The 57,671-nt window shown below is 33.4% G+C and carries 50 protein-coding genes, 1 tRNA gene, 1 pseudogene and 1 riboswitch (2 of these 53 cut by a window edge); of the genes and pseudogenes, 4 read left to right on the forward strand and 48 right to left on the reverse strand.

Annotation, left to right across the window (positions count from 1 at the left end; translation table 11 throughout):
- From uvrC to BUB32_RS05020, 15 genes are all read right to left on the reverse strand, one after another.
- Window positions 1-579, reverse strand: the 5' portion of a protein-coding gene (uvrC, locus tag BUB32_RS04950; RefSeq protein ID WP_072967960.1) for an excinuclease ABC subunit UvrC. The gene continues 1,269 nt to the left of window position 1, outside the view; 579 of the gene's 1,848 nt are visible here — the first part of the coding sequence; the start codon lies at window positions 577-579; the stop codon falls past the left edge of the window.
- 17 nt (window positions 580-596) lie between these two features.
- Complete coding sequence (locus BUB32_RS04955) at window positions 597-2,018, reverse strand: peptidoglycan D,D-transpeptidase FtsI family protein (protein ID WP_072967962.1); 1,422 nt, start codon at window positions 2,016-2,018, stop codon at window positions 597-599.
- Window positions 1,993-3,237, reverse strand: coding sequence for an FtsW/RodA/SpoVE family cell cycle protein (locus BUB32_RS04960; RefSeq protein ID WP_072967964.1), 1,245 nt, complete (start codon window positions 3,235-3,237; stop codon window positions 1,993-1,995). Before BUB32_RS04960 ends, BUB32_RS04955 begins: the two co-directional genes overlap by 26 nt.
- 10 nt (window positions 3,238-3,247) lie before the next feature.
- Window positions 3,248-3,652 (reverse strand): FHA domain-containing protein, encoded by a 405-nt coding sequence (locus tag BUB32_RS04965; RefSeq protein WP_072967966.1) that lies wholly within the window; start codon window positions 3,650-3,652, stop codon window positions 3,248-3,250.
- A 9-nt stretch (window positions 3,653-3,661) separates the two neighbouring features.
- Window positions 3,662-6,445 (reverse strand): excinuclease ABC subunit UvrA, encoded by a 2,784-nt coding sequence (gene uvrA / locus BUB32_RS04970; protein WP_072967968.1) that lies wholly within the window; start codon window positions 6,443-6,445, stop codon window positions 3,662-3,664.
- A gap of 9 nt (window positions 6,446-6,454) precedes the next feature.
- Window positions 6,455-8,440 carry an excinuclease ABC subunit UvrB gene (gene uvrB, locus BUB32_RS04975; protein WP_072967970.1) on the reverse strand — a complete coding sequence of 662 codons (1,986 nt, stop codon included), beginning with the start codon at window positions 8,438-8,440 and terminating at the stop codon, window positions 6,455-6,457.
- 386 nt (window positions 8,441-8,826) lie between these two features.
- The gene (locus BUB32_RS04980) at window positions 8,827-9,552 is read right to left on the reverse strand and encodes a 2-phosphosulfolactate phosphatase family protein (protein ID WP_072967972.1); all 726 of its coding nucleotides are present in this window, start codon (window positions 9,550-9,552) and stop codon (window positions 8,827-8,829) included.
- 13 nt (window positions 9,553-9,565) lie between these two features.
- A complete protein-coding gene (locus BUB32_RS04985) occupies window positions 9,566-10,810 on the reverse strand; it encodes a PDZ domain-containing protein (RefSeq protein WP_072967974.1) in 1,245 nt (414 codons plus the stop codon).
- Window positions 10,811-10,819: 9 nt separating this feature from the next.
- Entirely contained in the window at window positions 10,820-12,016 is a 1,197-nt protein-coding gene (locus BUB32_RS04990) for a S41 family peptidase (RefSeq protein ID WP_072967976.1), read from the reverse strand.
- An 89-nt stretch (window positions 12,017-12,105) separates the two neighbouring features.
- Window positions 12,106-13,245, reverse strand: a complete 1,140-nt coding sequence (locus BUB32_RS04995) for a murein hydrolase activator EnvC family protein (protein ID WP_072967978.1) — start codon at window positions 13,243-13,245, stop codon at window positions 12,106-12,108.
- Between the two features lie 22 nt (window positions 13,246-13,267).
- Entirely contained in the window at window positions 13,268-14,161 is an 894-nt protein-coding gene (gene ftsX / locus BUB32_RS05000; protein WP_084726982.1) for a permease-like cell division protein FtsX, read from the reverse strand.
- Entirely contained in the window at window positions 14,145-14,831 is a 687-nt protein-coding gene (gene ftsE, locus BUB32_RS05005; RefSeq protein ID WP_072967980.1) for a cell division ATP-binding protein FtsE, read from the reverse strand. Before ftsE ends, ftsX begins: the two co-directional genes overlap by 17 nt.
- Window positions 14,832-14,837: 6 nt before the next feature.
- Window positions 14,838-15,890, reverse strand: a complete 1,053-nt coding sequence (locus BUB32_RS05010; protein WP_072967982.1) for a PucR family transcriptional regulator — start codon at window positions 15,888-15,890, stop codon at window positions 14,838-14,840.
- Window positions 15,891-16,013: 123 nt separating this feature from the next.
- On the reverse strand, window positions 16,014-17,138 hold the full coding sequence (locus tag BUB32_RS05015) for an ABC transporter ATP-binding protein (RefSeq protein ID WP_072967984.1): 1,125 nt from the start codon (window positions 17,136-17,138) through the stop codon (window positions 16,014-16,016).
- 234 nt (window positions 17,139-17,372) lie between these two features.
- Complete coding sequence (locus tag BUB32_RS05020) at window positions 17,373-17,828, reverse strand: hypothetical protein (protein WP_072967986.1); 456 nt, start codon at window positions 17,826-17,828, stop codon at window positions 17,373-17,375.
- A 131-nt stretch (window positions 17,829-17,959) separates the two neighbouring features.
- Window positions 17,960-18,149, forward strand: a riboswitch (Lysine riboswitch).
- A 123-nt stretch (window positions 18,150-18,272) separates the two neighbouring features.
- On the opposite strand from BUB32_RS05020, the gene lysA reads away from it, so the two are divergent.
- Window positions 18,273-19,610: a diaminopimelate decarboxylase gene (gene lysA, locus BUB32_RS05025; protein ID WP_072967987.1), complete on the forward strand. Its 1,338-nt coding sequence runs from the start codon at window positions 18,273-18,275 to the stop codon at window positions 19,608-19,610.
- 29 nt (window positions 19,611-19,639) lie between these two features.
- Here the strand turns inward: lysA and BUB32_RS05030 are convergent, their stop codons facing one another.
- Entirely contained in the window at window positions 19,640-20,242 is a 603-nt protein-coding gene (locus BUB32_RS05030; RefSeq protein WP_042833597.1) for a 50S ribosomal protein L25/general stress protein Ctc, read from the reverse strand.
- 117 nt (window positions 20,243-20,359) lie between these two features.
- Here BUB32_RS05030 and BUB32_RS05035 point away from each other — a divergent pair.
- A tRNA-Arg gene (locus tag BUB32_RS05035) sits at window positions 20,360-20,435 on the forward strand.
- Between the two features lies 1 nt (window position 20,436).
- Here the strand turns inward: BUB32_RS05035 and BUB32_RS05040 are convergent.
- The 6 genes from BUB32_RS05040 to BUB32_RS05065 all read right to left on the reverse strand — a co-directional run bounded on the left by BUB32_RS05040 (window position 20,437) and on the right by BUB32_RS05065 (window position 25,591).
- Window positions 20,437-21,126 (reverse strand): HAD family hydrolase, encoded by a 690-nt coding sequence (locus BUB32_RS05040; RefSeq protein WP_072967989.1) that lies wholly within the window; start codon window positions 21,124-21,126, stop codon window positions 20,437-20,439.
- 87 nt (window positions 21,127-21,213) lie between these two features.
- Window positions 21,214-21,621 carry a nucleotidyltransferase substrate binding protein gene (locus BUB32_RS05045; RefSeq protein WP_072967991.1) on the reverse strand — a complete coding sequence of 136 codons (408 nt, stop codon included), beginning with the start codon at window positions 21,619-21,621 and terminating at the stop codon, window positions 21,214-21,216.
- On the reverse strand, window positions 21,590-21,946 hold the full coding sequence (locus BUB32_RS05050) for a nucleotidyltransferase domain-containing protein (protein WP_072967993.1): 357 nt from the start codon (window positions 21,944-21,946) through the stop codon (window positions 21,590-21,592). The genes BUB32_RS05045 and BUB32_RS05050 overlap by 32 nt, the downstream gene beginning before the upstream one ends.
- A 17-nt stretch (window positions 21,947-21,963) precedes the next feature.
- Entirely contained in the window at window positions 21,964-22,470 is a 507-nt protein-coding gene (locus tag BUB32_RS05055) for a hypothetical protein (protein ID WP_072967994.1), read from the reverse strand.
- Between the two features lie 157 nt (window positions 22,471-22,627).
- On the reverse strand, window positions 22,628-24,388 hold the full coding sequence (locus BUB32_RS05060; RefSeq protein ID WP_072967996.1) for a cell division protein FtsA: 1,761 nt from the start codon (window positions 24,386-24,388) through the stop codon (window positions 22,628-22,630).
- A 219-nt stretch (window positions 24,389-24,607) separates the two neighbouring features.
- On the reverse strand, window positions 24,608-25,591 hold the full coding sequence (locus tag BUB32_RS05065; RefSeq protein ID WP_072967998.1) for an acyl-CoA dehydratase activase: 984 nt from the start codon (window positions 25,589-25,591) through the stop codon (window positions 24,608-24,610).
- Between the two features lie 132 nt (window positions 25,592-25,723).
- Here BUB32_RS05065 and BUB32_RS05070 point away from each other — a divergent pair, with 132 nt between their 5' ends.
- Window positions 25,724-27,256: an ATP-dependent metallopeptidase FtsH/Yme1/Tma family protein gene (locus BUB32_RS05070; RefSeq protein ID WP_072968000.1), complete on the forward strand. Its 1,533-nt coding sequence runs from the start codon at window positions 25,724-25,726 to the stop codon at window positions 27,254-27,256.
- A gap of 13 nt (window positions 27,257-27,269) precedes the next feature.
- On the opposite strand, the gene BUB32_RS05075 is transcribed toward BUB32_RS05070, so the two are convergent.
- From BUB32_RS05075 to BUB32_RS05195, 26 genes and pseudogenes are all read right to left on the reverse strand, one after another.
- On the reverse strand, window positions 27,270-27,959 hold the full coding sequence (locus BUB32_RS05075; protein WP_072968002.1) for a TIGR01906 family membrane protein: 690 nt from the start codon (window positions 27,957-27,959) through the stop codon (window positions 27,270-27,272).
- 2 nt (window positions 27,960-27,961) lie between these two features.
- Window positions 27,962-29,458, reverse strand: a complete 1,497-nt coding sequence (locus BUB32_RS05080; protein WP_072968003.1) for a hypothetical protein — start codon at window positions 29,456-29,458, stop codon at window positions 27,962-27,964.
- Between the two features lie 11 nt (window positions 29,459-29,469).
- Window positions 29,470-30,420, reverse strand: a complete 951-nt coding sequence (locus tag BUB32_RS05085; protein ID WP_072968004.1) for a hypothetical protein — start codon at window positions 30,418-30,420, stop codon at window positions 29,470-29,472.
- Window positions 30,421-30,432: 12 nt separating this feature from the next.
- Window positions 30,433-32,010, reverse strand: coding sequence for a HEAT repeat domain-containing protein (locus BUB32_RS05090; RefSeq protein WP_072968005.1), 1,578 nt, complete (start codon window positions 32,008-32,010; stop codon window positions 30,433-30,435).
- Window positions 32,000-33,580 carry an Hsp70 family protein gene (locus BUB32_RS05095; protein WP_072968006.1) on the reverse strand — a complete coding sequence of 527 codons (1,581 nt, stop codon included), beginning with the start codon at window positions 33,578-33,580 and terminating at the stop codon, window positions 32,000-32,002. Before BUB32_RS05095 ends, BUB32_RS05090 begins: the two co-directional genes overlap by 11 nt.
- Window positions 33,581-33,590: 10 nt before the next feature.
- Window positions 33,591-35,405: an MBL fold metallo-hydrolase gene (locus tag BUB32_RS05100; protein ID WP_327192058.1), complete on the reverse strand. Its 1,815-nt coding sequence runs from the start codon at window positions 35,403-35,405 to the stop codon at window positions 33,591-33,593.
- 235 nt (window positions 35,406-35,640) lie between these two features.
- Complete coding sequence (gene dhaM / locus BUB32_RS05105) at window positions 35,641-36,033, reverse strand: dihydroxyacetone kinase phosphoryl donor subunit DhaM (RefSeq protein ID WP_072968008.1); 393 nt, start codon at window positions 36,031-36,033, stop codon at window positions 35,641-35,643.
- 14 nt (window positions 36,034-36,047) lie between these two features.
- Window positions 36,048-36,686 carry a dihydroxyacetone kinase subunit DhaL gene (gene dhaL, locus BUB32_RS05110; RefSeq protein WP_072968009.1) on the reverse strand — a complete coding sequence of 213 codons (639 nt, stop codon included), beginning with the start codon at window positions 36,684-36,686 and terminating at the stop codon, window positions 36,048-36,050.
- 18 nt (window positions 36,687-36,704) lie between these two features.
- Window positions 36,705-37,703: a dihydroxyacetone kinase subunit DhaK gene (dhaK, locus tag BUB32_RS05115; protein ID WP_072968010.1), complete on the reverse strand. Its 999-nt coding sequence runs from the start codon at window positions 37,701-37,703 to the stop codon at window positions 36,705-36,707.
- A gap of 401 nt (window positions 37,704-38,104) precedes the next feature.
- On the reverse strand, window positions 38,105-39,739 hold the full coding sequence (locus BUB32_RS05120) for a sigma 54-interacting transcriptional regulator (protein ID WP_072968020.1): 1,635 nt from the start codon (window positions 39,737-39,739) through the stop codon (window positions 38,105-38,107).
- A gap of 19 nt (window positions 39,740-39,758) precedes the next feature.
- Window positions 39,759-40,124 (reverse strand): DUF1667 domain-containing protein, encoded by a 366-nt coding sequence (locus tag BUB32_RS05125; RefSeq protein WP_003866565.1) that lies wholly within the window; start codon window positions 40,122-40,124, stop codon window positions 39,759-39,761.
- 1 nt (window position 40,125) lies between these two features.
- On the reverse strand, window positions 40,126-41,385 hold the full coding sequence (locus tag BUB32_RS05130; protein ID WP_072968022.1) for an NAD(P)/FAD-dependent oxidoreductase: 1,260 nt from the start codon (window positions 41,383-41,385) through the stop codon (window positions 40,126-40,128).
- On the reverse strand, window positions 41,378-42,880 hold the full coding sequence (locus tag BUB32_RS05135) for an NAD(P)/FAD-dependent oxidoreductase (RefSeq protein ID WP_072968024.1): 1,503 nt from the start codon (window positions 42,878-42,880) through the stop codon (window positions 41,378-41,380). Before BUB32_RS05135 ends, BUB32_RS05130 begins: the two co-directional genes overlap by 8 nt.
- Before the next feature lie 166 nt (window positions 42,881-43,046).
- Window positions 43,047-44,540: a glycerol kinase GlpK gene (gene glpK, locus BUB32_RS05140; RefSeq protein WP_072968026.1), complete on the reverse strand. Its 1,494-nt coding sequence runs from the start codon at window positions 44,538-44,540 to the stop codon at window positions 43,047-43,049.
- A gap of 82 nt (window positions 44,541-44,622) precedes the next feature.
- Window positions 44,623-45,354, reverse strand: a complete 732-nt coding sequence (locus BUB32_RS05145) for an MIP/aquaporin family protein (protein ID WP_072968028.1) — start codon at window positions 45,352-45,354, stop codon at window positions 44,623-44,625.
- Window positions 45,355-45,434: 80 nt separating this feature from the next.
- On the reverse strand, window positions 45,435-46,004 hold the full coding sequence (locus BUB32_RS05150) for a glycerol-3-phosphate responsive antiterminator (protein WP_072968031.1): 570 nt from the start codon (window positions 46,002-46,004) through the stop codon (window positions 45,435-45,437).
- A gap of 131 nt (window positions 46,005-46,135) precedes the next feature.
- Window positions 46,136-47,170, reverse strand: a complete 1,035-nt coding sequence (locus BUB32_RS05155) for a lysylphosphatidylglycerol synthase transmembrane domain-containing protein (protein ID WP_084726983.1) — start codon at window positions 47,168-47,170, stop codon at window positions 46,136-46,138.
- Between the two features lie 69 nt (window positions 47,171-47,239).
- The gene (gene pdaA / locus BUB32_RS05160) at window positions 47,240-48,124 is read right to left on the reverse strand and encodes a delta-lactam-biosynthetic de-N-acetylase (RefSeq protein WP_072968033.1); all 885 of its coding nucleotides are present in this window, start codon (window positions 48,122-48,124) and stop codon (window positions 47,240-47,242) included.
- A gap of 71 nt (window positions 48,125-48,195) precedes the next feature.
- Window positions 48,196-48,756, reverse strand: a complete 561-nt coding sequence (gene cas4, locus BUB32_RS05165) for a CRISPR-associated protein Cas4 (protein WP_072968035.1) — start codon at window positions 48,754-48,756, stop codon at window positions 48,196-48,198.
- Window positions 48,753-49,030 (reverse strand): annotated as a pseudogene (locus BUB32_RS13265) (hypothetical protein). The gene cas4 and the pseudogene BUB32_RS13265 overlap by 4 nt, the downstream one beginning before the upstream one ends.
- A gap of 72 nt (window positions 49,031-49,102) precedes the next feature.
- Window positions 49,103-50,230 carry a KdpD-like non-kinase potassium sensor gene (kdpDN, locus tag BUB32_RS05175; protein ID WP_200773853.1) on the reverse strand — a complete coding sequence of 376 codons (1,128 nt, stop codon included), beginning with the start codon at window positions 50,228-50,230 and terminating at the stop codon, window positions 49,103-49,105.
- Between the two features lie 6 nt (window positions 50,231-50,236).
- Window positions 50,237-50,815 carry a potassium-transporting ATPase subunit KdpC gene (kdpC, locus tag BUB32_RS05180; RefSeq protein WP_072968038.1) on the reverse strand — a complete coding sequence of 193 codons (579 nt, stop codon included), beginning with the start codon at window positions 50,813-50,815 and terminating at the stop codon, window positions 50,237-50,239.
- Window positions 50,816-50,830: 15 nt separating this feature from the next.
- Window positions 50,831-52,870 carry a potassium-transporting ATPase subunit KdpB gene (kdpB, locus tag BUB32_RS05185; protein WP_072968040.1) on the reverse strand — a complete coding sequence of 680 codons (2,040 nt, stop codon included), beginning with the start codon at window positions 52,868-52,870 and terminating at the stop codon, window positions 50,831-50,833.
- A 15-nt stretch (window positions 52,871-52,885) separates the two neighbouring features.
- Window positions 52,886-54,571, reverse strand: a complete 1,686-nt coding sequence (gene kdpA, locus BUB32_RS05190) for a potassium-transporting ATPase subunit KdpA (RefSeq protein ID WP_072968042.1) — start codon at window positions 54,569-54,571, stop codon at window positions 52,886-52,888.
- A 13-nt stretch (window positions 54,572-54,584) separates the two neighbouring features.
- A complete protein-coding gene (locus tag BUB32_RS13335; RefSeq protein ID WP_082413696.1) occupies window positions 54,585-54,662 on the reverse strand; it encodes a potassium-transporting ATPase subunit F in 78 nt (25 codons plus the stop codon).
- A gap of 447 nt (window positions 54,663-55,109) precedes the next feature.
- Entirely contained in the window at window positions 55,110-57,440 is a 2,331-nt protein-coding gene (locus BUB32_RS05195; protein ID WP_072968044.1) for a sugar phosphate nucleotidyltransferase, read from the reverse strand.
- Between the two features lie 126 nt (window positions 57,441-57,566).
- On the opposite strand from BUB32_RS05195, the gene BUB32_RS05200 reads away from it, so the two are divergent.
- Window positions 57,567-57,671, forward strand: the beginning of a protein-coding gene (locus BUB32_RS05200) for a Na/Pi cotransporter family protein (RefSeq protein ID WP_072968046.1). The gene runs 822 nt beyond the window's last position; 105 of the gene's 927 nt are visible here — the first part of the coding sequence; it begins with the start codon at window positions 57,567-57,569; its stop codon lies off the right edge, out of view.

A 57,671-nucleotide genomic window follows, 5' to 3' on the forward strand; every position in this document is an offset into this window, starting at 1 on the left:
CTGATCAACTAATTTTCTATAATCTTCTTTATTTATTTTGTTAGTGCAAGGAGCAGAACACAATCCTATGTGGTAATAGAGACATTCTCTAACTTTACCAATGTCCTTTTCAATATTTCTGTTACATGTCCTTACTGGAAACATTTTTCTGACAAGTTTTATAGTCTCCCTCACTGCAAAGGCACTGCTATAAGGCCCAAAATATTTAGCACCATCTGGCTCGATTCTTCTTGTAAACATTATGCGAGGATACTCTTCATTTACTGTAACTTTAATATAGGGGTAATTTTTGTCATCTTTTAATAATATATTATACTTAGGCTTATACTTTTTAATTAAGTTACATTCCAACATTAAAGCTTCAAGTTCAGTATCAGTAACAATGTACTCAAAGTCTTCCACATGAGAAAGCATTACTTTTACTTTTGGCAATTGATTTTCTTTGTTTTGAAAGTACTGCCTCACTCTATTTTTGAGAACTACCGCTTTACCTACATAAATTATTTTGCCACTTTTATCTCTCATTATATAAACACCAGGTTTTTCAGGCAAAAGCTTTAATTTTTCTTCTATGGCCATTGTCCATCACCTTCAGGTCATTTAGTTAAATAAGCTCTTATTATATCTCTTGCTATAGGTGCTGCTACTTTCCCACCTTCACCACCATTTTCAACTATTACACTTACGACAATTTGCGGATTTTCGGCAGGTGCAAAACCTACAAACCAGGCATGGGGATCCCCGTGAGGATTTTCTGCAGTACCAGTTTTGCCTGCAACTGTAATACTAGAAATTTGTGCAGCTTTACCTGTCCCCTCTTTATTGTTAACTACGCCTATCATCAATTGTTTAATAGTATCTGCCACCTTTTTTGATATAGGATTTAAATACTGTGAAGGAGTGCTTTTTTCAATGATTGCCCCTGAAATAGGATCTGCCACGTATCTCATCAAATAAGGCTTCATCATAACCCCATCATTTGCAACGGCAGAAGCAACTAAAGCCATTGTAAGAGGTGTTACAAGGATTTTACCCTGTCCTATAGAAGATTCTGCTAAAGCAACTTTTCCTTCAATAGGAGGAAAATAATTTTGTGCTGTATCTATTTCTAAAGGAACTCGTTTATTTAGACCAAAAGCATAAGCCATTGTTTGCAAGTTTTCGCTTCCTAAATCTAAACCAACCTGTATAAAAAAGGAATTGCAAGACCTATAAAAAGCTTGTCTAAAATCCTCTGTTCCATGAGCAATGCCTCCAAAATCATTTATCTTGTTGCCATCCACAATTATATATCCTTTGCAATCAAAAATCTTGTTATATAATTCAGGTTTATATGTCAAAACTGCTGCAGTGGTTATAATTTTAAAGACAGACCCTGGAGGATACAACCCTTGCGCAGCTCTATTTAAAACTACGTGTTCAGAACTTGTCATTATTTCTTCCCAATTTTCTCCTAAAGTATTGGGGTCATAAGAAGGAGAAGAAACCATTGCTAAAATTTCTCCAGTCTTTGGATTTAAAGCTACAACCGCTCCTTTTTTACCCTCCATCTCTTTGTAAGCAAGGTCTTGAAGAGTTTTATCTATTGTCAAATATACATTATCTCCTACCTGTCCTTTTGCTAAAACCAATTTTCTAAGAATAGTCATTGGGTCATTTCCTACCATCCCAAGTAATTCTTTGTCATAAGCTTTCTCTATTCCTGCATTTCCTTGTTGATATATTCTGCGACTATAGCCTATTACTTGCGCAAAAGCAGGCCCATCTAGGTATTCTCTCTTTTGTGAGCCATCTACAAACACGCTTTTTGCAAGTACAGTCCCATTTCTGTCTAAAATACTGCCTCGCAATATCTTTTTTTCTTGTTCTATAAGTCTTCGATTGTAAACACTATACGAACTAGTAATTAATTTATCTCTTTCATATATTTGGAAATAAGTTAAATAGGCAACTAGGCCGAAAAAAAGTATAGAAAAAAACCAAAACAGAATTTTAATATTGCGATTTAAGTTGGACATCCTGTTGCTCCTCCTTAAGAGCTATGCCATTGAGCATACCCAATGTCACAAAGCTCGTCACCATAGAACTACCACCATAACTTACAAAGGGAAGGGTTACCCCTGTCAGAGGTATGAATTTTATGACACCACCAATTATAGTAAAAACTTGTAAACTAAACATTGAAATAAGGCCTGTAGCTACTAATACACCAAACTCATCTTTAGCATTTAGTGCTACTTTAATCCCTCTATACATTATAACAAAATACACAAGAATTATGGCTATAGCACCTAAAAGTCCAAATTCTTCACTAATAGCAGAAAATATGAAATCACTTGCCACAACCGGTATATACTCTGGATGCCCCATGCCGAGCCCTGTGCCAAAAAAGCCTCCTGCCGCAATGGCAAAAAGTGATTGTACAATTTGATATGTCTTTCCAGGTACATCCATCCAAGGGTTCAACCATGCCTCAATTCTTACTCTTACGTGCCAAAACAAAAAGTAGGATATTATGCCTCCTAAAACAAAGAGCCCAATCCCTACTGCTGTGTATAATAGATTAGAAGTAGATACAAAAATTAATAATACTGTAGTAATATAAAATAAAAACGCCATCCCTAAGTCTTTTTCTAATACAAATATTCCTACAATTACAAGAGTTATTAATCCTAAAACAATTATGTCTTTTGTTTCTCTCCTAGTGCACAAATATTTTGCCAAAAAAATTATATATATTATCTTAGCAAGTTCAGCTGGTTGAACATATATGCCGTCAAAAGTAAGCCAGTTTTTAGCACCACCTATTTCTCTTCCAAAAATTAATGTTGAGCCCAGTAGTGCTATTGTAAGTGCAATGTAAACAGCTTCCCCGTATTTGAATTTATAAAGTAAATCGTAATATTTTGAAATATATGAGGAAATGAAGTAAAGTGTAAAACCTATTCCAATCCAAACAATCTGCTTTATGAGCAAATCTGGTGCAACTCTATATATCATTATAAGTCCCATTTCTGTTAAAAAAGAAGTTAAAATGATAAATTGTATTTCACCCAATGGGAACAATCTTACATGTAAGTAATAAACAATATAAATTAATATTGGAAATGCTAATGTAAAATATATAGTGTCAAATCCTTTCGGTTTATTGTGTATAAAAAGCAGCAAAAAGGCTATTACAAATATCCAAAAAACATTTTTCATAGCTTTGGATCCAGTTTTTATATATTCTTCCATAAGATTTCACCTACAAAATAAATTTGAGTTCAACATCACCTAAAGTAATTACATCGTTATTCCTTATTTTAACAATTCCTTTTATTCTTTTGCCATTAACAAAAGTTCCATTTGTACTGTTTAAATCTTGTATATAAAACCTCTTGCCCCTCTTTCGTATGATAGCATGCCGTGCAGACACATAAGGGCTTTCAATTACTATATCACATTCTTCCGACCTTCCTATAGTAGTAACTTCAAAAAGATTAAAAGTCCTTTCTCCATTTAAAAAAGTAAGTTTAGCCGCTGTTATTTGCCTCTCATATCTTGTCCCTTTTATGTCCATATACACTATTTTAAAAACTCTGTATAAAAACAGGTAGATGAGAAAAATAAGGACATATTTTAATATCTGAGAAGCTATAGCATAATACATAAATTCACCTCATTTTTGAGAAAGGACTTTTTTCAAAAACCATCCAGTATAAGAATTCTCATTGGCAGCAACTTCCTCAGGTGTCCCTGTAGCTATTACCATTCCACCTTTGTCTCCACCTTCTGGTCCTAAGTCAATAATATAGTCTGCACTTTTTATGACATCTAAGTTGTGTTCAATTACAATAACAGTGTTACCTGCATCAGTTAATCTATTCAAAACATCAAGAAGCCTATGCACATCTGCAAAATGTAATCCAGTTGTAGGCTCATCCAAAATATATAATGTTTTACCTGTAGGTCTTTTAGAAAGTTCAGTAGCTAATTTTACTCTTTGGGCTTCTCCTCCTGAAAGCTGAGTAGAAGGTTGCCCTAGTTTAATATATCCTAGTCCTACATCATACAAAGTCAGCAATTTATTTTTTATCCTGGGTATATTTTCAAAAAACACTAACGCTTCTTCTACCGTCATATTAAGTACATCCGAAATATTTTTTCCTTTATATTTTACTTCCAATGTTTCCCTATTATACCTTTGACCCTTGCACACTTCACAAGGAACATATACATCCGGCAAAAAGTTCATCTCAATTTTAATTATACCATCTCCTCCACAGGCTTCACACCTTCCACCTTTAACATTAAAACTAAATCTCCCTGGTTTATAGCCTCTCATTTTAGCTTCTGGGGTATTTGCAAAAACTTCTCTTATATAATCGAAAACTCCTGTATAGGTAGCAGGATTTGAGCGAGGAGTCCTGCCTATAGGAGACTGGTCGATATTTATTACTTTATCTATATTATCAATACCCTCTATTGCATCGTGCATACCTGGTTTATCTTTGGACTTATAAATCTTCTGTGCCAATGCTTTGTACAGTATCTCATTTATAAGGGTGCTTTTGCCTGAGCCAGAAACCCCTGTAACGCATATAAAAACTCCGAGAGGGAAAACTACATCTATATTTTTTAAATTGTTTTCCTTCGCCCCTTTCACTATTAAAGCTTTTCCATTAGGTTTTCTCCTCTGTTTTGGCACTTCTATCTTTATTTTACCACTTAAATATTGGCCTGTAATTGATTTTTCACATTTTAACACATCTTCTATCGTACCCGCAACTACAATTTCTCCTCCATGCTCACCTGCACCTGGTCCTACATCCACAATGTAGTCTGCCGCATATATTGTATCCTCGTCGTGCTCTACTACTATAAGAGTATTGCCTTGGTCTCTTAATTTTTTCAAGGAATTTATAAGTCTTTCATTATCTCTTTGATGAAGTCCAATGCTGGGTTCGTCCAAGATATATGTGACTCCTACAAGTCCAGACCCTATCTGACTTGCCAATCTTATCCTTTGTGCTTCTCCACCTGATAAAGTAGCTGCGGGCCTTGACAGAGTTAAATAATCAAGGCCTACATCTACAAGAAAACTAAGCCTTGCTTTTATTTCTTTTAAAATTGGTTTTGCAATAATCTCATGTCTTTCTGTTAATTTGAGTTGGTCAATAAATTTTATAAGCTCGCCAACAGAAAGGTCTGTCATTTCTTTTATGGAAAGTCCACCAACAGTCACAGCTAACGCTTCTGGCTTTAATCTTGCTCCATGGCATGCAGGACAAGTAACCGGTCTCATATACTTTTCTATCTCTTCTTTTATAAAATCTGAAGAAGTATTGTTGTACCTTCTTTCAAGATTGTTTACTATCCCTTCAAATCCATAGGACTTTCCCTTTGTATCTTTGCCATAAAGCAGTACATTTTTTAAATCTTCACTAAACTTTTCATAAGGAGTATTCTCCGTATATCCAAAATGTTCAATCAATCTTAAAATGTTGTAATAAGCATAACTATCCTGTGAAGCAACAATACCCGGCAACAACCCATTTGCTAATGATTTTTTAGGGTCTTGTATTAAAAGCTCTGGATCTACCTTCATAAATTCCCCCAATCCAGTGCAAACAGGGCAAGCCCCATAAGGGCTATTGAAGGAAAACATTCTCGGAGAGAGCTCCTCAATACTTATGTTGCACTCTGTACAAGCGTATTTTTCAGAGAGTGTAAAGCTTTCTCCGTCTATTACATCAATAGTAACTATCCCATCTGCTAATTTTAAAGCTGTTTCTATAGAATCCGTCAGCCTCATGTCAATTCCCGGTTTTATAATAATCCTATCCACTACGACTTCAATAGTATGCTTTTTATTTTTATCAAGCTTAATCTCCTCATTTATATCGTACATTACTCCATCAATTTTCACTCTGACATATCCACTCTTTTTTATATCATTTAAAAGCTTAGCATATTCCCCTTTTCTTCCTCTAATAACAGGAGCCAGTACCTGTATCCTTGTACCTTCTGGCAATTCTTTGACCCTGTCCACCATCTGATCTATAGTTTGCATGCTAATCTCTCTCCCGCAAACAGGACAATGAGGGCTCCCAGCCCTTGCATATAAAAGTCTTAGATAGTCGTAAATCTCAGTTATCGTACCTACAGTAGAACGAGGGTTTTTATTTGTGGTCTTTTGGTCTATAGATATTGCCGGTGAAAGGCCTTCTATATAATCAACGTCTGGTTTGTCCATTTGTCCTAAAAATTGCCTTGCATAAGCTGACAAGGACTCCACATATCTTCTCTGACCTTCGGCATAAAGGGTATCAAAGGCAAGAGAAGATTTGCCAGAGCCTGATAAACCCGTTATTACAGTTAACTTATCTCGTGGAATCTCCAAATCTATATTTTTTAAATTGTGAACTCTTGCCCCTTTAATTACAATTTTGTCCTTCCCCATGATTTCACCTCAAACTACTTCCTCCAACTGTTTCTTCAATTCAAAAATCACATCTCTCAATTTTGCAGCCTTTTCAAACTGCAGTTCAATTGCAGCTTCTTTCATTTCTTTTTCAAGTTGCTCTATAGTTGACTTAATAATTTCAGGGTCATAAGTTTTAACTTTCTTTCTTGTATACTTCTGTTCTTCTTCAGCAACGTGAGTAGCTTCAATTACATCTCTTACTCCCTTAATTACTGTCTTTGGAGTTATACCATGTTCTTTGTTATATTCCATTTGTATCTTTCTTCTTCTGTTCGTCTCATCAATTGCTCTCTTCATAGAATTTGTTACAGCGTCTGCATACATTATTACTCGTCCTTCCGCATTTCTTGCAGCACGTCCTATAGTCTGTATTAAAGAAGTCTCTGAACGCAAAAATCCCTCTTTGTCTGCGTCTAATATTGCCACCAAAGCAACTTCAGGTATGTCTAATCCCTCTCTCAAAAGGTTTATGCCTATTAAAACATCGAATTTACCCAGCCTTAAATCTCTTATTATTTCAACCCTTTCAATCGTCTCAATATCAGAATGTAAATATTTTACTTTTATTCCTATATCCTTGAGATAATCCGTTAAATCTTCTGCCATCTTTTTTGTAAGGGTCGTAACAAGCACTCTAAAGCCTTTATCAACTGTTTTTCTAATTTCCCCTATCAAATCATCTACTTGTCCCTTAACAGGCTTTACTATCACTTCCGGATCCACAAGACCTGTCGGTCGTATTAACTGCTCAACAACCTGCTCTGAATGTTCAATTTCATAAGGCCCTGGTGTTGCAGAAACAAAGATAACTTGATTTATCCTCTCTTCAAACTCTTCAAAAGTAAGGGGACGATTGTCAAAAGCAGAAGGAAGCCTAAATCCGTATTCTACTAATGCTTCTTTCCTTGACCTGTCTCCATTGTACATGCCTCTGATCTGAGGAATTGTCACATGGGACTCATCTATAAAAATGAGAAAATCTTCAGGAAAATAATCTAAAAGGGTATAAGGAGGGCTTCCTGGAGGTCTTCCCGAAATATGCCTTGAATAATTTTCTATTCCTTGACAGTATCCCATCTCTTGTAGCATCTCTAAGTCATAATTTGTTCGCTGTCTTAACCTTTCAGCTTCTACTATTTTACCAGCATCTTTAAGTTCTTTATACCTTTGCTCCAGTTCTTCTCGAATGCTTTTTATCGCTCTTTCCAATTTGTCTTTTGAAGTAGCATAGTGAGAAGCCGGAAATATAGCCACGTGTTTTCTTAATCCCAATACTTCACCTGTTAACACATCAATTTCTGCTATTCTGTCAATTTCATCTCCAAAAAGCTCAACCCTTATCGCCTTATTGGAAAAAGAAGCAGGAAAAATTTCTATTACATCTCCTCTTACCCTGAATTTGCCTCTTGTAAAATTCACATCATTTCTTTCATATTGTATACCTACAAGCTTTTTAATTATTTCGTCCCTATCTTTTATCATTCCCGGCCTTAGAGAAAGCATAAGATTTTCGTAATCTACAGGGTCACCTAAGCCATATATACAAGAAACACTGGCGACAATTATAACGTCTCTTCGCTCAAAAAGAGCTGCCGTAGCAGAGTGCCTCAATTTATCTATTTCTTCATTTATAGAAGCGTCTTTTTCAATATAAGTATCAGTTTGGGGTATATAAGCCTCCGGTTGGTAGTAGTCATAATAACTTACAAAATACTCCACTGCATTGTCTGGAAAAAACTCTTTAAATTCACTGTATAATTGCGCAGCCAAAGTCTTATTATGAGCAATGACAAGAGTAGGGCGATTTAACTTTTGTATTATATTAGCCATAGTAAAGGTTTTTCCAGAACCCGTCACACCCAATAAGGTTTGAAATCTATATCCTTTTTTTACCCCTTCAACTAATTTATCTATAGCTTGAGGTTGGTCTCCTGTTGGTTTAAAATTAGATACCAACTTAAACCCACTCATTTTTTCTACCCTCTTTGCAATTTATCATCTTATTATTATAGCATACCCTATTTGTCAATACAAACATAACCAAACAGCCGGTCGTGTCAAGATCTTGTAGGTAAAGATGTAGCTACACTTTATAAATGGCTGACATTTTGCACAAAGCGCGCGACTTGTCTGAGCAGTTGCTAAACTTAGCAAGACCGAAGGATGGAGGCGGGGCCGAAGGCAAGGATGCCGGAGGCTGACCCCTGAGGCAAGGAAGCCGAATGGGTCAGGAACCTCGCCGGAATCCAAGGTCGAGCGTTAGTTTAGCCTGCGAAGACACTGGAGCAAGCTGTGCAAAATGTCAGCCATATTATTTTTTACCTACTGAAATTTTACACATACCAAACAGCCGGCCTTTACAGGTCGGCTGAATTTTTTATAATTCCATCTTTAAGTTTTGGCACAATATCAAATTTATCAACTGTCAAGCAAAACTCAATATCTTCATCATACCCTAAGTCTTTTAATCTTTTAAAGTGATAGCCTTCCTTCATTATTTCATACAAGTTGTCCTCATAAGGTTTGTACAAAAAATAACTGGCTTTTGATAAATCATCACTTTCAAATTCCATTAAATCTTGCAGCTTGTTATATATCACTCCAGCAGTTATTATGTCGTCAAAAGAAAATTTTCCTTCTGTACCAGCACATACAATTATTGTATCTTTATTGCTGGTATATATATACTTAGCAACCGCAGAAGCATTTAAAAGACATCCTAAAATTACATTATCTGCTAAAGAGACTTTTTTTAAAGCTTTTGTTCCGTTGGTAGTAGTAAAAATTATCGTTTTATTCTCTACTTTTTCACGAGTATACTCTAATGGAGAATTAGATAGGTCAAAACCTTTAATCTTTGTAGAGTTCCTTTCCCCAGCTAAAAGATAAGTTTTTTTATCTAAACTTTTTACAAGTTCGATCGCTTCTTCTACTTCTGAAACTGGAATAATCTCTTTAGCTCCGTTGTACAAAGCAGTAGTAATAACACTTGTCGCCCGTAGAGTATCTATTACAACGACATTTTTGTCTTTTAATTCTCTTTCATTAAAAGAATTATATGTTTCAAAAGTTTGTAAAAACACACAATTTGCCTCCTTATTTGTTTTTCTTAAAGATGTTTTTAAACATTTCTTTTAGTTTTTTTATAAATATTCCCCCTTCATTGATTTCATAAATCATAGAAGTTGCCTTTGGCACTATTAAAATCCCTAATCCCAAAATTCCCTGGGGATCCTTATATTCATAGTTAGTATAATTGCCATTTAAATCTTTTACAGTGATCCACATCACAGAAGGCCGTTCATTGAGTATTCGTATTATATCATCTGGATCATTGATAGGAATATCATTAATTTTTAATATTACATCCCCCGGTTTAATTCCCATTTCTCTAGAGGGAGAACCTTTTGCTGTCGCTAAAATCATCACTCCTGTATCTGGCGCTACAAAAAGAGGTGGATTTTCCCTTTCTTCTCTTTGCCCTATTAAAATTAAAAGCTCATGAGCCACTGGCGCAAAAATAGCTGCTAAATATTGAAATAATTTAGTATAGATTCCCAATATCGCCAATATAATCAAAACTATACTAAAGAAAAATAAACGTATAGAAGAAATTCGCGTTTTCTTTTCTGGAAGTTGTGTTAAAGCTAAGTCTCCGTATCCTAAAGCTGCAATACCTGGCATAATTAAAAAAATTGCATTATTTAAATCAATTCCAGCTGGTTTGATAATGGGCCACCAATCTGGCATATTTACACCCTGTCCTGTTATTGTTATTCCAGTAGCAATAGTTAATGCAGCAAAAGGAATGGGCCAAAACTTTTGCATAGTAAAGCCTCCTGCCACCCGCCCATCCTTAAGCCTTACAAAGATAGGAGTGGTATTCCTTGGACCGTCTATATATATTAAAAGGCTTTCCATCAAATGAAGAATACCTACAATAGACATAAGTGCAGGAACACTTATACTAGGAAATCCAAAAATCAAGCTGGATAGGGAAACTATTCCTCCTGCATAAGAAAAGCAAATATATCTAGGATTGACAAACATTAGCACTATAGCCAAAGGCCATACATACTGAAGCCCTACATTTTCTATTGTTATTCCTAAAAATATCATAAAAAAGCTCCCAATTATTGCAGCAATTACACCATAAAAGATAGAGTCAAGAACCAATTCTTTCATTGGTTCTTGCTCATGTCCCATAATCTCTCTTTCTATAGCTATTTTATTTCTATACTGCATTACTATTAGAATTATCACTATCCAGAAAAAAGGATTAAAAATTGACAAAGCTATTGTCTTTATTGCCATCCAAAAAACTTGAATAAAAGTTATCATTTTAACACCTTACTTTATCTCACTTTTTACAATCTCAAAAGCTTTTATAAGCTGAGTATCTCCTTTTAAGTCAGGAGTATCTTGAAGAGTGTAATTTCCAGGAAGCTCCACTACATAGTTGGGCTCAATTCCTTTGCCTTGAATATTTGTGCCATTTGGCGTGTAATACCTTGCAATAGTATATTTTAATCCTGTACCATCACCAAAGTCAACAATAGTTTGTACAAGTCCCTTTCCAAAGGTAGTGGTCCCAACTAAAACTCCTGCTTTTCTATCTTTTATCGCCCCTGCTAAAATTTCTGAGGCACTAGCACTGCCTTTATTTACAAGAACAGCAAGGGGTAATCCAAGGCCAGGTCCTTTAGAATAATATTCTTTATTGTCCACTCTTCCTTTGGTCGTCACAACAACTCCCTTAGGCAAAATTAAATTAGAAATATCTATAGTTTCATCTAAAAGTCCACCAGGATTATCCCTTAAATCTAGTATAAGTCCTTTCATGCCCTGAGACTTTAACTTATCAAGAGCTGCTTTAAAGTCATTAGCTGTGCTTTGGTCAAACATTGTAATCTTAATATATCCAATTTTATCAGGAAGCATCTCCTCATATACTGTTTCTAATTTTATTATCTCTCTTGTTATTGTCTTACTAAAAGTTTTTCCTTCTCTCATTATAGTGAGGGTTACATCTGTTCCTTGAGGTCCTCTCATCATAGCTACTGCTTCATCTAAATTTTTGCCGCTTACTTTTTTATTGTTCACTTCTATTATTATATCGCCGGATTTTATCCCTGCTCTTTCCCCTGGTGTATTTTTTATTGGAGAAACCACCACAATATGGTCTTCTTTATCAACTGCTACAACTATCCCAATTCCCCCATAAGTACCTGTAGTTTGAGTCATAAAATCAGAAAATTCTTTCTTATTCATATATACAGTATAAGGATCCTCCAAAGAGTTAGCCATTCCTTTCATAGCACCTTCTAAAAGGACTGAAGAATTAACTTTATCAACATACCTATTTTCAAGGATTTTCTCAATTTCAAAAAGCTTATTATATTCTTTTATCAACTGGTACTCCTCACGAGAAACAAGGACTTTACCATTAGGAAGAGCCACTGATACTGCGTTTGCTAACATAAAAGTTATAACATTTGTAACTATTAAAAGTACTGCTAATAAAATATAAAATCTTTTTTTCGCCATAATTTCCCCACCTTTTTTAGTCTCTTAAAATTATATGTATATGTTCTTTTTTATTATACAACATTCATGAAATAAAAAAAACAGACTGGTTATTTTAACCAGTCTATCGGATTAACTGGAACACCATTTTTACGCACTTCAAAGTGAAGATGTGGGCCTGTTGCCCATCCCGTACTTCCTGCTTTAGCAATAACTTGACCTCTTTTAACAATGTCACCTTCTTTTACTAATAAAACAGAATTATGACCGTACAAAGTGGATATTCCGTCTCCATGGTCTATAATTACTGCATATCCATATCCACCGTAATAACCTGCAAAAATAACTTGTCCATCTCCCGCAGCTACTATATCAGCTCCTGTTTCAGCAGCAATATCAATACCTGTATGCATCCTGTATTGGTGTAATATTGGATGATATCTCATTCCAAAAGGTGACGTTATAATGTCACTAGAAGGAACAGGCCATAAAAGTTTTCCACCAGTATATTTAATTTTTGACTTCGCTTGTAATTGTTGAATAACTGTTTCTAGTTGTTTTGATTGTTGCAGCAACTCGTCTTCCTGTTGTTCATATAGTTTTTGCTGCCTCTCTAAATCTCTCATTAAACCTTCCCGCGAGGCCATAGCTACCTGTAATTCCCTTTGTCGAGAAACTATTTGGTTTTTATAATTTTGCACTTCTGTTTGCATTTGTGCTAATTCTTTTTCTTTTTGTTCAATAACTTCTCTTTGTTGCTTGTAAGATTCAAATAAATTCGCATCAAAATCTACTATACGTTTTACAATATCCAATCGCGTTATAAAATCTCCAAAATTTTGGGCACCAAGAAGCACATCTAAATATCCCCATTCTCCACTTATGTATATAGCCCTTATGCGCTCCTTCATTGTTTGGAACTGGGTATTTTCCTTTTGTTTGGCTGCTTCTAATTCTTTGCGAGTCTTGTTCAGTTTTGCAGTAATATCATACAACTGTTTTTGTGCATTTGCTAATTCTTGCTGTGCAGCACTAAGTTTTTTATCTAAATCTGCTATTTGAATGGCAATATCATTTTTCTGATTAATTATTTCTTCTTTTTTCTTTTTAGTCTCAGTTATAGATTTTTGGATTTGATTTAATTTGTTTTTAGCATCTTGAAGCTGGTCTGCTTTTGGATAGGACGTAAAGAGCACTGTAAAGAGAAATACAACAGCAAATAGTAGCCATTCCCGCCTATATCTTCTCAATGCCACTTCCCCCTTGTAAATTTTACACATTCAAGAACCTTTTAATTGAAAGTCCACTTCCTAAAGCTCCAATTATTGCACCAATTATAGAAAAATACACCAAAATGTCCCCTACTATTTTTTCTGGTGGCAATAGTTGAAACACTATTAATTTATTATTAATAATATTAAGCACATATCCATAAATCAAAACTAATAGTACAACTGATAACAAGGCACCTACCAGTCCCAATACTACACCTTCAATCAAAAAGGGCCATCGTATAAACCAATCAGTCGCTCCAATATACTTCATTATGTTGATTTCTCTTCTCCTTGCAAAAACCCCTAATTTTATTGTGTTAGAAATTATGACAATTGAAATTATAAAGAGAATAAATATAATGGAAAGCCCCACTATCCTTATTATCTTTATAATTCCAAGAAGCTTATCTACAACATCTTGCCCATAGCTTACTTTGTCAACTCCATTTATTTGCTTTATCTCGTTTGAAATATCTTTCATCAAACCAGCATCTTTCACTTTTACTATATAAGATTGAGGAAGAGGATTATCTTTTTCCAAGCCTTCTGCTAAATAGCTTTTATCTCCTAATTGTTGTTTAAATTTTCGTAAAGCCTCTTCTTTAGATTCAAAAACTACCGAAGTAACGCCGGGCATTTTTTTTATATCATTGCCTATCTGGGTAACTTGTTGCTCAGAAATATTATCTTTTAAAAACGCTTTAAGTTCTAATTGAGATTCTACCTGATTAGTCAAACTATTAACATTTAAAATAATAACAAGAAACAAACCTAAAATGAGCATTGCTGCCATTACAGAAGTTATAGAAGCTACTGTCATAATCCTATTTCTTGCTAAATTACTAAAACCTTCTTTTAAAAAATATTTTAAATTTCTAAAGAGCATATCCATAAACACCCCTTGCTTCATCTCGTACTATGTTTCCTTTTTCCAGCGCTATTACTCTTTTTTTCATTGCATCTACTATGTCTTTTGCATGGGTGGCCATAACGACTGTAGTACCTCTTTTATTTATTTCAGATATAAGTTTTACAATTTCCCAGGAAGTATCAGGATCCAGATTCCCCGTAGGTTCATCTGCTATAAGAATAGAAGGTTCATTTACAATAGCTCTTGCTAAAGAAACCCTTTGCTGCTCCCCACCAGACAGCTGCCTAGGATACTTGTCCGCTTTATCACTTAATCCTACTAATGACAATACCATCGGGACTTTTCTTCTTATCTCCTTAGGATGTGCTCCAACTATTTCCATAGCAAAAGCAACATTTTCAAACACTGTTTTATTAGGAAGCAATCTAAAATCTTGAAAAACTACCCCCATACTCCTTCTCAAATAAGGTATCTCCCGCTTTTTAATTTTTGTTATATCTTTTTTATTAATTACAATACTGCCAGAAGTAGGTTCCTCCTCTTTTAGCAATAATTTAATTAAAGTTGATTTACCTGCACCACTAGGCCCAACAATAAATACAAATTCTCCACTTTCAATTTCAAAACTAATATTTGAAAGAGCTATTATATCTTTATTGTATCTTTTAGATACATTTATAAACTTTATCAAATTTTCTCACCTCGGAATATCGTATAATTTTGTCAAAACCAAGATCGTCTTTAATAAGACAGCATCATCAAAATTTTTAGCGTCTAAACCTGTCATTTTGAAAATTTTATCAAGTCTATAAACTAATGTATTCCTATGGATGTACAACTCTCTGGCAGTCTCACTCAAATTTAGACTATTTCTAAAAAAAACATTTAGGGTTTGTATCAATTCCTCATCTTTGAAAATACCAAAATCAATATTTCTTTTTTTAATAAAATTATTTATCTTCTCTATGTCAATTCCCCATAAAATTTCTGCAAAGCTGTAGTCTTCGTAAATATATATTCCTTTTTCATTTTCCAATTTTTTACCAATAAGTAAGGCTGTCTCTGCTTCCCTATAGGCAATATGTATATCCTCAATTGGCACAAAGGAAGAAGAACTGGCTATTCTTACTTTCATATAGCCTTCAGCTTCTATCATATCTTTCATAGTTTTATAAAGTTCTATTAAAGAGTTATTTCCCTTGTAAGAAAATATCGCTGCAAATCTTTTATCATCAAATTTTACAGTATATAAATTACCTTTATCAAAAATGTTGGTAATTATCTTTATCGCATCGTCAATTTCATTATTCGATTCGACAATTGCTACTGTATATTTCACATTCTTATTTATTTTATATTTTTCAGTGTAATAGGACACTAAATCTGCACTTAATTTACAAGTTAAAGCCTCTATCAAAAACTCTTCTCTATCATATTTGTGCAGTAATTGTTCAAAAATTAGAGAAATTAGATAAAGCACTTTTTTTGATTGTTCATCTTTTACTTCTAAAGCGACAGTAAAAAAGAGGACATCATTGTAAAATATGTTATAGCATATAAATTCCCCTACTTCATATATCTCTTTTTCATCAATATATTCTACATTTATCCTTAAAAATCCTGCTTTTTTTTCAAAAAAATCTTTGTCGCCATAAATTAAATTTCCTGACTTATCTATTATATATAATGGCATTTGAATATTTTTTTGAATATCGTAGGCCACCTTTTTTATAAAGTCATAGCCGATCATTTTCATACCACCTTACTTAATAGTATACAATAATTATACACTATTTCCTAGAAGAAATAATAGGCAAATGTAAATTTATGTGGTATTTTGACACAAAAAAATAAAAGGCGGAATAACCGCCTTTTAGCTTATTACTCTATTCAAAATTGACATTTCTGTTTCTTTATCAAACATGTGCAATTTATTTATATCAAAACCTATTTTAATTACGTCTCCGGCTTTTGCCCTTGTTCTTGGATCTACTCTTGCTGTCAATGGAACACCATTCACATCCAAATATAGATATGTCTCTGGACCCATCAACTCTGTAACATCTACTTTTGCCTCAATTACAGCTTCTGGATATGCTTCCAAGAACACTTCTTCGTCATGCAAATCTTCTGGCCTTATTCCTAACACAATTTCTTTTCCAACGTAGCTTGGATCTTTTAATCTTTTCAAAATCCCTTCTGGCACCAAAATGCTGAATCCCTTAAAAGTAGCATATACTTTTCCATTCTTATTTTCTAATCTTGCGTCAATAAAGTTCATTTGAGGACTTCCAATAAATCCAGCAACAAACAAATTATTTGGGTAATCATAAATAGTCTGGGGTTTATCTACTTGCTGAATAACGCCATCCTTCATAACTACTATTCTTGTACCCATTGTCATAGCTTCTGTTTGGTCGTGGGTAACATATATGAAAGTCGTCTGTAATCTATCGTGTAGTTTAGCCAGCTCAGTTCTCATTTGTACTCTCAATTTTGCATCTAAGTTGGACAAAGGTTCATCCATCAAGAATACTTTTGGATTGCGGACAATAGCACGCCCCAATGCAACCCTCTGTCTTTGTCCACCTGACAAAGCTTTTGGTTTCCTGTTTAAGTATTCTTCCAATCCTAAAATTCGAGCTGCTTCTTTTACTTTTCTATCAATTTCCGCCCTTGGAACCTTTCTAAGTTTAAGTCCAAAAGCCATATTGTCATACACTGTCATATGAGGATAAAGAGCATAGTTTTGGAATACCATTGCGATATCCCTATCTTTTGGTGGCACGTCATTCACAAGTTTGCCATCAATATAAAGTTCGCCCTGAGATATTTCCTCAAGTCCTGCTATCATTCTCAATGTTGTAGTTTTACCACAACCAGAAGGTCCAACCAATACTATAAACTCTTTGTCCTGAATTTCTAGATTAAAATCTTTAACTGCGGTAACACCGCCTGGATAAACTTTGTAAACATGTTTGAGTACAACATCAGCCATTTTTAGATTCCCCCTATTAGAAAACGTTTGATGTTTTTATTATAATACTATTTCTTCTTCTTTACTATCGTCAATAAATATGATATTTAGCACAAATTTTTGTACAATATATATACAGTAATAGGTATTTTTTTCTTTAATCCTCTTTTTTTTGAATTTTATTTAAAAAATTAAACCACAAGAACACCAATACCCCATCAATAGCAATCAAACTCCAAAAAACATATAGTTTCACTATTTTCCCCTCCTCATCCAGGGGGATAATTTAAAAATAGTGATGAGATTCCCTAATGCCAAAAGTGCTGCCACATCTATAATTAGACTATATAAATAGCACCAGTGAAGATATTTTAGTACCCCTATATGCACTAATGAATATTCCATTACAAAAAATAGTACAGTTAAAACAATCACATTTATAAAGCGCAAAATATTATTTCTAGGATATGTTTGTGCATACAATACTCCTATGCAAAAAGGTGCGCCAAAAGTAAAAAATAAACTTGAATTAAAAATTTTAATAATAATATTAGAAAAATCGTAAAGATTAAGACCAATTGCAATTTCATCTACAACAAGTTGAAAACTTAAAGCTAATAGTCCTCCCCATATAGTATATTTTATATATCTCCAATCAACTAACAAAAAGAAAATAATCCATGAAACTATAAAAGTTATTATCCATGGCATTTATACCACCTCTTATTTAGTTTACCCATTTTTAATCTCTAATAAAAAATTTTTTGAAAATCTATTGACAGCTGTTTTCATAAATGATATTATAATAAAAAAATTGAATAACAATACCTCATCTTCTTGGAAGGTGAGGTAGAGGCGCGGGTCATCAAGAGTAGTATACCAGAGGTATTTAAGGGCCAGTGAAGGTATATGAAAGGGATGCTCGCCGAAGCGCGTAAATTCCTTAAAGTTTACGCAGCTGGGCCTATGCCGAATAGGTATAGGACTGTCACTGGAGGTTTCCCGAGCCTTCAGTGAAGAGCTATCTCGCTATAGGGGGAAGGAGGTATTACCATGTCTATGTGCAAAATAGGCAGCTGAGGTAATACTTAGCTGTATTTTATTTTGTTTTTAAGTTTCGTAATTTAAACTATTAAAGTAAATGAGGTTGATAAAATGTTGCATGGTACAATGAAAATAAATTCAAAGGGGCATTTGGAAATAGGTGGTTGCGATACTGTAATTCTCGCAAAAAAGTTTGGTACACCGCTTTATGTAATAGACGAAGAGTTATTGCGGCAAAATTGTAGAGCATTTTACAATGGCTTTAAAAAAGATTATCCAGGAAATGAAGTGATTTATGCCAGCAAAGCTTTCATGACAATGGCAATATGCAAAATAATTGAAGAAGAAAACTTGGGTCTTGACGTCGTTTCTGGTGGAGAATTATATACTGCGTTAAAAGCAGGATTCCCTGCTGAAAAAATATACTTTCACGGCAACAATAAATCAAAAGAAGAACTTATAATGGCATTAGAAAATAATATTGGGAGAATCATTGTAGATAATTGGTATGAACTAAATATGTTAAATGACTTGGCAAAAAAGATGAATAAAGTTCCTAATATTTATATAAGAGTATCTCCTGGTGTAGAAGCTCATACTCACCAATATGTAAAAACAGGACAAATAGATTCAAAATTTGGCTTCCCTCTTTTTAATGGAGACGCAATGAGAGCCATAGAATATGCTTTAACTTTGGAAAATGTAAATCTAGCAGGCCTACATTCTCATATCGGTTCTCAGATTTTTGATGCAGAATCTTATAAAGCTGAAATAGAAATTATGATGAATTTCCTAAAATTAGTAAAAGAATTTTTAGGTTGGGAAGTAGGAGAACTAGATCTAGGTGGAGGTTTTGGAATAGCATATGTAGATGAGGACGATCCCCAGCCAATCGAACAAATAGCACACGAAATAATGCAAGCAGTAAAGGAATATTCCGTTGCTTTAAATATAAAAATGCCAAACATAATTGTAGAGCCAGGTCGTTCTATAATAGGAAATGCCGGAACTACTCTTTACACAGTAGGAGCTATTAAAGACATACCAGGTGTCAGAAAATACGTGGCAGTAGACGGAGGAATGTCTGATAATATACGTACCGCTTTATATGGAGCAAAATATGATGCTATTGTAGCTAATAAAGCTAAGAATATAACATCAGAAAAAGTATCAATAGCAGGAAAGCTTTGCGAATCAGGTGATATGCTAATTTGGGATATTACACTACCTATAATTGAAGAAGGAGATATTTTAGCAGTGCTGTGTACAGGTGCTTACAATTATTCGATGGCTAGCAATTATAACAGGTTACCTCGTCCTGCTGCAGTACTCGTGTCTAATGGTCAGGCTGACATAATCGTTGCGCGAGAAACTTATGAAGACTTAATCCGAAATGATATAATCCCAGAAAGGCTAACCAATGAAAAAAGAAAAATCGCTAATTACTAAAAAAAGAGAGGTATAACCTCTCTTTTTTGTTATTCATTTTCTTTTGCTGTTTCAGCCTCTTCTTCTGCCTCTTCTTCACTTTCTCTAGGTGCCAATACAGAAACTACAACCTCATCAGGATCATCTACAACTTTTACTCCATCTGGAACTTGTATGTCTTTTACAAAAAGTGTATCTCCAATCTCTAAATTGCTTAAATCCACAACAATTTCTTGAGGAATTTTGTCAGGTAAGCTTTCCACTGTCAACTCCCAAAGTTGATGCTGTACAATTCCACCCCTGCTTTCAATAAGACCTATTCCTTCAAACTTTAACGGAACCGTAGCTTCTATTTCTTCATACATTGATACTCTTTGGAAATCCACATGAATTATTTTCCCTTTCAAGGTATCTTCTTGAATCTCTTTAATAACCGCATTATGAGTAGAACCATCCACAATCACATTGAGGAGGACATTCCTTCCATGTTTTTGTAGCAACCTTTGAAGCGCATTATATTCAACTGCTAAAGGAATGCTCTCCGTCATATCCTTACCATATAAAATGGCAGGAATATAACCTTGATTTTTTAAACGGCGAGCTACATTTTTACCTGTATCTCTTTTTATAGCTTCGATACTGATTGCTTGCATCTGTCACTCCTCCTTTTGTTTATTGTTTCCAAATATTATTTTACCACTACGTTTAATAAATATCAAATCCATTTGACAGGTTAATTTTTTCATAGTAAACTTTTATGTATAAAGTGTGCGCCTGTAGCTCAGTGGATAGAGCGTTCGGCTCCGGACCGAGAGGTCGCAGGTTCGATTCCTGTCAGGCGCACCATTTATTTCATTAAGTTTTTAACAATATCTTCCGCATTGTTTAATTCATCTATAATTTTTAACAATTCTTCTCCTAAAGAATCTACAATAAAATCAGCTTCTGATATGTCCTGATTTCCGGAATTAGGATTTTTAAAACCTACCACTTTCATTCCTGCTTTTTTAGCACCATGAACTCCATTATATGAATCCTCAATTACAACACACTCATGGGGTTTTACTTTTAATTTGTCTGCTGTATATAAAAATATATCTGGTGCTGGTTTGCTATTTTTTACATAATCTCCAGATACAAGCACATCAAAGCATTTATCAATTCCCAGCTTTTTTAAAACTAATTTTATTACATCTATAGGAGAGGAAGAAGCAACGGCTAATTTATACTCTTTCTCAAAAAGCTTTTTTACTGTCTCTGTTATACCTTCTATAGGAATTATTTCGCCTGTTTTCAAGACATGCTCTAAATACCTTTTTCTATCTACTTCTACAAGTTTTTCTACGCTTTGAGGAAGATTAAATCTTTCTTTAATTTTCCTCCACATGTAATAAGAAGAACTTCCTACAAATGTCATGTGTTCTTCTTCTGTTATCTCTACTCCTAAACTTTTGAATAATTCCTCTTCTAATTTAATGTGTATTGGCTCACTGTCAATCATTACTCCATCCATGTCAAAAATAACTGCTTTAATCATTTCATCAACTCCTTATGAATTTATTAGTTATTTCTTTCTACTTTCAAATAATCTCCTTATAACAGCATAAATTAAGATAAAGGAATCTTACTTATTTTCTCTCTCAATGATCATTTCCAATTTTCTTTTTAAATCTTCAAGATGTTTCAAATGCTTATCCTTTATATTGTTATAAATCTCTAAAGATAATTTTTTATCGTAAATATGTGAAGTTTTATTTCTATCCATTAACATATCTATCCAAGATTCTCCATCATCTATTAAATGATTTCCATAAGCTGCCCTGATAACACTTCTCGGACTGTTTACTTCAATCCCTTCATAAGCAAGATAATCTTTCATAAGTTTCCACGCTAATTCAAAAGTAAATTCAAATCTTTGTATTATCCCATCAATAATTATCTCATTCTCTATCTCGATGTCAAAGGCTTCTTTTAAACGCATAAAAGCATTTTTAAAATCTTCAAATCTCTGAAGTAATCTTTTTTCTATCATATACCTCTACTCCATCCTTCAATATGTTTTCTTTTAATTCCTCTTTCGTAATACTTTTAAAACTTACTACATCAAAGTCAAGAGGAGTATTTAATTCTCTTAAATCAAATTCTAAAAGATTTATCTCTGTATGTGTTACTTCATCTCCAAAAATACAAATATCAATATCTGACGTTTTTTTAAAGTCTCCCCGACCTCTGGAACCAAAAATAACTGCTTTTTCAACACTTGTATATTTTGATATCACCTTTATTATTTCTTTCAATAGTGTGACAGACAATCCTGTTTTCTTACAAATATCTAGAAATTCTAATTCTTCTTTCATATCCCAAACCTCTAATATTATCTAAAAAGCTTCCTTGGTATATACCTTGCTATCGCTTCCAACATTTTTTCATTTGGCTCAAAAAATAGCAAAGTTTTTACTCCCCCATTTTCAAACACTGCAAAATACACATCAGGGGAAGACATAGAACTTACCGCTTCAATTCGATTTTTAATAGCTTTTATGTCTTCTGTCAGCTTGTCACTATTAACCTTTGCCATAACTTCAAAATCTCTGCAGTCAACGCTTATAACATGTTTCCTTCTTTTTTGGTCAATTATTTTATCTACATCCAATTCATTGTTTGTAAGTGAATATTCAAACTCAATATTTCTCGACCTTATTAAGTAATATGCTAAATAGCTAAACAATAACAAAAAGAAAATTAAGAAATTTTTAACTATTGGTATTAAAGGTATCACGCCAAACACAATAATTAATGCAGCTACTACAACACCAATACTAAATAAAATATCCTTCGAAGTTTTTTGTTTTTTGACTAATTTTTCGATAAATACATCCATCCTCTTTTCACCTCTCTCTTAATTATATCAGTAACATTAAAATTCCACAACTTTATAAAGTCTCCACCCTTTCAAAAGTGGAGACTACCTTGTTGACAAAGTCAAAAATTTTTAAATAGGATATTTTCGAAAGTTTGTATACAGTCTGCACCTACTCTTATATTTCAATTCCAATTTCAATATTATCTCCTGGCTTTAATATATCTGTATAGGAAGCACGTCTCCCATTAAGTTTCATTTCTGGCACCTTGTTATTATCCAGTTTCAAATCTATAAAATTGAATACGTCTACAAACAGATACTCTTCTTTCCCTTTTAACACTACTTCTTTTCCATTTACTGTAACAGCAAAACTTGTTAAGTCTTCTTTTATAACTATCTCATCCCCATTTTTTATAACATAATTTTGGTCCACTTTTGAATTATTTATAAAAATTATTTTCCCTTTTTGCTGCTTTAGTAGTTCACCAGCGGTTATTGTAGCATCTTGCCCTTTTTGACCTTTTATAATTGTTATTTTGTCTCCATCCTTTATAGGAGTCTTTAAATTTGCTAATGAATCATTTACATATATTTGTGGAGGAGTTCCTTCTTCACCTTTAACAACGATTTTTTGGCCATTAAGATTGAAAAGTAAATCTTTGCCATTTTGTACAATTAAATTTTTAGAGTCATAGTTTATAGCAACTAAAGCATCCATTACCGTAGGATTCTTTATGTTAAAAATCTTTATTGTTTCATTGTCAATAGAAACTTTTATAAAGTCCTTCCTCTTATTTATCATTGCAGAGTAAGCTATTCCTATTGGAGTTATGCTTTCAGGGCCTTTTAACGTCTTCCCTTTGTAATCTAAAATTTCTACTGATTTTATATCTCGTACAGATACTCTACTTATAGGTAAATTCAATATAGATGCTATTTCTTCAGGCAAATTAGGAAGATTACTACTGCCACCGACTAAAAAAACCGCAGAAGGGCTTTTACCATTATATTTTATAATTTCCTCGCATATCTTTTGCGCTAAAACTTTAACTTGTGGTGTTATAATTTGCACTATTTCATCTTTTTTTATTTTGTGCTGTATATTTAACACGTCTTTAAATTTGATTTCTTTTTTTGTGCTTTTTTTTATTTTCTCAGCAGTATTAAAATCGGTGAGAAAATGGGTAGCAATTGATTCAGTAATTTCATCACCGGCATAAGGCACCATAGAATATGCTATTATGTTTCCTTCTTTTGATATAGCAATATCAGAAGTACCTGCTCCTATATCTACAAGGGCTATATTTAACATCCGAATTTCAGGTGGAATTGCCACATTTATTGCTGCTATAGGCTCTAAAGTGATATATGAAACTTCCAACCCGGCTTTTTTCACTGCAGCATAGAGTCCCTCTATTACATCGTAAGGAAGAAAAGTAGCTAAAATTTCTACTGCTATTTCACGGCCTTTATGCCCTTTTAAATTGGTAATAGGAAAACCATTTAAGTAATAATTAGATACTGTATAACCGACGGTATGATATTTTGTAACCCCTGATTGAGTAACAATGGAATTTTGCGCAATCTCAAGAGCTTCCAACTCAAGATTGTCTATATCTTCTACCGTTATTTCGTGCTCTTCATCAATATTTTTTTCTGCTCTCGCAGATTGAGTTTTTAAAGACCTTCCCGCCGCCGCAATACACACTTCCGTCAATTTCATATTTAAAGAATCTTCAAGCCTTCTCTTTATTTTTTCAACAACATTAGCAACTTTATCTATATCATGAACTTGCCCATCAAACATTGCCCTACTTTCATGTTCCATCTGTTCAACAGCAAGCACTTGGAATTTCCCATTATTTTCAATGCCTACTATCCCTACAACTACCCTTGTCCCAATGTCAAGAGCAAAAATAATATCACGGTTATCCATCATTTAACCTCCGAAATTATTACTTTATAATTTTATTATACAATTTTACATATTATTTCGGAAGAGTTTTTAGTAAGTTTAATATAGATTAACATTTTTAACAGCAGGATTACGTAAAAGGAATTGTAAGGCATGCAGTTGGCGTGGATAATGATTGGAAATGGACATATATAAAAAAATAAGGTTTAAAATTGGGAGGCTTATATTGCCTCCCATTAATCAACTAGCCGTATTTGCATGGACTTTCTTGCTAGTGCTGTTAGACCATCTGCCGCACTTATCTCCCCATCTTGAAATTACCTCATCTCCTTGTATGAACTCTACGACTTCGCATCGATTTGGACAAGCGGTACACTCAAAACCTACTGCTCTATATTTAAAGTCACTTACCTCAAAGCCTTTAAAGAAAGTATATCCTTTTTCTTTTACTGCTTCTTTTGCCAATATTGCTGATCCGATGGCTCCCATTACACCGTAATGTTCAGGCACATATACTTTCATTCCTAATGCCTTTTCAAAGGCTGCCTTTATTCCTTTATTAGCAGCAACACCACCTTGAAACACTATTGGCTCTTTTATTTCTTTTCCCTTCCCTACATTATTTAGATAATTTCTAACAAGGGCATCACACAAGCCACTTATTATGTCAGGAAGAGCATATCCCATCTGCTGCTTATGAATCATGTCAGATTCCGCAAAAACACTACATCTACCCGCAATTCTGACAGGACTTTTAGATTGCAAAGCTATGTCTCCAAACTGTTCAATGGGAATATTTAACCGGTATGCTTGCTGGTCAAGAAAAGAACCGGTACCTGCTGCACAGACTGTATTCATTGCAAAATCTACTACTACCCCATCTCTTAAAATTATGATCTTTGAGTCTTGTCCCCCTATTTCAATTACAGTTCTGACATCCTTTATTACATTGGAAGCTGCCACGGCATGAGCAGTAATTTCATTTTTGACAATGTCTGCCCCTACCATTAAGCCAGTCAATTGCCTTGCACTCCCTGTGGTGCCTACTCCTTTAATAACCATATCTCCTATTTTATTTTTTATCTCACGAAGAGCATTTTGAACTGCTTTAATAGGTTGGCCCTGTGTCCTTATGTAAACAGAATCTACTACTCTATTATTCTCATCAATTACTGCAATATTTGTACTAACAGAACCTACGTCTATCCCCATGTAACCTTTCATATCTAACCTCCTAATTATTCATTTATTTTACATTTTTGCCTTTAAAATCATTTTTTATACTCTTGCAATTAACGAATAAATTGCATTAATAAGCAAAAACTACATTCAGAATAAAAGTGGGGGCGAGAAATTATGAAAAAGAATTTGCACATTATTATTTTGGCGCTTTCTATCTTTATAAATTTGCTTTTTATTTACATTTTTATCTCAGAAGTAAAACCAAATCTAAATCTCAACCTTTCTTTTATCTTGACAGCAGCAGTAATTGTTGTAACCTACCTACTATTTAAAAATAAATTTTCGGAGCTCATGCCTGTAAACTATAACAATATCACTGAGACAAATGAAGATGCCAGTCATCGAAAAACCAATATTACTTTTAAGGATGTGGCGGGCTTAGATGAAGTGATCGATGAATTAAAAGTTATAATCGACTTTATGACAAATACAGAAAAGTACAACAAAATGGGAGCAAAAATTCCCAAAGGTATATTATTTTACGGACCACCAGGTACAGGAAAAACTCTTTTGGCTACGGCATTAGCTGGTGAAACTAATTCTACTTTTATCAGTGCTTCCGGTTCAGAATTTGTAGAGAAATATGTAGGAGTAGGGGCAAGTCGCATAAGATCTCTTTTCGCAAAAGCAAAAAAAAGCGCTCCCAGTATTATCTTTATAGATGAGATAGATGCTGTAGGAACAAAGAGAAACACCGATAACAATTCAGAAAAAGATCAAACTTTAAATCAACTATTGGTAGAAATGGATGGTTTTAATAGCAACGAAGGGATTATAGTCATAGGAGCAACTAATAGAATTGATATGTTAGATGAGGCCTTACTAAGGCCTGGAAGATTCGATAGAACCATACACATTGGAACACCTAATATGAAAGCAAGATTGGAAATATTAAAGGTACATACCCGCAATAAACCTCTTGACGAAACTGTATCTTTATCCGAATTAGCACGAAAAACTCACGGTATGACAGGCGCACATCTGGCTACTATGTGCAACGAAGCAGCAATACTGGCTGTGATGAAAAATAAAAGTAAAATTGGCAAGGAAGAGTTTGAAGAAGCATTAGAACGCGTAATCGCAGGCCTTAAAAAGAAAAATCCTTCTGTATTAGAAAAAGAGCGAACAATTGCTGCGTACCATGAAGCGGGTCATGCTCTAATTGGAAAAATTTTAAACGTAAATACTATAGAAAAAATTTCAATCGTCCCTCGAGGTGAAGCATTAGGATATGTATTAAACTTTCCAAAAGAAGATGCCTTTTTACTAACAAAAACAGAATTGAAAAATAAAATAACCATGCTTTTAGGAGGTAGAGCTTCTGAGGAAATAATATTCAATGAAATTTCAACAGGAGCCGAAAATGACTTAAAAGAAGCTACAAAAATTGCCTATCAGATGGTTTGCAATTATGGAATGAGTGAATTGGGAAACAGGGTTTTTGACTTACACATGTTAAAATCCACAGAAATTGTCGATAAAGAAATTGACAAAATTATAAATAACTGTTATACACTTGCAAAAAAAATATTGCTGGAAAATAAACATAAAGTTATTGTAATAGCCGAAAAGCTTTTAGAAAAAGAATCAATTACAAAAGAAGAATTAGAAGCATTATGGGAAGAAGAAAATACTTTATGTGTATGACAAAAAAGCCTATTTAAAAAACAGGCTTTTTTGCCATTTTCACGCCCCCATATAATATTCCAAGTATGACTACAAAAGCAAAAAAAGTATTTCTGAAAATTACAAACACAGCATCTTGAAAAAATTCTAAAGGAAACATTTGTATAAGTCTATCTGTTTCGGCGTTTAATTGCCATAAATCATTGTCAAAAAATACAAGGTGAAAACCGGTAAACCAATTATCAAAATTCAAAGTCACCGCCAGCACAAAAACCAACAGGAAAATTATTATAAATATTGTCCCTTTTAAAAGATAATTAAATGCTTTATAAAAGGATTTTGTAAAAAGAAAATATGTAAAAATGAGTATAAAAACTATTATCGATATATTTCTTGTTAAAAAACTCATTTGAAACAGATTTTTTACATCTTTCATATGAGCCAATTCTCTATCATTAAACATTCTCTGCATACTGCCATTAATTTTTGCCATTACATCTAAAGTTTCTTCTTTGTCCATTAAATACTTCTGCATTATCTTTGTTACTTTCATAAGTTCATCAATATTCATGCCAGTTACTGACATTACATTATTTTTTTTATATTCCTCCTTGTAAAAATCGCCGTTAAAAGCCACATATTGCAAACTAGTAAGAAAAACAGCCAAAAATAGTGAAACCACCATGCCACTACTAAGAAAGGTATGAATAATTTTCCTCACCATTTTTAAATAACATCCTTTGCACCTTTTATAATAGCTTCATAAAGATTTTTTTGATTTTTTAAATCTTTGTAAAGCTCTATTTTTTTCTTTACTGTATGCATAAAAGATAACTTCCTACTCCGTGAATTATTAAGTTCAATGGAGTTTTTTATATAATACAAGACTTCTTTTTCAAAATTCTGAGGCACAGGAATAATTCCCATAAGTCTTCTTAACCTCGCTTTTCTATACTCATTTTTCATGTTCCTTGAAATATCTTCAATTAAAGAAATAACATTTTTTATTTCGCCTTTTATCAGAGTCATATCTATGAATTCTTCCTCTATTTGACTATCCTCAAGTACTATTTCACTGGTATCATTTAGCAAGTTTTCATACTCTGAAAGCGTTTCAATGTCTCCTAATATACCCTCATCTATAATCTCCATAATGTCCAAATCAGAATAATCAATTTCTCCTAATAGTAAATTATACCTATACAATTCAAAATACCAATTAGAAATTACATTATCACAAGTTTTGATATTTTTTTCTATTTCTTTGTAATCTAAAGAACTTTTATTTAATTTAACATAAAAATCTATATACTCCCCAATAAAAGGCTCTTTTTTAAATAAAGTTTCAAATTTATTTTCTGACAAAAATACTATCAATAGTCTATTTATAATTTTTAAAACAGAAAAAGAAACCTCTCTTAGACTTTGAACACTTTTTATTAACTCTACACTTTTTCTAAAATACACGTCTATTTCTTCCCGAGTCATCTCTTTAAAATCCAGTGACTGTAAGTATTCAATTTTCTTAGCAATACGAGGGAAAAATTCGCCGTAGCCTTCTATTAATTTTCCATAAAAATTTTCCTCGATATCTATTACATTTTCCAAAAAAGCTTCATAATTTGGATAATCCTTCTCCAATCCCTTTGTTAAATATTCATAAAAGCGTTTTTTAGACATAGCAAAAGGGATGCTGGATATTATTTCTTTTATTCTTTCTTCTTTTTCCTTTTCAACCTCATTTATAAAATTAATAACACTTTCGTAAAATTCTTCTTCATCTATCAATTCTTCAGAAAAGAAATCTCTTATTCTATCACTTACCACTTCGTTAACATATCTCGATTCTACATAATACCCATACAAAACATCTATAGCATTTTCAAAATACTCTTTATATTTTCTAATCGTCTTTTCTATATTTTCCTTCATTTTTTCTTCCATAAGGCTAAAATATTTTGTATTATTTGCTATATTCTTAACAACCTCCAAAATGTTTTGTGTTTCTTTATCCAAATATACCAAAGCATTTGCCACATTCTTTTTCCTAAATAGTACATGATATAAATACACTGTCTCATTAAAAAGCTCTAAAATGCTGATTATTTGTACTATTTCTTTTTGTTTTTTTATTATTTTTTTTAACAACAGAGAAATTTCATTTGGCGTCTTGGAAATTTTATTAAGTTGTTCCCGCAATTCTCTTACTTCATCTTGTTGCATTGTTACACCTCTCAGTCAATTATCTTTAACATTCGCGATAGGTCTTCTACTAAAGAATACTCTTGTTCTTCCTTAGTTACAGCCAGTTGAGCTACAGTGTTGGCAAGCAAAAAATTTGTTTTCTCTTCTATATTAGTCAAAATTTCTTTTATTTCAAGCAAAGCACTGTTAAAATCTATCTTTTGCTGTTGGATTTCTACTAGCAATCTATTCACGGAAATTTTTAAATTTTCGGCTTGTCTTTCTTTTGATGAGGCATTTTCAATAATCTTGTTCATTCTTTTTTCAAACTCTAATCCAATTTTTTCTATTCTCTCCTCTAATGTTTCTTTTTCCTTTTCTAACTGTGAAATTTTATTTTTATAGCTTAAAATTTCCCCTTCTTGCTCTTTTATTTTTTCAGTAAGCCTTTCTATCTCCATTATATTCTTTTTTTCCTGCAGAATCAATTTTTCCTGTAATTTTTCAATCTCTCTCAATAGTTTTTTGTTGATTTTTACTGACTTATCACTACCTTCTTGCCCATCAATATTTTTTTCTATTTTTTCTTTTTCTACTTCAATTAGATTTGATAAGTCCTGTAATATTTTTTTATAACTCTCACCTTTGGAAAACAGAAGAGCGGAAAAAACAATTTCTGGCTTATATAAACTCAAAAACTCTGGTACCTTCTCCTCTATTTTTTCAGGAGTCAAAAGCTGTATCTGCTTCGCCAAATCTTCGTAAATTTTTTCCCACTCTTTTATAAACATTTCCTCATCTATATTCCCTTTCAAAATCTCTTCTCTGAGAATTGGAATTATCTTTTTAGGTGGAGAAGCACTTTCTATCAATCGAAAACCGGCTAACTTTTTCTGTAAATTAGTATTTTTTTTGAAAGGTTTTATAAGCACATCATAAGGGAGAGTAGATAAAAAAATATCTATATATTTCTTCTCTGTCATATTTTTTAATTCCAACATATTTTCACCTTCTCACATTTTAATGAGTTTGTCTGTTTTTTTATAGTTCTCTTCAACGATTTTTTGTGCTAAATACCTAATCCTAGGACTTTCGCTTTCCATTGCATCACTAAATATTTTTTCATCAATTATATTTTTTAATCCTTTAGCATTTTTACCTAAAATTTTATAAATCAAATACTGTATTTCTTCCTTTCTAGTATTTTTCAATTTTTCTATTAATTCTTTTGCTATTTCCTCATCAAGATTGGTTTCTATTATTTTTAAAGCATTTATACAAGCATAACCATCATCATTTTTAATAATATACTTTACACCTTCTGCAATTTGCCTATTTACGTCACTGTTTTTAAGCCCCCTCAATCTTTTAATTTCTTTTATTGCATTTAACAATTCATCTGCCAGAAAGCCTGGTTTTACAATGTAATAGAATAAATTACTTAGATATTTTAACTCTCCCAACTGAACCAAAGCCGAATAAACATTAATAGCCAAATAATTATTTTCTAAAAACTGTTTTATCAGAGGTTTTGCTTCTAATATTTGCAAATTTGCTAAAGAAGTAATAGCACAAGCCTTTAACTCTAACGATTGATTTTCTTTTTTTAAAATTTCCAACATTATATTTGCACATCTTTCGTCTTTCGTATATCCTAACCCAATCACTATATTCATTTTGTTTTCTATGTTAGGGTCATAATAAGCCTTAAGTAAATACTCTGTAGCAATACTTGTCCTCATTTTCCCTAATGTTATCGCAGCTTTTTGACTATATTTCTCCTCATATAGCAGATCTGCAATATGTTCAACGGCCTTTTCCTTTAAATTCGCTATAACATTAGAATATACAATATTCAAGCTGCTATTTTCATTCTCTAAATATCTTTCTATTATCTGCTTTAGTGCTTCATCTCCCAAGCCAGCAAGCTTTGTTAAAATTTTAAAAGCAAAATGTCTTTCTCTGCTATTAAATCCATTAAGGGAATTAACCATATTCAATATATGAGAAATGCATTTTTTCTCTCCCAATTCTATAAGAGTTTCTGCTACTATTTCCTTTAAATTATCATTTTCTAAAAGTGTAATTAACTGTTCATAAGCCCTTATTTCTTTTATTTCTCCAAGCGTTTGAAGGACAAGTTTAATTTGTTCTTCCCATTCCCATTCCTGCAAAATAGTGATAAGAGCATCGCGGGCCTCACCGCTGTTATTTGATATATTTTTGAGAATTCTTACCATTCTTTTAAAAACTTCTTCTTGTCTTAAATCCAAAGCCTTTGTACTATATACTATCATCTCAATTGGATTTTGCCCTTCTGATAAAATATTTCTCCCTAATTCAACAATGTCTTTTTCTAAAGAAGCTAGTGCAGATTGGTTAAGAGTAGACAGCAATTGAATTTTTTCTCCAATAAGTTTTGCATTAGTTTCGCTAATATAATATTTAAATAGTTCTCTTTTAAAGTTTTTATCTTTATCTTTCAGCCTTTTTGCTCCCAAATATTCCATTCCATCATCCATCACCTCTTTTGAAACATCTATAAAAATATTTTTATTCTCCAAAAGCAACTCTTTCCAGTCAATGCTCATAGTTTTCACTCTCCTCGTCAATAGCCACTTGGACTCTTTGTTCCGTAGAAGCTATTACCCATGCGCTCAAAGTCAAAATCCTATTTCTATCAAAACTTACTTTTAGAGAAATAGGCGTTCCGGGTTTTATTAACTCTGAAAAATTTAATTGAAGACTTTTTAAGCGCTTCATCTTTGGGTCCCATATATTTTTCCCTGAAAATATATCCAATCGCATCCCCGTAGCATTAGTTACTCTTAAAATCTTGTCATACTCTCTTTCATAAGGTGCCTTTGTACCTTGTGAAACAATCAAAAAGGGCAAGCCATTCTTTATATCAATGTATATATTGGAAGCCAAAACAGGCTCAATTTTGATATTGTTATTTCCTTTATTCAGTTTTTCGCTTAAATAGTGGTAGATTGCTGCCCCCCTCGCCACTGAAAACATAGGGTGTAAACTTATTAGAGCTTTTTTCATAAATAATTTTTCTATTGTATTTCGCACAGGCTTATAATTGCTCATACCTCCTGTCAAAAGTACATCATCTATATCTTGAATCATAAGCCCCGCTTTTTCCAAAGTATCTAAAATAGGATCTACGACATTATATCCCATGTTTCCTTCCTTAACCAATAAAGGTCTTATACACTCCTCATATTCTTTACTAGATATTTTAAACTTATAAGGTTTCCCTTTTATAAAATTTTCTATAATATTTTCATATATTACTCCTTCCCCACCTGAAATACTAAAAAACTTTCTTGCCTTTTCCATCTCCCAAACCATTCTGTTATATACATGCCTTTTTTCATTTTCATTATCAAATAAATCCCCCATTTCTTTTGAATATTTTTCCAAAAGATAAATGCCCCCCATTAAATCAAAATTTATTCCTCCTACCAGAGTATGGGAAGAGATAGCTATTTCTTCTACAATGAAGTCCTTATCCGTCATTTGGACTTCTAATATCGAGACATCACAAGTGCCTCCTCCCAAATCGAATACCAACATTTTTCTCGGTTGTGAAAAGTCTAAATGTCTTTTGTTTTGTGGCAATTTCTTTTCAGTATTTATAAAATCAAGAAGTGCTGCCGTAGGCTCGGAAATAAAATAAGTATTTTGCTCATCAAATCCTGCCATTTTTGCAGCTTTTTTTGTCGCCCGAATTTGGTCGTGATTAAAAGATGCTGGCACAGTTATAACCGCATTTACTATTTCTTCGCCAATTTCCCTCTCCAAACTCTGTTTAGCTTCCTTTAATATTAAAGCTGCCACTTCTTCCGGTGAAAAAAGTTTTTTATCAATTTCCCAAAAATAACCTGGCATTCCTATATAATTTTTACTGTTATAAATAACTCTTTCTGGTTTCTTAGCTTTCATATACTGTGCTATTTTGCCCACATACTGATTTCCACTTTCATCTACATATAAACAAGAAGGCAATATTTTATCATAAATATATTCATAGTCTTCATTAAACTGTCCAATATCTATGACCCGAGGCAGTAATTCCCCTTCTTGAGATATTTCCAAAATTGATGCAACCGTATTCGTAGTACCCAAATCTATTCCTACATATCTTTTCATAAACTCCCCCCTATTGAAGTTCTATTATTTCTCCTTCTTTTGGTGCAAAAACTTTTATTCCTTCAATCCTTTTCAAAATTGTTTCTATAGTTATTTCACTCTTACTTTCGTATCCCCTGTGAATTACAAAAACAGCAGATGGAGCCATCTTTATAACTGTTTCTAATAGGTCTACCATATTTGCATGATTTAACATTCCAATTTGATAATTTTTTAAACCTTCAATTTCTCTATTATTAGCATCGAGATTCATAATACAGCCCTTTGAGAAATTTTTTATTTCAGAAGCATATATAAAAGATGCACTTCCCTCTTTTACGTCATTTGAACTGGCGATAATCACGCAATTGCCCAGTGTTATTTCCTTTTTTATAAAATCTTTTCTATCAGTGTATAAAGTATTTTCAGCCGCATTTAGTATTCCATTCCCATATATGGGCCCAACAAAATTTTCATATAATTTGCTAAAATATGCTACATCTCCATCTACATAGACATTAAAAGGAATATATGAAAAAGTTTTTCTAAAAAATAATAATAGGTCTTGCCCTTTACCAATAGCATATACAGGCAAAAGTATTCTCTCTTCATCTTTCAATAGTTTTTCTATCGACTTAAGTATCAATTTATCCTGTAAATACTTATTTTGGACACCAAAGTTATTGCCGTAACCATAAGTAGCTTCAGTTATTAAAATATCTACTTTTAAATTGGGAAGAAATCTAAGTCCTTTATTGCTTTCCACATCTTTTAATGTAAAATCACCTGTATAAAAAATTTTTATCCCCTCAATCTCAACATACACAGCTACAGCCCCTAAGACATGCCCCGCAGGAAATAACTTAAGTTTTACTTCTTTATTTTTTATTCTAAAACTACTTTCTTCTTCTGTATCAAAACTTATAATCTGACTGTCAAAATTTATAATCTCCTCTTCTATTTTTATCTCTAATCTTGTATGTCCCCGCAAAAATATTTGCTTCAAAATTTCGTGAGTTGCCCTTGACATTATAATCGGAGAGTTTAAACCTTTTCTTAATAATTCCACAATTCCTGCAGAATGGTCTAAATGAGCATGAGTAATAATTACCAAATCAATATCTTTAATATCTATAGGTAAATTTTTTATAGAATTGTAATATAAGGTTTTATCCTTAATCAAAGCTCCCGCATCTAGTAAAATATTTATTCCCTCATAGGATACCAAATAAGAGCTAGCACCAATATTATCCCCTCCCCAACAAAAAAATTTAAAGTTATGGATGGAGTTAAAATTTTTTCTGGTTTTATGGTAATATTCATTTATTAACTTTGAATTTTCTGGAAACAAGCGATAAAGCTTAAGATTTTGTTTTTCTTCTTCACTAATAAGGCCATATTTTAATTTTAGCCGCAATATATATAAATCTTGAGGATTTAATTTATAAGCTTTATCTAAGAATTGGTGTCCTTTTATTTCACCAATTTCTTCGTATATTTCAGCTATAAGTCCATATATTTTAGGCAGTAACAATTTATCTTCTACTTTTTTCTCCATATAAAGTAATTCTTCCAAAACTTCTAAAATCCTTCTTTTATTTTTAAAAGAAAGTAACAATAAATAAAATTTTATCCATTGGTCTTCCTCAGTATAATTCATTAATGTTTCAAAAAGATTTTTTGTTTTTAAAGATTGTTCTACCAAATCTAAAAGAATCACACTTTTTACAAACAAAGTTAAATTATGTTCGTCAATTTCTAATTCGCTTTTTAGCTCAAAAAAATGCTCTTTTGCTTCTTCAGGAATACCAATATAAATTTCAAGTATTATCTGCCACAACAGCAAATACTCATATAATTTTTTGTCCAAATTTTTTACTAAACTTTTTTGCTGAAAAACATACCAATAAGCATTTACATAATCCTCCTTTTCTATAAATTCTTTTAGGTTGTTATCGTATACATCATAAATATTTAAGAATGACGTATCTCACCACCTCCCTATGTTTCTATTTTAATACCTTTTGAGTAAAAATTCTACACAAAAAATAAGTCTGGATTTTGTCCAGACTAAAAAACTATTACAATTTATTAAGTTTTTTTGCTTCTTCTGCCACTAAAAGAACTTTATCAAAATTACTACCTATAGAAGCCTCTACACTAGCTGCAATTGCTCCCTCCACTAAAGGTGCATCAGCAATTTTTACTTTCCCTTCATATTCCTCTCCCAACAGTTCTATCGCCATTTGTGCACTCATTACAGCACTTCCAATATCAACTAAAACTACTACTCCTTCTCCTTCATCTACTTTTTTAATTTCCTCCATTATCTCTGTAGCATCTGTTCCCAATCTGCCATCTTGTGTCCCGCCAGCTATCCCTATGGGAACTTTTCCACCTGTCATTTGGCTTGCAAGTTCATAAATCCCCTCTACTATTTTTCTTGAGTGAGAGACTAATACTATTCCAACCATTTTTTCCTCCACCATCATGATAAATTGACAACATCAGAAAAAGACTTTATCATCAAATATGCTGATGTTGCCCCTGGATCCAAGTGTCCAATGCTTCTTTCTCCTAAGTAACTTGCTCTTCCTTTTCTTGCAGAAATATTCTTAGTGTATTCCATTCCCTCTTTTGCAGCATTAGCTGCTCTATTTAATGCTTCAGGTAATGCAATGTTGTTATCTAAACTATCTTTTAAAGCTTTATATGCAGGTTCAATAGAATCTATCATAGTCTTGTCTCCTGCTTCGGCTTTTCCTCTTTGTTTGATGCCATCTAAAGCAGCTTCAAAGATTTTAACTATATCCTCTTCAGAAAGTTCATTTTTACCCTGAACTACTTGGCCAGCCCTCATAAAAGCTGTACCATATAAAGGGCCAGAAGCTCCTCCCACCGTAGATACAAGTGTCATGCCTATAGTTTTTAATATTGTCCCTATATCAGTAGTTTCAGACAATGTGGTCAATTTTTGCTTTACGGCATCAAATCCTCTATCTAAATTTATTCCGTGGTCCGCATCACCAATAGCGGCATCCAACTCTGTAAGGTACTCTTTATTTTCTTTTATAACCTCTACAATTTTGTCCACAATTTTTAGGACATCATTTTTTGTGATAACCATCTTCTACCTCCTAAAAATTTATAATTGTTTGAAAGCAGGTGTATCAGCCTTCGCATCTAACAATGTTTTAAGTTCTTCATCTAATTTTAATAATGTTATAGAAAATCCACTCATTTCAAGAGAGGTCATAAATTCTCCCACGTATGTTTTGTAAACTTTGATCTTCTTACTCTCTAAGATTTCTGTTACTTTCCTGTTCGCAACATAAAGCTCCATTAAAGGAGTTGCACCAAGCCCGTTTATCATAACAGCAACCTCGTCATTTTCTTTATAAGGCAGGTCATTTATTATTTTCTCCATTAAATGTTCTACTATTTCATCTGCAGGTTTTATTTTTTCTCTGTGAGTTCCAGGCTCTCCATGTATTCCTATACCAATCTCCATCTCATCTTCTGCAAGAGTAAAGCTGGGTTTCCCTGCTGCTGGAACAGTACAAGGTGTTAGTGCCATTCCCATTGACCTTACATTTGCAATTACTTTCTCAGCCACTCTTTTTACTTCTTGTAAGCTAGCCCCTTCTTGTGCCTTTGCTCCAGCAATTTTATGAACAAACACAGTTCCAGCAATGCCACGTCTTCCCTGCGTCCAAGTACTATTTTCTACTGCAACATCATCGTTCACTATCACTTCATCTACTTCTATTCCCTCCATCTGTGCCATTTCTCTAGCCATTTCAAAATTCATTACGTCACCTGTGTAATTTTTAATAATCAATAATACTCCTTTTCCTCCATCCACTGCCTTAATCGCTTCATAAATTTGGTCAGGTGTAGGTGAAGTAAAGACAGCACCAGGGCAAGCCGCATCTAACATTCCATAACCCACATATCCTGCATGAGCAGGCTCGTGGCCACTGCCACCACCACTTACAAGTCCAACTTTTCCTTCTACAGGTGCGTCTTTTCTGACAATTACATTTATGTTGTCAAGTTTTCTCAGGTAAGATGGGTGAGCAGCCAGCAAACCTTCTATCATTTCTTTCACGACATCATTAGGATTATTAATCAACTTTTTCATAATTTACCTCCTCCTAAATTTACTTTTGTTAGTTTTTAAATGCAATTTACGTGCCACCAAATAAATTGTACCGAACAGATATAGCTTGTTGACAAAGTAAAAAATTTTTAAAATAGGATATTTTGCATCGTCACTCCGATGTTCCAAAGCGACAAAACTAAACTCGACCTTCGGGTTCCGGCAGGGTACCGGGCACATTCGACATCCTTGTCTTAGTGCCCGCCTCCGCCATCCGTGGCTACGGCCCTGCCTCCACCCTCGGTTTTGTTAAGTTTTGTTGCCGCTTTGTCACAAGTCGCACCGATTGCAAAATATCCTATTTACGAAAGTTTGTCTACAGTCTGAAATAGCCTCGAAAGGCTATATTGGTAAAAAGTATCAACTATTTATTTTTTTTGGTATTATCTATCAACAAGTCCAAATTTCCTTGCTTTTGCAGCAATAGTTTTATGGGTAAGTCCTAAAATTTTTCCTGCTTTATTAAAGCTTTTATATCTTTGTAGCGCAGCCTTTATTATTTTGTACTCATATTCCTCCATTGTAAGTAGCTCACTATTTTCTCCAAGATAAATAATATCATCATCTGATACATTAGTAGTTTCATTTCGAATATATTGGGGCAAATCTTCATAATCGATGTAATCAGTATCGCTTAATGTTATACACCTTTCAATTATATTTTCTAATTCTCGTATATTCCCAGGCCAATCATAATATATCAATGCTTGCATAGCTTTTTTCGTAACCTTTTTTACATTTTTGTTTAGTTTTTTGTTCAACTTTTCTATAAAATGTTCAACAAGTAGAGGAATATCTCCTCTTCTTTCCCTTAATGGGGGCAAAATTACAGGTATGACATTCAGCCTGTAATACAAGTCTTCCCTAAAAGCTCCATCTCTTATAGCTTTTTCTAAATCTTTATTTGTAGCTGCAATTATCCTCACATCTACTTTTATAGTTTTTATTCCCCCTACTCTTTCAAATTCCTTTTCTTGAATCACTCTCAAAAGCTTTACTTGAATCTCAGGTGGAATATCTCCTATTTCATCAAGAAATATCGTTCCTCCATCTGCTAATTCGAATTTTCCTATCTTTTGAGTTACAGCTCCAGTAAAAGCTCCTCTTTCATGCCCAAAAAGTTCACTCTCCAATAGAGTCACAGGAATAGCCGCACAATTTACCCTTATAAATGGTTTATCCTTTCTCTTACTGGCGTAATGTATTGCATTAGCCACCAGTTCTTTCCCCGTTCCACTTTCCCCTCTTATGAGGACCGTTGAATCAGTTTCTGCAGCTTTAGAAGCAATAGTAAGAGCGTCTTTTAATTTTCCGCTATTGCCTATTATTATATCAAATGCTTTGTCCAGTTTTCTGTCTCTTTTTAGCTCATTTTCCAAATATTCTATTTGAGGGAAGTCATAAAATACTATAACCGCCCCTTCTATTTTTGTACCTGTATAAATAGGTGTTATATTTGTTAACACCACATTTGTGCCTATTTTTAGTTTTTTATTCATCTCTTCTTTTCCAGCTTTTAACACATCGGCAATTTTTATATCCGGCATCACTTCTTGTATTTTTTTCCCTATAGCCTGGTCCATATTAATCCCTGTAATACTTTCAGCTGCTTTGTTAAAAATCATTATTGCCCCATTTTCATCAGTAACTATAAGTCCTGAGCCAATAGAATTAAATATTTTCTCATAGGCTATTGAGGTATTTTTTAAAAGTTCATAAGTAGTTTTTTCTTCCTTTTCTTTCCCTAACTCGTTGTAAAAAAAGCCTTTAAACTCTTTTATGGCATTGTCCACATTTGATCCTTCTACCACTACTTCTATTTCTTCTCCCCGAGAAGCAAAAAAAGTCACCATTGATAACATACTATTTGCAGGAATCAACCTACTGTCATTTATCTTCCTTAAAAATATGCTTACATTGTTTTGTCTGCTTATGTGACTAACCTTTTGAACAATATGGGCAGCAATCTGGGAATGTATGCTCACAGGAGTTCTTAATATTTCCCTTCTTCCCTCCATTTTATCACCACACAAAAACTTATTTTACATAAAGGTTTCTTGTAGCAATTATGTCAACCCCCGTACCTAAAATGTTCTTCACCACTACATCTCCTATTTTTACAGGAGCTTTAACCTCTACCTTGGCCAATTCAAGCATTATTTCTTGTATCTTTTCTTTTGGAACAGGCTCTTTTGTCCTAACTGATAAGAGTGGAAGATGTCCCCCTATCGCTCTCACACTTGTAGTAATAGTCCTTTTAGGCATAGTAACTTCATTTTTAGCATATTCTAATCCTCTAGAACAAGAATATCCCTTTACGCTTTTTATCTCCCCTCCTTCCATTTCAACTTGTATCCTGCAGCCCAAGGGGCATACTATACATGTAATTTCTTTTAGTTCCATTTTATCCCTCCTCAACCAAAAAGACAATACCTTCTTCAATATTTACATTTTTTAGTATGTCTTTACTTAAATTTACATCAATCATTTCACCAGGGGTTAAGCGCTGCCTTTTTTGTCTTAGTAAATATTTGTCTCCTGACTTTACTGCTAACATAGCATTGTTATAAACGTTAACAGGTCTCATTCTGAATTTTATCCTTTTTTCTATGTTATCTACATTTATCTTTTGCGGAACAACATAACGTATGCCATTACCAGCTTTTACAAAAATATTGCTTTTTCCAAATTCGCCTTCTCGAATAAATCGTATTGCTGAATTAGCTGCCAATCTCGCTTCTGCAGTAACATTGTCAACTAAGTCGTGAACTTGAAGGACATTGCCACAAGCAAAAATTCCAGGAACACTTGTTTCTAACATTTCATTTACAATAGGTCCTCCTGTTATAGGGTCTAGCTCTATACCGGCCTTTTGGGAAAGCTCATTTTCAGGAATCAAGCCAACAGAAAGTATTAACGTATCACAACTTATATACTGTAAAGTCTTTAAAATTGGCTCTCTATTTTCATCAACTTTGGCAATTGTAACTCCTTCTACCCTGTCTTTGCCGTGAATTTCAATGACAGTATGACTTAAAAGAAGAGGAATATTAAAGTCCTCTAAACACTGAACGATGTTTCTTGTAAGTCCACTAGAGTAAGGCATGAGTTCTACAACTGCTTTGACTTTTGCTCCTTCTAATGTAAGCCTTCTCGCCATAATAAGCCCAACATCACCAGAACCTAATATCACTATTTCTTTCCCTGGAAGATATCCTTCCATATTTACATACCTCTGAGCAGTACCCGCTGTGAGAATACCTGCTGGGCGAGTGCCAGGTATCATAATAGCACCTCTCGGCCTTTCCCTGCATCCCATAGCTAAAATTATAGCTCCAGCTTTTATTGTGAACACACCTTCCTTAGAATTAACAGCTTTTACAATTCTATCAGGAGTTATTTCCAAAACCATAGTTTCCAACATTACATTTATACCATATTCTTCTACTTTATCAATGAATCTTTGTGCATATTCTGGTCCTGTCAATTCTTCTTTAAATTCCTGAAGTCCAAATCCATTGTGTATGCACTGCTCTAAAATACCCCCAAGATATTTATCTCTTTCAATTATGACTATATTTTTTACACCCTTTTCATAGGCTTCTACAGCAGCACCTAAGCCTGCAGGGCCGCCACCTATTATGACTATATCATAGTTAAGCATTCTCATACACCTCTTTCTTTAAAACCTCCGATGCTTTTTCTAATAAAAATTTTTTTGTCTCTGCAGTTAGTATATTCGAATTTCTTCCATGCTTTGTAACCTCAAGAGGAGAAATATTAAGTTCTCTTGCTAATATTTCAACAACTCTCGGCCCACAAAAACTTCCCTGGCATCTTCCCATTCCAGCTCTTACACGCCTTTTAACACCATCTAAAGATTTTGCACCTACAGGTCTTCTTATCGCATCTATTATCTCTCCTTCTGTCACTGTCTCACATCTGCATATTATTCTTCCATAAGCAGGATTTTCTTTTATAAGCTTGTTTCTTTCCTCATCTGAAAGTTCAGTAAATCTTATGACTGGTCTTCTTTTTGGGTTAAAATCTACTTTTTCAATCAACTTAAGTCCAGCATCTTTAAGTATATCCCTTATCATTTCAGCGATAGCAGGAGCCGCAGTAAAACCAGGAGATTCTATTCCAGCAGCATTTATAAATCCTTTCACATCAGATTCTCCAATTATAAAGTCTTTGTCTTCTGTATCAGGAGTCGCTCTAAGTCCTGTAAACTGAGTGATGGTCTTTCTGACATCAAATTTATCCACACTTCTTTTTGCAACTGTAATTGCTTTATTGAGCCCTTCTCTGGTAGTTGCTTTAAATTCTTTATCTTGTATGTCTTCTGAAGTAGGTCCAATAAGTAGATTTCCATCAACTGTAGGAGAAACTAGTATTCCTTTACCCATTTTAGTTGGAACCTGGAATATTACTGTCCTTGCAAGATATCCTTGGTCTTTATCTAATATCAAATATTCTCCTTTTCTAGGATGCACAGAAAATGGCTTCGCCCCTACCATGTTATTTATGACATCTGAATAAAGTCCTGCAGCATTGACAACATATTTACTGTAAAATTCTTCTTTGTGAGTTTTTACTATAAAGAAGTCCCCATTTTTTTTGATATCAATTACTTCTGAATTAAAAACAAATTCTGCTCCATTTTGTGCAGCATTTTCTGCCACTGCAATAGTATATCCATAAGGACATATTATTCCTGCTGTTTTGGCATACAAAGCTGCAACTACAGTGTCATTTATATGTGGTTCTATCTCTTTGACCATATCTTTTGTAATGAGAGACAACCCTTTGACACCATTTTTTATTCCTCTATCAAACAACTCATATAGCTCTTTTACCTCTTCTTCAGAAAAAGCTGCCACTAAAGAACCAGTTCGCTTTATTGGAACGTCTAAATCTTTGCACAGAACATCGTACATTTCGTTTCCTCGCACATTTAATTTAGCTTTTAAACTACCAGGTACAGGATCATAACCCGCATGTAGTATTGCACTATTAGCTTTAGAAGCTCCTTCCGAAGCCACATCTTCACCTTTTTCTACAACTAATATTTTTAATTTGTATTTTGAAAGTTCTCTTGCAATTGAACATCCAACCACTCCAGCACCTATTATCAAAACATCGTACATTTCTTTCATAGTCATAAAACCTCCTTAAAAGATAAAAAACCATATATAACCGACCCTGTCGGCTATATATGGTTCTCCAAATCTCCACCATACTCATATTTATTTTTTCTTCTCTTTAATAAATATATTCTACAAACATCTTAAAATTCCTGCTACTTTTTATCAATTTTTTATTTTATTCTTCAGCCCATTTCATAGCCCTTTCTACAGCCTTTTTCCAACCTTTATACAATTTTTCTCTCTTTTCATTATCCATAGCTGGTTCAAAATGCTTATCAACATTCCAATTCTTCTCTATTTCTTCTTTGTTGTTCCAAAATCCTACTGCCAATCCTGCAAGATAAGAAGCGCCAAGAGCAGTAGTTTCAATTACTTGAGGTCTGTCAACTGGAACACCTAAAATGTCAGATTGGAATTGCATCAAGAAGTTATTAGCACTTGCTCCACCGTCAACTTTTAAAGCTTGTAATTTGATTCCTGAATCCTCTTGCATAGCCTCTAATACATCTCTTGTTTGATAAGCAATAGACTCCAGTGTTGCCCTTATTATATGCTCTCTTTTTGCGCCTCTTGTAAGTCCTACAATCGTGCCCCTTGCATACATATCCCAATAAGGTGCTCCAAGTCCTACAAAAGCAGGAACAACATATACACCGTTTGTGTCTTCAACTTTCAGCGCATATTCTTCACTTTGCGGTGAATTGTCAATTATTCTAAGTTCGTCTCTCAACCACTGTATCGCAGCACCTGCTATAAATATACTACCCTCTAAAGCATATTCTACTTTCCCATCAATTCCCCAAGCAATTGTAGTGAGAAGTCCAGTATTTGAAGGCACAGCTTTTTCTCCTGTATTCATAAGCATAAAGCAACCTGTTCCATATGTGTTCTTTGCCATTCCAGGTTTAAAACAGGCTTGACCAAACAATGCTGCTTGCTGGTCTCCCGCATCTCCCGCAATAGGTATCTCTACTCCAAATATATTTTTATCAGTATAGCCATATACATAACTGGAAGGCTTAACTTCCGGAAGCATTTGCTCTGGTATGTTAAGTTCAGCCAATATCTCTTTATCCCATTTAAGCTCATGTATGTTAAAAAGCATCGTTCTTGACGCATTAGAATAGTCAGTTACGTGTACCTTGCCACTTGTCAAATTCCAAATAAGCCAGGTATCAATATTTCCAAAAAGCAATTCTCCTTTTTCTGCTTTTTCTCTTGCTCCTTCAACATTATCCAAAATCCATTTTACTTTAGTTCCTGAAAAATATGCATCTACTACAAGTCCTGTCTTTTCTCTAATTTTCTTGTCAAAACCCTTGTTTTTTAGTTCATCGCATATAGGAGCTGTCCTTCTACATTGCCACACTATTGCATTGTAAATAGGTTTTCCTGTATTTTTATCCCATACAACAGTTGTCTCTCTCTGATTTGTAATACCAATAGCTGCAATATCTCCCGGATCAATACCTGCTTTTTCTATCACTCCTTTGGCAACCTCTATTTGGGATTCCCATATTTCCATTGGATCGTGTTCTACCCAACCTGGCTTAGGATAAATTTGCTTAAACTCCTTGTTTAGCGAAGCAATAATTTTACCGCTATGGTCAAAAATTATTGCACGGGAACTTGTTGTCCCTTGGTCGAAAGCCATAATGTACTTTGCCATCTTTTTTCCTCCTTACAATTTTTATAATATCATATCGGCGAGAGATAAATTCTCGCCGATTTAAACTCTATAAACTTTTGTATTAGTGTATATTTATAATAAGTTGGTAAACTACAGCTCCAAGTATTCCTCCAACTATCGGCCCAAATATTGGAACTATTAAACCATATCCCCAATCAGAATCTCCTTTCCCTGGGATAGGAAGAATAGCATGAGCAAGCCTTGGACCAAAGTCTCTTGCTGGATTAATTGCATAACCTGTAGGTCCACCTAAGCTTAAACCTATTGCCCAGATAAGTAAACCAATCAGAAGTGGTCCTAATCCTCCAACTAATTGATTGTTGCCATTTGTTATACCCAGTATTCCTATTAAAAGCATAGCAGTACCAAATGCCTCTGTCATAAAATTCTTACCCAACTTTCTTATAGCGGGTATTGTTGCAAAAGTACCAAGCTTAGCTGTGGGATCTTCAGTTGCTGCATAATGATCCATGTACATCAAATAAACAATTATTGCTCCCACAAAAGCTCCTAAAACTTGCGCTATAATATAGCCTGGCACCAAACTCCATGAAAACTTGCCTATCGTTGCTAAGCCAATTGTCACAGCTGGATTTAAGTGAGCACCACTTATCCACCCAACTACATAAACAGCTACCATTACTGCAAATCCCCATCCAGCGGTGATTACAATCCAGCCGCTGCTTTGCCCTTTAGATTTGTTTAAGACAACGTTTGCAACCACGCCATCACCTAACCAAATAAGTATCATAGTACCAAAAAATTCAGCAACATATTTTGCAAGGTCACTCATAGAATATCCCTCCATAATTCCAAAATTTAAATTAGTATATTTTTGAATAAATATGCCGTATTTCTAGCCTATCACTCCTCTCACTCAATAAACCACAGATTTTTTTCACTCGTTGATACGGCAATAGCACCAGCTTTAAGTACATTTATAACTTCCTCTTTTGTCTTGACTAATCCTCCGGCAATAACAGGCTGACGCAATTCAAATGAAATTTCTTCTATTACTGGGGGCATTATACCAGGAAGTATTTCTATTGAATCTGCTTCTATTTGTTTTGCTGAAGAAAGTCCTGTTTTTAACGCCTGTGAATCTAAAATGAAAAGTCTCTGGATGCAGAAAAGATCAAATTGTTTAGCGTGTATCAAAATATTGTTGCGAGTAGAGATTATACCATGGGGCTTTATTTTTTCAGCCAAATACTCTACTGCTTTGTTGTCCTTTCCTAAACCTTCAAGCAAATCAAAATGCACAAAAACAATTTTATCATGTCTTTTGACCTCTTGAACTATTTCAGAAATGTTCATTATGTCACCAGTAAGTAAAAATATCACCTGTGCATTTGAAGAAAGAGCAGTATTTAAATCTTTTGTCTCTCGCACTGCAGCTATTATCGGGAAGTCTCTCATTGCATCCAGAATCTTTTCTCTCATTTTTATACCCCCATCTTTTCTTTATGCAAGTAATATGCCAAAAAATTCTTCAGTAAAATGAGCAAAAAAAAATAACTATTGGTATAAAATATCAAACATTATTTTTTATCATGATAATTAGTACCAAAATGTTATTTAATTAACATTCTCTTTGCATCTTGATTTTTTATTGCCATAAAAAATCCTATAGCCGAAATTCCCAAGTAAACATAATAAGTAAAAAACCTCCACATGCCCACAAAAATTCCTAATTTACTGGGAGGAAGTATATTTGAAAAAATTGTTGCAAAACCTATTTCTACTACACCAGAACCACTTGGAATAAAACTATACGCCAAAATGTCATAAAATATGAGTTGCCTTCCAATTACTGCTAGTAAATTAAAAGGTATATTCATAGCTAATAATAAAACTGGAGCAATGCTGTAAAAAAGCAACCAATAAGCTACTGCATAAAATAATTGAGAAAAAAACAGCTTATAACTGGAAGGTCCTATAAAAAGGTCATTAAAATTTTTATGATAAAGTATGATTTCTTCTTTTATTTTTTCAAAATACTTTTCCAGTTTAGGCTTTTTAAAAAACGAAATATTGCTTATTTTATTAACAATCTCAATGACAAAGCGGGGTTTTAGTATGATATAAATTAATATAAATAACAAAAACATCAAAAATATACTTACTAACACTGCAAAATAAGAAAGAACAGTTCCTAATTCTAATTGATTTCTAAAAAAAATAAGTAATATAGGAGGTACAGTCCCAAAAAAAATCCCTGAGAACAAAAGCTTAGCAGTAAAAATCATTAAGCTTTTATTTGGTGAAACTCCTTTTTTACTAAGTAAATATACAATGAGAGGTAAAGCTCCTGAGCCAAAAGGTGTTATGTAGCTTATAAAAAAAGTCGCAAGATTAAATTTAAAAAGATAATCAAAAGGCAAGTTTTCTCCTAATTCTTTCAATAAATCTCTTATTCGCAAAGTATCCACTATCAAGGTTAATATTATCAACCCGAAAATTATTCCAAGGTAAAAAAGAGGTATGTGAAAAGCCATTTCAATTTCTTTAACGCCTGTAACTTTTAACAAAACTAAAATTGAGCCAATGCTTAAAAGTAATGCAAAAGCCATCATATATAAATTTTTCTTCTCAAGAATTGTCTCCAAAATAATTCCCCCAATTTCGCCTTTGCGATGTAGGTTTTTCTATATCGCAAAGGCTTTATTTTACATTTTTCACGGTATATCATCTAGAGTTTTAAATTCATATCCCTCGGCTTTAATACTTTTAATTATTCGATCAAGGGCTAAAGCATTGTCTTTTGAAACAGCATGTAAAAGTATGACAGCTCCCGGGTGAAGCCTTTTCATAACAGTATTATAGCTTTCCTCTGGTCCTCCGGGAAGTGGCTGCCAATCAGCCATCGCTAAACTCCAAAAAACCGTTCTATAACCTAACGATTTTGTAATATACAAGGTTCTCTCACTATACTCACCTTTTGGCGGTCTAAAATATTTCATCTTTTTGCCTGTCAGCTCTTCAAACATATCTCCTAACTTAGTTATTTCCTCTTTTACTTTTTCATCAGATAAGGTGGGTAAGCTTGGATGATTCACTGTGTGATTCCCAACTATATGTCCTTCCTCCACCATCCTTTTAACTAAATCAGCCTGGTCTTTTACATAGGGTCCAGTTACAAAAAAAGCAGCTTTTACATTATTTTCTTTGAGTATATCTAATATTTTAGGTGTATAGCCATTTTCATATCCTTCATCAAACGTCAAATAAACTACCTTTTTTGTCATGTCTCCTACAAAAATCGCATCGTATTTTTTTATAAGTTCCATCGCCCGAGGAGTAATTTCCGGAGTTTGATGGTTTGGCAACACTCTTAGGCCCCAACTATACAAAGTGTTATCCAGATTTTCTGTGTTGGTATAAACAGTCTTGTTAACCGTATTAGACACCTTTTCTTTAGGTTTCTCAGCAGGCTTTTGTAAAACTTTGTCTTGCACTTTTTGTTCTTCTGCCCTTGTAATGTCTTTTTTAGTTATTCCACAAGAAGCAATTGAAAAACATAACAAAATTCCCATTAAGATAGAGAATATTTTTCTTACCATAGCCATACCTCATTTCAATTTTTCTATATTTCTTTTTTATTTTTTCTCTATATAAACATAATATTCTATCTTTATTTGGAAGTATTTTTGTACACTTCACATACAGTATCTCTGCAAGGGCAGGATTTACATAAAGCAAAAGAAGGATTTACTTCTGGAGAATAATCTCCTTCTTGCATTTTTTTCATTTGCCTTAATATATTAAAAAGTTCTTTTCTTAAGTGTCGCCTATTATAAACCTCAAACATAGTATTCCTATAAACTATTCGCCCTCTTCTTACTCTTTTTTGGTATACATCTTCTATTATTAAAAAATATGCAACTAACTGCATAACATCTTTATAATAAGGTGAATCACCAGCTTCACTACTTTTTAATTCTACAGGAACTAATTCTTCTCCCAGTTGATAAATATAATCAGGCTTTCCAGATAAGCCATATTTGTCAGACTTTAATAACTTTCCATATACTACTCCCTTTTCTTTTACCTCTTGCGATTTATCTATGTAGATTATTTTGCCTCCTCGAAATCCTATGCTTCTTCTCATTTTTTTATAAAAAGGCCTATGTTCTATAACTGACTGAATAAGCAAATATATAGTAAAAAATAAAAAAACTATATTGAGAATCATTTTAAAACCCTCATAATCGCAATTATCAATAAAATAGCTATAATTCCAAAAATAATCGCATACTTTTTATATCGCAATTTTAGAATATCCTTATAATATTTTTCATGATATTCTATCCCTTTCTTAAAGTTACTAAATTGCAAATCTTGTTCTTTTGGCTCTCTCAAACTATTGATATACTCTATTCCATATTTTTTATATAATACCACTGATAGGGGCAATAAAGAAATTGATTTATCTCTGTGGCAGATATATACTTATCCTCTTTTTTCATAATATAACACCTTTAAAAAATATTTTTACGGACTTATTATACCATATAAAAAAAACGGGGTAAAACCCATTTTTACCCCCGTGGATCGGCTACAACAAGAACATCTATGAATTTGGTACCTTTCATTATTCTTCTAACAATAGAACCTCTTATTATTTCGTCAATTCTTCTTCTTACAGACTGTCCTACTACAATTTGAGTAATTGCATTTTCTTCAGCAAATTTTATTATAGCCTTAGCAGGGTCATTTGATTTGACCATATAAAACTTTGCTTCTAATTTGTTGCACAGCATTGTGATTTCATCTAATTTTTTGAGTTTTTTATGGTCTCTTAAGTCATCATCATTGTAAACATGCAAAACAAAGAGGTCTGCTTTAAGCATTTTAGCTAACCTATAACCTCTTCGTATCAGATACTCTGCATTAAATCTTAAATTTACGCAAACCAATATCTTTTCTTGTGCGCCTTTTAATCCTATAACATTTTTCCTGTTTCTATATTCCAAAAGCCTATCGTCAACCTCATTGGCTACTTCTCTTAAGGTAAGTTCTCTTAACGCGGAAAGGTTACCAACTCTAAAAAAATTGTTAAGAGCAGTTTCAATCTTATCGGGACTATAAATTTTTCCATTTTTAAGTCTCTCTATCAAAGTCTCCGGGGAAACATCAACTACTTCTACTTCATCGCATATTTCCAGAAGTTTGTCAGGAATAGTTTCTCTTACCCTTACATTTGTCATGCGGTTTATATAGTCATTAAGACTTTCAAAATGCTGGATGTTGACAGCAGTCATCACACTTATGCCGTTATCAATAAGCTCCAAAACATCTTGATATCTCTTTTCATTTTTAGAACCAGGCGCATTTGTATGAGCTAATTCGTCTACCACCACAACCTGGGGTTTTCTCTTTAAAATAGCCTCCAAATCCATTTCCTTAAGAATTGCACCTTTGTAATTTATTTCCTTTAACGGAATAACTTCAAGGTCCCCTATCTGTTCCTCAGTGTCTTTTCTCCCATAGGTTTCTACAAAACCTATTACCACATCTATACCTCTTGCCTTCATTTCATTGGCATCTTGCAACATGTGATAGGTCTTGCCAACACCGGGAGCAGCACCAAGATAAATTTTCAGCCTTCCTTTATTCGCTCTTTCTATTTCTCTTAAAAAATAATCAGGGGACTTTTTTGCCATCATAAAGCCTCACTTTTTATTTTTCTTAATTTCTTCTAATAAGTTTAAATTTAATTTAAGCACATTCACCCTGGGTTCTCCAAAAATGCCTAAAAATCTGCCTTCAATATTTTCATCCACAAGTTTTTTTACAACTTTTTCCGGTAAATTGTTTGCTTTAGCTACTCTTTCAACTTGTAAATATGCGGCTTGCGGAGAAATATGGGGGTCTAATCCTGAGGCAGAAGAAGTAACTATATCTGCAGGTATGTCACTTCTTTTTACTCCAGGGTTTTTCTTTAAAAACTCCTCAATATTTCTTTCCACTTCTTCTTTAAATTTAGGATTAGATAAAGCATAATTAGTACCACCTGAAGACTCTGCATTGTAATCCACAGCAGAAGGTCTTCCCATAAACCATTTAGAATCAGTGAATTTTTGTCCAATGAGCTCAGAGCCCACTGCCTTACCATCTACTTTAATTATACTACCTTTTGCCTGATAAGGAAATATTAAATTTGCAATTGCTGTCATAACAAAAGGGTATACAAGACCTATTAACACTATTAAAACAAGCGTAAATTTAATCGCCCTTTTAAACTCACTCATATCAAATCCTCCAAATTAAAAGATAGAAGATATTATTAAGTCAATAAGTTTTATCCCAATAAAAGGAGCAATTAATCCTCCTAGCCCGTAAATCAGCAAATTTCTTAGTAGTAGCGCATTAGCACTCATTGGCCTATATTTTACTCCTCTCATAGCAATGGGAATCAAAATAGGGATTATAATGGCGTTAAATATTAAAGCTGATAATATTGCACTAGTCGGTGAGGAGAGCTTCATTATATCCAACACCCTTATTGATGGCAATGTACCAGATATAATAGCAGGAAGTATTGCAAAATATTTAGCAACGTCGTTGGCAATGCTAAAAGTAGTCAACGCTCCTCTCGTCATGAGAAGCTGTTTACCAATTGCTACTACTTCAATAATCTTTGTAGGGTCAGAATCGAGGTCCACCATGTTTGCAGCTTCTTTAGCAGCCATTGTACCACTATTCATTGCAAGTCCTACATCTGCTTGGGCAAGAGCTGGTGCATCATTTGTTCCATCTCCTGTCATTGCAACAAGCCTTCCTGCCGCCTGTTCCCTTTTAATCACATTTATCTTATCCTCTGGTTTACTTTCTGCAATGAATTCGTCAACACCAGCCTCTTCTGCTATTGTTTTTGCAGTTAAAGGATTATCGCCTGTCACCATGATAGTTTTAATCCCCATCGCTCTAAGCTGTTTAAAACGCTCTTTCATCCCAGGTTTTATAGTATCTTTAAGGTATATTATCCCTAATACTTCCTTGTCTTTTACTACGATAAGAGGAGTGCCACCTAACAAAGCAATTTTTTCAACTTCTTTTTCTAAATCATCTGGTAGGCTTCCTCCTTGTGATTTTACATATTCTTTAACTTTATCATAAGACCCTTTTCTTACAATAGTCCCATCTTTTAAGTTTAGTCCGCTCATCCTTGTTTCTGCAGTAAATTCTATAACTTCCGCTCCATCCAAAATATCTTCTGGTACCTTTACGCCCATTTTTTTGGCTAAATCTACTATTGACCTTCCTTCGGGAGTTAAATCTTTTAAAGAGGATACAAGAGCATAATATGTAACTTCTTCTTTTTTATGACCGCCAACTGGTATAAAATCAGCTGCTAATCTATTTCCAAAAGTGATTGTGCCTGTTTTATCTAAAAGCATTGTGTCGATATCCCCTGCAGCTTCTACTGCCTTTCCAGACATGGCAATTACATTAAAGCGTGTAACTCTATCCATACCTGCAATACCTATCGCAGAAAGAAGGCCCCCAATTGTAGTTGGTATTAAACAAACTAGCAAAGCAATCAATGTAGTAGCGCTTATTCTTACATGGACAAATTTAGCCATAGGGTATAAGGTCATAACAACAATTATAAAAATTATTGTTAAACTGACTAATACAGTGGTCAAAGCAATTTCATTAGGAGATTTTTGCCTTTTTGCTCCTTCCACCATTTTTATCATTCTGTCTAAAAAAGATTCCCCTTCGTCTACTGTCACTTGGACTTTAATGCTATCGCTTATTACTTTTGTTCCACCAGTAACTGAGCTAAAATCACCACCAGCTTCTTTTATAACTGGTGCAGATTCACCTGTTATTGCAGACTCATCAATTGCAGCAAGTCCTTCTATTATTTCTCCATCAGCCGGAATTATATCTCCTGCCTCACAAAGCACTATATCCCCTTTTTTAAGCTCAGAAGATTTAACCATTTTTATACTTCCATCACTTTTAATGAGTTTTGCCATAGTCTCTTTTTTTGTCTTTTTAAGGGTATCTGCTTGAGCTTTCCCTCTTCCTTCTGCCAGTGCCTCTGCAAAATTAGCAAAAAGCACTGTTACAAACAATATAAAAGTGATTAAAGCGTTGTATCCCACTTCGTCGTAAGTACTTCCAAAATAAGTAGGAAATATTGTAGCCAACAGTGTAATAAACATACCTACCTCTACCACAAACATCACAGGGTTTTTATACATTTTAAGAGGATTAAGTTTCACAAAAGAGTTTTTGATAGCACCTAATACAATTTCTCTACTCATCGTTTTTATTTCTCTTTTTCTTTTCATAAAGCGTTACCTCCATTACGTCATGCTCAAAAACTCAGAAATAGGTCCTAATATTATCGCTGGGAAGAAAGTAAGAGCTCCGACAATTACAACAATCGCTATAAAAATTGCTCCAAACAAAGCATTGTCTGTTCTAAAAGTACCTGGCGATGGCGGTGCAGGAATTTTCTCCGCCATAGAACCTGCAACAGCTAACATAAGAATAATGGTTATATATCTTCCAAAGAACATAACCAAACCTGTCATTATATTCATAAACACAGTGTTTCCTATAAATCCCGCAAATTCAGAACCATTATTTGCCGCCGCAGAAGAAAACTCATACAAAACTTGTGTAAGTCCATGGTACAGTGGATTCGTTACAGAAGAAGCTCCCACTTTTAGCATCACTGTCAAAGCAGAAGAAAAAAGTATCAAAAAAGGATGAACTAATATTGCGATGGCAATAAGTTTTATTTCTTTAGTTTCAATTTTTCTCCCTAAATATTCTGGAGTTCTTCCTACCATAAGCCCTGTCAAAAATACCGTCAATATTGCATACATTATTATATTCTGAAGTCCTGCTCCGTCTCCTCCAAAAATAGTATTTAACATCATGAGGATAAGTGGCACTGCTCCTCCTAAAGGTGTATAAGAATCGTGCATACTGTCAACAGAACCTGTTGTAAAAGCAGTAGTCACAGTCGCAAATAGTGGAGATTGTGAGACTCCAAAGCGCACTTCTTTTCCTTCATAATTTCCATAAGGTGTACCATCAATATGTAATTTGGAATATGCCACTCCTGGATGACTTTCCGCATAAACTGCTCCAACAGCCAAAAGAATAAAAATCACAAACAAGGAAATGTATAATACCAAAGCGTGTTTTTTATTGTTTATCATCAATCCATAAGTGTAAATTAAAGATGCAGGTAAAAGCATCATAAGAAGCATCTCAATCATATTGGTAAGCCAAGTAGGATTTTCAAAGGGGTGCGAAGAATTCGCCCCAAAAAATCCACCGCCATTTGTGCCTAAGTGTTTAATTGACTCTAATACAGCTACGGGACCTGTTATAATAGTTTGTCTGCTACCTTCCAATGTATCTACAACTATTTTTCCTGCAAAAGTTTGAGGTACTCCTTGCCATACTAATATAAGAGTGACAACCATGGAAATAGGAAGCAAAAGCCTTACAGTCACTCTTACAAAATCCGCATAAAAATTCCCTAGTAATTTTGTCTTTTTACTAAGTCCTCTCATTATAGCTGCTGCAGTTACTAACCCTGAAGCCGCAGAAGTAAACATCAAAAATATAATTACAATCATCTGACTTAAAAATGTAATACCATTTTCCCCAGCATAGTGCTGAAGATTTGTATTTGTCATAAAGCTTATTGTCGTGTTAAAAGCAAGAGAAGACTCCATGTTTTTAACTCCGGTGGGATTTAAAGGCAAAAATCCCTGTATTCGCAATATAATATACCCAATTATCATCATCACAGTATTAACAAGCAAAAAGGACAATGCATATTTTTTCCAACTCATTTCTTCTTCTGCATTGATCCCTGAAAGTTTATATATAAAATTTTCTACAGGTAAAAAAACTTTATCCAATTTCATCGGCTTATACTCAAATATTTTATACATATAAGTACCAAAAGGTTTAGTTAAAAGAGCTATTACCAATATCATAACAAAAAGTTCTATATTCGAATACATGTACTTTCCTCCCTTAAAATTCTTCCGGATGTATTAAAGCATAAAACAAATAAAGGAGTAAAAGAAAAAAAACTACATACAACAAGGCCACCTTTAATACACCCCTACTTCATAAGAATTAGCTTCTACCAAATAACAACACCATTTAACTATTCCTTTTACAACATAGTACAATGTTACAAATCCTAATAGAATTATAAAATCCATATTCTTCTTCACCTCTAATTATTATTATCGATTTTTTATAAAAATATTAAATTTAAACATAAAAAGCCCGCACTCTTTTTTATGAGGCGGACTACATGACAACACTTTTACATATTGTCATGTCTTCCATCATTTTTGTTAATTTATTTACTATTAATTGTACCATATATATTATATTATTCAACTCAATAAACATCAAAAAGGCTTTTATGCCTTTAAATCCTTTTTTGCGCAAAAAAATAGGATGTAAAGCGTTACAACTATTGTATACTATGTAATCTATCGCTTTACATCACTTTCCAATTGTTTTTATAAAACGCAAAAAGAAATTTTAGTTTTGTATAATATTTTTAATTTCTTTTTCATACATTGAAAATAGCTCTTCAGCTCTCTCTTTTGTAGGAGCTTCTATATAAATATTACAAGCAGGTAATTCATAATCCGGTACTACTAAGACCCATGAATCTTCTTTATTAAACTTTAAACCATCTAAAAATTCTGCCCCTTCATCAGCCTTTTCAAAAAGCATTCTTATTATTTTCCCTTTATCTCTCCAATCGCATTTTATACTTTTGGATATTCTATATCTTAAAGGAAAACTATCTTTTATAGAGGAAAGTTTTTGAGAGGTATGTTGTAAGTATTCTAAAAGGTCTAGTAAAAAACTAAAGCCGTCAAAATCTAAATTAATCTGTAGGTCTTTTTCTATACCTTCCTTCGACACTATTGTTTTCATTCTATCTTTATGAGAAATTTTGCTGCTTACAGTTTCAATTGCAAATTCCTTCGCAAATTCTGTCAAATATTTGGAACTATCAAAAGGAAGTACAAATTTTTTAACCCCTCGCTCTTTAGCAATTAACATTCTTATAAACTCAAGTTCATCTTCATCAAATTCTCTTCCCTTTTCGTCGTAGAGTTTAACTTTTTCTCCATTTTTATAAAAAAGTACCCCTACATCATAAGACTCCTCTGCTATAAAAAACTCATTTTTACCTATGGCTTCTAATAGCAGTTTTGTTTTTTCATTGTAAGGTTTAATTTTAAAACTTTTATATGCAGTCCTTTTTTCAAAAAGAAAGTTAAGATAATCGTTGTTTATATCAATTTCTTTTATAGATTTTAAATTTTTCCCATCAACTCGTTCAATATCATATACCCTCAATTTGTTCTCTATTTTTTTTTCTAAGTTTCTATCGATATCACACCCTTCTTTATCGAGAAACAAAATCCTTAAATTTCCTTCTTCTTCTTCTACATAGATTCCTCCTCCACACTTATTTTTCTTAATTCCATATCTTAAAGTGGGTAAAAGAGTATTATTGGCTTTTAAGACCTCACAACCACCAGATACAAGCCCAAAACTTATTAAATCGCTTATAAATTGAGATACAATATCTCCATCGTGTCCTATCAACACACTGCTATTCACTATATTTCCAAAAACTTCTCCAATTTCAACTGCAATTTGAGGAGTAATATCCTCATTAAAAACTCCTTTAATCCCCCTATACCCAAAAGTCAAAGGCTTCCTTCCATTCCCCCACACTACATCTTTTGTGATCACAGAGCCCTCATCTATTATTTTATAGGGCCATATTTTTACCTCTGGCTTTATTTCAGCAAAGGATTTTATTTTACAACTCTCTCCTATAACACTGTTTTCAAAAATTCGGACATTATTGCCGATTCTCACTCTATTGCAAACTACACAACCCCTTAATTCACAATTTTTATCTACAATTATTTCCTCCCATAATACAACATTTTTTAAACTGCTTCCTTGTTTTATATGGTTATTTTTACCAATTATTGCGTTAGGTCCTACCACAGCATTAGCTTCAATTATGGTATTGTCCCCTATAATCACAGGAGGGATGATTTTAGCTTCAGGAGAAATTGTAACATTTTTACCTATTATTTTACCTCCTTTTAGTAACTTATCTTTATATCCTAAATCTACCCTTCCTTCTAAAATATCAAAATGACTAGTGATGTATTGATTGGTATTCCCTATATCACACCAATATCCTCCTGTAATATAACCGTACATTGGAATATCATTTTTCAGCAACATAGGAAATAAATCTTTACTAAAATCAAAAGGTTTATCTTGAGGTATAAACTCCAATATTTCTGGTTCTATTATATATATACCCGTATTTACTGTATCGCTAAACACTTCTCCCCAAGAGGGTTTCTCTAAAAATTTTTTTATTTTGCCTTCCTCATCCACAATCACAACACCATATTCTAATGGTACATCTACTCTTGTCAATATGAGAGTAACTTTTGCCCCTTTCTTTCTGTGAAACTCATAAGCTTCTTTTATATTAACATCAGTAATTACATCTCCGCTCATAACAATAAAAATATCATTTAGAAAGTCTCTAGCATTTTTGACACTGCCTGCCGTCCCTAACGGCTTATCCTCTATATAGAATTTTATTTCATCCCCATATTCTTCTTCTAAATATTTTTTAATTTTTTGAGGCAAGTAAAAAAGCGTAACAGCCAAATCTTTAACTCCATATTTATGTAAATGTTCCACTATATGTTTTATCGCAGGTTTATTTACAACAGGTACCATAGGTTTAGGTATATCGGCTGTTAAAGGTCTTAGTCTACTTCCTTCTCCACCCGCCATAATTATCCCTTTCATCTAACCACCTCTAAAAAATATTATTAGCCTCTAATTGTAGTGTTTTTATTTAATGAAAAATTATTCATTTTAAGATATTGGCCACATAAAATTGAAATAAGAAAGGAACTTTGCGGGGGAATAAAAATGATAATCTCTTTAATATACTTTGTGTCAGGAATAGGAATATTTATTTGGGGAATTTTCACTTTAACAAATGGATTAAAAGTCTTCTCACAGCAAAAAATTTCT

This window comes from Thermoanaerobacter uzonensis DSM 18761 (genome assembly GCF_900129115.1).
GTDB lineage: Bacteria > Bacillota > Thermoanaerobacteria > Thermoanaerobacterales > Thermoanaerobacteraceae > Thermoanaerobacter > Thermoanaerobacter uzonensis.

Bases quoted from the DNA above. Each gene is read 5' to 3' on its own strand.
- BUB32_RS04955 (WP_072967962.1), bottom strand. From the start codon at position 2,018: ATGTCCAACTTAAATCGCAATATTAAAATTCTGTTTTGGTTTTTTTCT.
- BUB32_RS04960 (WP_072967964.1), bottom strand. From the start codon at position 3,237: ATGGAAGAATATATAAAAACTGGATCCAAAGCTATGAAAAATGTTTTT.
- BUB32_RS04965 (WP_072967966.1), bottom strand. From the start codon at position 3,652: ATGTATTATGCTATAGCTTCTCAGATATTAAAATATGTCCTTATTTTT.
- uvrA (WP_072967968.1), bottom strand. From the start codon at position 6,445: ATGGGGAAGGACAAAATTGTAATTAAAGGGGCAAGAGTTCACAATTTA.
- uvrB (WP_072967970.1), bottom strand. From the start codon at position 8,440: ATGAGTGGGTTTAAGTTGGTATCTAATTTTAAACCAACAGGAGACCAA.
- BUB32_RS04985 (WP_072967974.1), bottom strand. From the start codon at position 10,810: ATGATAACTTTTATTCAAGTTTTTTGGATGGCAATAAAGACAATAGCT.
- BUB32_RS04990 (WP_072967976.1), bottom strand. From the start codon at position 12,016: ATGGCGAAAAAAAGATTTTATATTTTATTAGCAGTACTTTTAATAGTT.
- ftsX (WP_084726982.1), bottom strand. From the start codon at position 14,161: ATGGATATGCTCTTTAGAAATTTAAAATATTTTTTAAAAGAAGGTTTT.
- BUB32_RS05010 (WP_072967982.1), bottom strand. From the start codon at position 15,890: ATGATCGGCTATGACTTTATAAAAAAGGTGGCCTACGATATTCAAAAA.
- BUB32_RS05015 (WP_072967984.1), bottom strand. From the start codon at position 17,138: ATGGCTGATGTTGTACTCAAACATGTTTACAAAGTTTATCCAGGCGGT.
- BUB32_RS05020 (WP_072967986.1), bottom strand. From the start codon at position 17,828: ATGCCATGGATAATAACTTTTATAGTTTCATGGATTATTTTCTTTTTG.
- lysA (WP_072967987.1), top strand. From the start codon at position 18,273: ATGTTGCATGGTACAATGAAAATAAATTCAAAGGGGCATTTGGAAATA.
- BUB32_RS05030 (WP_042833597.1), bottom strand. From the start codon at position 20,242: ATGCAAGCAATCAGTATCGAAGCTATAAAAAGAGATACAGGTAAAAAT.
- BUB32_RS05040 (WP_072967989.1), bottom strand. From the start codon at position 21,126: ATGATTAAAGCAGTTATTTTTGACATGGATGGAGTAATGATTGACAGT.
- BUB32_RS05045 (WP_072967991.1), bottom strand. From the start codon at position 21,621: ATGATAGAAAAAAGATTACTTCAGAGATTTGAAGATTTTAAAAATGCT.
- BUB32_RS05050 (WP_072967993.1), bottom strand. From the start codon at position 21,946: ATGAAAGAAGAATTAGAATTTCTAGATATTTGTAAGAAAACAGGATTG.
- BUB32_RS05055 (WP_072967994.1), bottom strand. From the start codon at position 22,470: ATGGATGTATTTATCGAAAAATTAGTCAAAAAACAAAAAACTTCGAAG.
- BUB32_RS05060 (WP_072967996.1), bottom strand. From the start codon at position 24,388: ATGGATAACCGTGATATTATTTTTGCTCTTGACATTGGGACAAGGGTA.
- BUB32_RS05065 (WP_072967998.1), bottom strand. From the start codon at position 25,591: ATGAAAGGTTACATGGGGATAGACGTAGGTTCTGTTAGTACAAATATT.
- BUB32_RS05070 (WP_072968000.1), top strand. From the start codon at position 25,724: ATGAAAAAGAATTTGCACATTATTATTTTGGCGCTTTCTATCTTTATA.
- BUB32_RS05075 (WP_072968002.1), bottom strand. From the start codon at position 27,959: ATGGTGAGGAAAATTATTCATACCTTTCTTAGTAGTGGCATGGTGGTT.
- BUB32_RS05080 (WP_072968003.1), bottom strand. From the start codon at position 29,458: ATGCAACAAGATGAAGTAAGAGAATTGCGGGAACAACTTAATAAAATT.
- BUB32_RS05085 (WP_072968004.1), bottom strand. From the start codon at position 30,420: ATGTTGGAATTAAAAAATATGACAGAGAAGAAATATATAGATATTTTT.
- BUB32_RS05090 (WP_072968005.1), bottom strand. From the start codon at position 32,010: ATGAGCATTGACTGGAAAGAGTTGCTTTTGGAGAATAAAAATATTTTT.
- BUB32_RS05095 (WP_072968006.1), bottom strand. From the start codon at position 33,580: ATGAAAAGATATGTAGGAATAGATTTGGGTACTACGAATACGGTTGCA.
- dhaM (WP_072968008.1), bottom strand. From the start codon at position 36,033: ATGGTTGGAATAGTATTAGTCTCTCACTCAAGAAAAATAGTAGAGGGG.
- dhaL (WP_072968009.1), bottom strand. From the start codon at position 36,686: ATGGTTATCACAAAAAATGATGTCCTAAAAATTGTGGACAAAATTGTA.
- dhaK (WP_072968010.1), bottom strand. From the start codon at position 37,703: ATGAAAAAGTTGATTAATAATCCTAATGATGTCGTGAAAGAAATGATA.
- BUB32_RS05120 (WP_072968020.1), bottom strand. From the start codon at position 39,739: ATGGAGGGAAGAAGGGAAATATTAAGAACTCCTGTGAGCATACATTCC.
- BUB32_RS05125 (WP_003866565.1), bottom strand. From the start codon at position 40,124: ATGGAACTAAAAGAAATTACATGTATAGTATGCCCCTTGGGCTGCAGG.
- BUB32_RS05130 (WP_072968022.1), bottom strand. From the start codon at position 41,385: ATGCTTAACTATGATATAGTCATAATAGGTGGCGGCCCTGCAGGCTTA.
- BUB32_RS05135 (WP_072968024.1), bottom strand. From the start codon at position 42,880: ATGAAAGAAATGTACGATGTTTTGATAATAGGTGCTGGAGTGGTTGGA.
- glpK (WP_072968026.1), bottom strand. From the start codon at position 44,540: ATGGCAAAGTACATTATGGCTTTCGACCAAGGGACAACAAGTTCCCGT.
- BUB32_RS05145 (WP_072968028.1), bottom strand. From the start codon at position 45,354: ATGAGTGACCTTGCAAAATATGTTGCTGAATTTTTTGGTACTATGATA.
- BUB32_RS05150 (WP_072968031.1), bottom strand. From the start codon at position 46,004: ATGAGAGAAAAGATTCTGGATGCAATGAGAGACTTCCCGATAATAGCT.
- pdaA (WP_072968033.1), bottom strand. From the start codon at position 48,124: ATGGTAAGAAAAATATTCTCTATCTTAATGGGAATTTTGTTATGTTTT.
- cas4 (WP_072968035.1), bottom strand. From the start codon at position 48,756: ATGATTCTCAATATAGTTTTTTTATTTTTTACTATATATTTGCTTATT.
- kdpDN (WP_200773853.1), bottom strand. From the start codon at position 50,230: ATGATGGCAAAAAAGTCCCCTGATTATTTTTTAAGAGAAATAGAAAGA.
- kdpC (WP_072968038.1), bottom strand. From the start codon at position 50,815: ATGAGTGAGTTTAAAAGGGCGATTAAATTTACGCTTGTTTTAATAGTG.
- kdpB (WP_072968040.1), bottom strand. From the start codon at position 52,870: ATGAAAAGAAAAAGAGAAATAAAAACGATGAGTAGAGAAATTGTATTA.
- kdpA (WP_072968042.1), bottom strand. From the start codon at position 54,571: ATGTATTCGAATATAGAACTTTTTGTTATGATATTGGTAATAGCTCTT.
- BUB32_RS05195 (WP_072968044.1), bottom strand. From the start codon at position 57,440: ATGAAAGGGATAATTATGGCGGGTGGAGAAGGAAGTAGACTAAGACCT.